This window comes from Sphingobium sp. TKS, assembly GCF_001563265.1.
Taxonomy (GTDB): Bacteria; Pseudomonadota; Alphaproteobacteria; order Sphingomonadales; family Sphingomonadaceae; genus Sphingobium.
In genome coordinates, this window is sequence record NZ_CP005083.1 from 2,369,178 (window position 1) to 2,426,470 (window position 57,293).

The 57,293-nt window shown below is 63.1% G+C and carries 48 protein-coding genes (2 of these 48 cut by a window edge); 25 read left to right on the top strand and 23 right to left on the bottom strand.

Features of this window, described 5'->3' with window-relative positions; translation table 11 throughout:
• Positions 1 to 435, top strand: partial view of a pyruvate dehydrogenase complex E1 component subunit beta gene (locus tag K426_RS11910; protein ID WP_066557283.1) — the final stretch only. It extends 921 nt beyond the left edge of the window; only the last 435 of its 1,356 coding nucleotides appear in the window; the start codon falls outside the window, past its left edge; the stop codon is at positions 433 to 435.
• A gap of 62 nt (positions 436 to 497) precedes the next feature.
• Here the strand turns inward: K426_RS11910 and K426_RS11915 are convergent, their stop codons facing one another.
• From K426_RS11915 to K426_RS11925, 3 genes are read right to left on the bottom strand one after another with little or no spacing between them, the layout of a single operon-like run.
• The gene (locus tag K426_RS11915) at positions 498 to 1,178 is read right to left on the bottom strand and encodes a TadE/TadG family type IV pilus assembly protein (protein ID WP_066557285.1); all 681 of its coding nucleotides are present in this window, start codon (positions 1,176 to 1,178) and stop codon (positions 498 to 500) included.
• A gap of 2 nt (positions 1,179 to 1,180) precedes the next feature.
• Positions 1,181 to 1,777 (bottom strand): TadE/TadG family type IV pilus assembly protein, encoded by a 597-nt coding sequence (locus K426_RS11920; RefSeq protein WP_066557287.1) that lies wholly within the window; start codon positions 1,775 to 1,777, stop codon positions 1,181 to 1,183.
• Positions 1,774 to 3,363 (bottom strand): TadE/TadG family type IV pilus assembly protein, encoded by a 1,590-nt coding sequence (locus K426_RS11925; RefSeq protein ID WP_066557289.1) that lies wholly within the window; start codon positions 3,361 to 3,363, stop codon positions 1,774 to 1,776. The genes K426_RS11920 and K426_RS11925 overlap by 4 nt, the downstream gene beginning before the upstream one ends.
• Positions 3,364 to 3,510: 147 nt before the next feature.
• On the opposite strand from K426_RS11925, the gene K426_RS11930 reads away from it, so the two are divergent.
• Positions 3,511 to 4,152 (top strand): hypothetical protein, encoded by a 642-nt coding sequence (locus K426_RS11930; protein WP_066557290.1) that lies wholly within the window; start codon positions 3,511 to 3,513, stop codon positions 4,150 to 4,152.
• Between the two features lie 11 nt (positions 4,153 to 4,163).
• Positions 4,164 to 4,628, top strand: a complete 465-nt coding sequence (locus tag K426_RS11935; protein WP_066557294.1) for an EF-hand domain-containing protein — start codon at positions 4,164 to 4,166, stop codon at positions 4,626 to 4,628.
• Positions 4,629 to 4,631: 3 nt separating this feature from the next.
• On the opposite strand, the gene trmFO is transcribed toward K426_RS11935, so the two are convergent.
• Together trmFO and K426_RS11945 are read right to left on the bottom strand one after the other, a co-directional pair.
• Positions 4,632 to 5,969 (bottom strand): methylenetetrahydrofolate--tRNA-(uracil(54)-C(5))-methyltransferase (FADH(2)-oxidizing) TrmFO, encoded by a 1,338-nt coding sequence (trmFO, locus tag K426_RS11940; RefSeq protein WP_066557296.1) that lies wholly within the window; start codon positions 5,967 to 5,969, stop codon positions 4,632 to 4,634.
• A 60-nt stretch (positions 5,970 to 6,029) separates the two neighbouring features.
• Positions 6,030 to 7,331: a dicarboxylate/amino acid:cation symporter gene (locus tag K426_RS11945; protein ID WP_066557298.1), complete on the bottom strand. Its 1,302-nt coding sequence runs from the start codon at positions 7,329 to 7,331 to the stop codon at positions 6,030 to 6,032.
• A gap of 192 nt (positions 7,332 to 7,523) precedes the next feature.
• Here K426_RS11945 and K426_RS11950 point away from each other — a divergent pair, with 192 nt between their 5' ends.
• On the top strand, positions 7,524 to 8,882 hold the full coding sequence (locus K426_RS11950; protein ID WP_066557300.1) for a M20/M25/M40 family metallo-hydrolase: 1,359 nt from the start codon (positions 7,524 to 7,526) through the stop codon (positions 8,880 to 8,882).
• A gap of 52 nt (positions 8,883 to 8,934) precedes the next feature.
• Here the strand turns inward: K426_RS11950 and leuA are convergent, their stop codons facing one another.
• The 7 genes from leuA to miaA form a co-directional block, all read right to left on the bottom strand.
• Positions 8,935 to 10,608 carry a 2-isopropylmalate synthase gene (leuA, locus tag K426_RS11955; protein WP_066557302.1) on the bottom strand — a complete coding sequence of 558 codons (1,674 nt, stop codon included), beginning with the start codon at positions 10,606 to 10,608 and terminating at the stop codon, positions 8,935 to 8,937.
• Positions 10,609 to 10,891: 283 nt separating this feature from the next.
• Complete coding sequence (locus K426_RS11960; RefSeq protein WP_066557305.1) at positions 10,892 to 11,515, bottom strand: YceI family protein; 624 nt, start codon at positions 11,513 to 11,515, stop codon at positions 10,892 to 10,894.
• A 112-nt stretch (positions 11,516 to 11,627) separates the two neighbouring features.
• Positions 11,628 to 12,647, bottom strand: coding sequence for a ketol-acid reductoisomerase (ilvC, locus tag K426_RS11965; RefSeq protein WP_066557308.1), 1,020 nt, complete (start codon positions 12,645 to 12,647; stop codon positions 11,628 to 11,630).
• 171 nt (positions 12,648 to 12,818) lie between these two features.
• Positions 12,819 to 13,334, bottom strand: a complete 516-nt coding sequence (gene ilvN / locus K426_RS11970) for an acetolactate synthase small subunit (protein ID WP_066557311.1) — start codon at positions 13,332 to 13,334, stop codon at positions 12,819 to 12,821.
• On the bottom strand, positions 13,334 to 13,678 hold the full coding sequence (locus tag K426_RS11975) for a hypothetical protein (RefSeq protein ID WP_066557314.1): 345 nt from the start codon (positions 13,676 to 13,678) through the stop codon (positions 13,334 to 13,336). Before K426_RS11975 ends, ilvN begins: the two co-directional genes overlap by 1 nt.
• Before the next feature lie 10 nt (positions 13,679 to 13,688).
• A complete protein-coding gene (locus K426_RS11980; RefSeq protein ID WP_066561711.1) occupies positions 13,689 to 15,437 on the bottom strand; it encodes an acetolactate synthase 3 large subunit in 1,749 nt (582 codons plus the stop codon).
• 106 nt (positions 15,438 to 15,543) lie between these two features.
• Positions 15,544 to 16,497, bottom strand: coding sequence for a tRNA (adenosine(37)-N6)-dimethylallyltransferase MiaA (gene miaA / locus K426_RS11985; RefSeq protein ID WP_066557318.1), 954 nt, complete (start codon positions 16,495 to 16,497; stop codon positions 15,544 to 15,546).
• On the opposite strand from miaA, the gene serB reads away from it, so the two are divergent.
• The 3 genes from serB (at position 16,496) to K426_RS12000 (ending at position 19,406) form a co-directional block, all read left to right on the top strand.
• Complete coding sequence (gene serB / locus K426_RS11990) at positions 16,496 to 17,374, top strand: phosphoserine phosphatase SerB (RefSeq protein ID WP_066557321.1); 879 nt, start codon at positions 16,496 to 16,498, stop codon at positions 17,372 to 17,374. The genes miaA and serB overlap by 2 nt on opposite strands.
• A 218-nt stretch (positions 17,375 to 17,592) precedes the next feature.
• Positions 17,593 to 17,853 carry a hypothetical protein gene (locus K426_RS11995; RefSeq protein ID WP_066557323.1) on the top strand — a complete coding sequence of 87 codons (261 nt, stop codon included), beginning with the start codon at positions 17,593 to 17,595 and terminating at the stop codon, positions 17,851 to 17,853.
• A 71-nt stretch (positions 17,854 to 17,924) separates the two neighbouring features.
• On the top strand, positions 17,925 to 19,406 hold the full coding sequence (locus K426_RS12000; protein ID WP_066557327.1) for a L,D-transpeptidase family protein: 1,482 nt from the start codon (positions 17,925 to 17,927) through the stop codon (positions 19,404 to 19,406).
• Between the two features lie 155 nt (positions 19,407 to 19,561).
• On the opposite strand, the gene ruvX is transcribed toward K426_RS12000, so the two are convergent.
• Together ruvX and K426_RS12010 are read right to left on the bottom strand one after the other, a co-directional pair.
• Positions 19,562 to 20,032, bottom strand: a complete 471-nt coding sequence (gene ruvX / locus K426_RS12005) for a Holliday junction resolvase RuvX (RefSeq protein WP_066557330.1) — start codon at positions 20,030 to 20,032, stop codon at positions 19,562 to 19,564.
• A gap of 2 nt (positions 20,033 to 20,034) precedes the next feature.
• Entirely contained in the window at positions 20,035 to 21,153 is a 1,119-nt protein-coding gene (locus tag K426_RS12010; protein WP_066561713.1) for a DUF3089 domain-containing protein, read from the bottom strand.
• Positions 21,154 to 21,260: 107 nt separating this feature from the next.
• Here K426_RS12010 and gatC point away from each other — a divergent pair, with 107 nt between their 5' ends.
• The 4 genes from gatC to K426_RS12030 all read left to right on the top strand — a co-directional run bounded on the left by gatC (position 21,261) and on the right by K426_RS12030 (position 25,630).
• Positions 21,261 to 21,548, top strand: a complete 288-nt coding sequence (gene gatC / locus K426_RS12015; RefSeq protein ID WP_046765720.1) for an Asp-tRNA(Asn)/Glu-tRNA(Gln) amidotransferase subunit GatC — start codon at positions 21,261 to 21,263, stop codon at positions 21,546 to 21,548.
• The gene (gene gatA, locus K426_RS12020) at positions 21,548 to 23,029 is read left to right on the top strand and encodes an Asp-tRNA(Asn)/Glu-tRNA(Gln) amidotransferase subunit GatA (protein WP_066557333.1); all 1,482 of its coding nucleotides are present in this window, start codon (positions 21,548 to 21,550) and stop codon (positions 23,027 to 23,029) included. Before gatC ends, gatA begins: the two co-directional genes overlap by 1 nt.
• 160 nt (positions 23,030 to 23,189) lie before the next feature.
• Complete coding sequence (gene gatB, locus K426_RS12025) at positions 23,190 to 24,692, top strand: Asp-tRNA(Asn)/Glu-tRNA(Gln) amidotransferase subunit GatB (RefSeq protein WP_066557335.1); 1,503 nt, start codon at positions 23,190 to 23,192, stop codon at positions 24,690 to 24,692.
• Between the two features lie 53 nt (positions 24,693 to 24,745).
• Positions 24,746 to 25,630, top strand: a complete 885-nt coding sequence (locus K426_RS12030) for a hypothetical protein (protein WP_066557338.1) — start codon at positions 24,746 to 24,748, stop codon at positions 25,628 to 25,630.
• Between the two features lie 193 nt (positions 25,631 to 25,823).
• On the opposite strand, the gene K426_RS12035 is transcribed toward K426_RS12030, so the two are convergent.
• The 4 genes from K426_RS12035 to K426_RS12050 all read right to left on the bottom strand — a co-directional run bounded on the left by K426_RS12035 (position 25,824) and on the right by K426_RS12050 (position 33,057).
• Complete coding sequence (locus K426_RS12035; protein WP_066557341.1) at positions 25,824 to 29,033, bottom strand: autotransporter outer membrane beta-barrel domain-containing protein; 3,210 nt, start codon at positions 29,031 to 29,033, stop codon at positions 25,824 to 25,826.
• 98 nt (positions 29,034 to 29,131) lie between these two features.
• Positions 29,132 to 31,576, bottom strand: a complete 2,445-nt coding sequence (locus K426_RS12040) for a TonB-dependent receptor domain-containing protein (RefSeq protein ID WP_066557344.1) — start codon at positions 31,574 to 31,576, stop codon at positions 29,132 to 29,134.
• Positions 31,560 to 32,489: a FecR family protein gene (locus K426_RS12045; protein ID WP_066557347.1), complete on the bottom strand. Its 930-nt coding sequence runs from the start codon at positions 32,487 to 32,489 to the stop codon at positions 31,560 to 31,562. Before K426_RS12045 ends, K426_RS12040 begins: the two co-directional genes overlap by 17 nt.
• Positions 32,490 to 32,544: 55 nt before the next feature.
• Positions 32,545 to 33,057 carry an RNA polymerase sigma factor gene (locus K426_RS12050; protein WP_066557350.1) on the bottom strand — a complete coding sequence of 171 codons (513 nt, stop codon included), beginning with the start codon at positions 33,055 to 33,057 and terminating at the stop codon, positions 32,545 to 32,547.
• Between the two features lie 140 nt (positions 33,058 to 33,197).
• On the opposite strand from K426_RS12050, the gene K426_RS12055 reads away from it, so the two are divergent.
• The 6 genes from K426_RS12055 (at position 33,198) to glgX (ending at position 43,826) form a co-directional block, all read left to right on the top strand.
• Positions 33,198 to 34,412, top strand: coding sequence for a serine hydrolase domain-containing protein (locus K426_RS12055; RefSeq protein WP_237229780.1), 1,215 nt, complete (start codon positions 33,198 to 33,200; stop codon positions 34,410 to 34,412).
• A 99-nt stretch (positions 34,413 to 34,511) separates the two neighbouring features.
• Positions 34,512 to 36,980 carry a glycogen/starch/alpha-glucan phosphorylase gene (locus K426_RS12060; protein WP_066557352.1) on the top strand — a complete coding sequence of 823 codons (2,469 nt, stop codon included), beginning with the start codon at positions 34,512 to 34,514 and terminating at the stop codon, positions 36,978 to 36,980.
• A gap of 18 nt (positions 36,981 to 36,998) precedes the next feature.
• Entirely contained in the window at positions 36,999 to 39,176 is a 2,178-nt protein-coding gene (glgB, locus tag K426_RS12065; protein ID WP_066557354.1) for a 1,4-alpha-glucan branching protein GlgB, read from the top strand.
• A 50-nt stretch (positions 39,177 to 39,226) separates the two neighbouring features.
• Complete coding sequence (gene glgC / locus K426_RS12070; RefSeq protein WP_066561715.1) at positions 39,227 to 40,486, top strand: glucose-1-phosphate adenylyltransferase; 1,260 nt, start codon at positions 39,227 to 39,229, stop codon at positions 40,484 to 40,486.
• Between the two features lie 20 nt (positions 40,487 to 40,506).
• Positions 40,507 to 41,949, top strand: a complete 1,443-nt coding sequence (gene glgA / locus K426_RS12075; protein WP_066561716.1) for a glycogen synthase GlgA — start codon at positions 40,507 to 40,509, stop codon at positions 41,947 to 41,949.
• Positions 41,946 to 43,826, top strand: coding sequence for a glycogen debranching protein GlgX (gene glgX / locus K426_RS12080; RefSeq protein WP_066557356.1), 1,881 nt, complete (start codon positions 41,946 to 41,948; stop codon positions 43,824 to 43,826). Before glgA ends, glgX begins: the two co-directional genes overlap by 4 nt.
• Here glgX and K426_RS12085 read toward each other — a convergent pair.
• Genes K426_RS12085 through K426_RS12095 form a run of 3 tightly spaced genes read right to left on the bottom strand, consistent with a single transcriptional unit; the run spans position 43,794 to position 46,189 of the window.
• Complete coding sequence (locus K426_RS12085; protein WP_066557359.1) at positions 43,794 to 44,981, bottom strand: thiolase C-terminal domain-containing protein; 1,188 nt, start codon at positions 44,979 to 44,981, stop codon at positions 43,794 to 43,796. The genes glgX and K426_RS12085 overlap by 33 nt on opposite strands.
• 2 nt (positions 44,982 to 44,983) lie before the next feature.
• A complete protein-coding gene (locus tag K426_RS12090; RefSeq protein ID WP_066557361.1) occupies positions 44,984 to 45,412 on the bottom strand; it encodes a Zn-ribbon domain-containing OB-fold protein in 429 nt (142 codons plus the stop codon).
• A 6-nt stretch (positions 45,413 to 45,418) separates the two neighbouring features.
• A complete protein-coding gene (locus K426_RS12095; protein ID WP_066557363.1) occupies positions 45,419 to 46,189 on the bottom strand; it encodes an enoyl-CoA hydratase/isomerase family protein in 771 nt (256 codons plus the stop codon).
• A gap of 174 nt (positions 46,190 to 46,363) precedes the next feature.
• On the opposite strand from K426_RS12095, the gene K426_RS12100 reads away from it, so the two are divergent.
• The 8 genes from K426_RS12100 to K426_RS12135 all read left to right on the top strand — a co-directional run bounded on the left by K426_RS12100 (position 46,364) and on the right by K426_RS12135 (position 56,067).
• The gene (locus K426_RS12100; protein WP_066557367.1) at positions 46,364 to 48,412 is read left to right on the top strand and encodes a PQQ-dependent dehydrogenase, methanol/ethanol family; all 2,049 of its coding nucleotides are present in this window, start codon (positions 46,364 to 46,366) and stop codon (positions 48,410 to 48,412) included.
• Positions 48,413 to 48,550: 138 nt separating this feature from the next.
• Entirely contained in the window at positions 48,551 to 49,285 is a 735-nt protein-coding gene (locus K426_RS12105) for a TetR/AcrR family transcriptional regulator (RefSeq protein WP_066561717.1), read from the top strand.
• A 99-nt stretch (positions 49,286 to 49,384) separates the two neighbouring features.
• Positions 49,385 to 50,194, top strand: a complete 810-nt coding sequence (locus K426_RS12110; protein ID WP_066557370.1) for an enoyl-CoA hydratase/isomerase family protein — start codon at positions 49,385 to 49,387, stop codon at positions 50,192 to 50,194.
• 14 nt (positions 50,195 to 50,208) lie between these two features.
• Positions 50,209 to 50,862: a flavin reductase family protein gene (locus K426_RS12115; protein WP_066557372.1), complete on the top strand. Its 654-nt coding sequence runs from the start codon at positions 50,209 to 50,211 to the stop codon at positions 50,860 to 50,862.
• 150 nt (positions 50,863 to 51,012) lie between these two features.
• The gene (locus K426_RS12120) at positions 51,013 to 53,409 is read left to right on the top strand and encodes a CaiB/BaiF CoA-transferase family protein (RefSeq protein WP_066557374.1); all 2,397 of its coding nucleotides are present in this window, start codon (positions 51,013 to 51,015) and stop codon (positions 53,407 to 53,409) included.
• Between the two features lie 25 nt (positions 53,410 to 53,434).
• Positions 53,435 to 54,442: an LLM class flavin-dependent oxidoreductase gene (locus K426_RS12125; protein ID WP_066557376.1), complete on the top strand. Its 1,008-nt coding sequence runs from the start codon at positions 53,435 to 53,437 to the stop codon at positions 54,440 to 54,442.
• A gap of 2 nt (positions 54,443 to 54,444) precedes the next feature.
• The gene (locus K426_RS12130; protein ID WP_066557378.1) at positions 54,445 to 55,086 is read left to right on the top strand and encodes a nuclear transport factor 2 family protein; all 642 of its coding nucleotides are present in this window, start codon (positions 54,445 to 54,447) and stop codon (positions 55,084 to 55,086) included.
• A 3-nt stretch (positions 55,087 to 55,089) separates the two neighbouring features.
• Positions 55,090 to 56,067, top strand: coding sequence for an NADPH:quinone oxidoreductase family protein (locus K426_RS12135; protein WP_066557386.1), 978 nt, complete (start codon positions 55,090 to 55,092; stop codon positions 56,065 to 56,067).
• A gap of 78 nt (positions 56,068 to 56,145) precedes the next feature.
• Here the strand turns inward: K426_RS12135 and K426_RS12140 are convergent, their stop codons facing one another.
• Positions 56,146 to 57,186 (bottom strand): SMP-30/gluconolactonase/LRE family protein, encoded by a 1,041-nt coding sequence (locus tag K426_RS12140; RefSeq protein ID WP_066557393.1) that lies wholly within the window; start codon positions 57,184 to 57,186, stop codon positions 56,146 to 56,148.
• A 10-nt stretch (positions 57,187 to 57,196) separates the two neighbouring features.
• A protein-coding gene (locus tag K426_RS12145) for a Zn-ribbon domain-containing OB-fold protein (RefSeq protein ID WP_066557395.1) crosses the window boundary here: on the bottom strand, positions 57,197 to 57,293 show its final stretch. 320 nt of this gene lie beyond the right edge of the window; only the last 97 of its 417 coding nucleotides appear in the window; its start codon lies beyond the right edge, outside the window; the stop codon is at positions 57,197 to 57,199.

The following is a 57,293-nucleotide window of genomic DNA, read 5'->3' on the forward strand; positions in this document are numbered from 1 at the left end:
GTGCCCAAGGTTGACGATTATGTCCTGCCGATCGGCAAGGCGCGCATCGTCCGCGAGGGCAAGGCCGTGACGCTGGTCAGCTATTCGATCGGCGTCGGCGTCGCGCTGGAGGCGGCCGAAAAGCTGGCGGCCGAAGGCATTGACGCGGAAGTCATCGACTTGCGCACGCTGCGTCCGCTCGACACGGCGACGGTTCTGGAGAGCCTCAAGAAGACCAATCGCCTGGTGGTAGTCGAAGAAGGCTGGCCGGTTTGCTCGATCGCATCGGAAATCGCTGCTGTGGTCATGGAGCAGGGCTTTGACGACCTCGACGCGCCGGTGCTGCGCGTGACCAATGAGGATGTGCCACTGCCCTATGCGGCCAACCTCGAAAAAGCAGCCCTGATCGACGCCGCGCGTGTGGTCGAGGCGGTGAAGAGGGTTTGTTATAGGTAAGAAGAAGGAGGCGGGCGGCGCAAAATGGGCCGCCCCCCTTTTGCAAAGGCTATCCATGAGGGTCAGGCCGAATAATAGTTGCAGGTCGACTTTGCCGTACCAGATAGGTTTTGAGCGTTTTGAAGGCTCTGAATTGTGCGATCGCGCACCGAAAAGGCCGATGAGTAGTGGATGGTGATCGGGCCGAAGAACATGTTCGACATGATCGGCTTATAGTCGTAGAAAATTTCCACGACTACCACCGGGTTGCCCGGCGTTGCTGAAATCTGACTACCTGCTGCGCCCATGCCGGTGGTCAACACCTGACCTTCCGTTCCGATGGTCTGAGCTGCGGCGACACTCTTTATTCCTTTGCAGCGTTGCCATGTGATCACCTGGTCGGTGAGGGGAGTCGAGGTTGACGCATTGTCTTCCACGGTAGATATGATGATCCGACCCCGGGATGTCAGATCAAGTGAATCCGCAGCATATTTTGCGCCAATGATGACGTCGTTGATGTCGTTTTCGTCAATTCGATCCCTGACGCGCGCCACGCCATCAGCCGCCATGCTGGTAATGGCGCTTATCCGTGCATGCGTAATGGCGATGTTCGCAAGCTCCGTTCCTCCGAAGGTGAGCAGGATGAGAAACGGCAACGCATAGGCAAACTCGATCAGGGCCAGCCCTTTTTGATTTGCGCGAAGCTGGCGTAGAGGCATCGGGAGTACGCGTTCGAATTTATCGATATGCCGCGTGGCAAACATGCTCAAACTCCGCATTTCACGGGGGGATCGACAATGCCGGCATAGGGTTCGTTGCGCATGAAAGTCGTCCGGGAAATCGTCACCAAATTGCCCATGCCCAAGAGTTGCGGAATAGGCGAAAGGCGGTTGTAGGTGACGGTGATCTGATAACGGACGACATCTTCGGCTGTGCCGATGCCCGATGCGCCCTGGCTGGCGATGTCATAACTATTGTTGCGATTATCGTCGATGAAGCAGTCGGGCCCGCTCTTGTCGTAAAGGCCGTTCGAATTGACGTCGGTCGTCAGCTTTTCGGGCTTGCCGATCTTGTTATAGGTCAGAAAATTCGAAGAGCCTATCTGCACATTGGAACCGCTCGCAATGCTAGCCAGCCGCCCTCGAACATAGGTTTCGACGGTGGCGGCCGCGGCGTTTTCCAGCGTCACCTTTCGAGCGGCTGCGTTCGCAGTACCCTGAACGACGGCGGTTGCATAAGCCTGATATGCAAGATCGAGCGCCCCTAAGATCATGAAGATTAGTGGCGCTGCAACGACGGCGAATTCCACAATGGTTACGCCGTCGCGATTTTTCGCGAGTTGCTTGAGGGAGGCGGAGATCATGCGCCCAGCCTCAAATTGCCCACCTTGTCCGATATCCGCTTGAATGCATTGGCAAGGTCGGTAGCGTTACTGACGGAAATGGCCTGGCTGCTGTTGGACGCGCAGGACGCAATATCCGAATTCATGGTTTGGCCGGATAAGACCCCGATGACCCATATATCGACATAATAGGGATCGGACTTCGCCTTTGCGCACATCAGCTTGAAGCGTTGCGTGTGAATGGCTTCCAGAGGTGTATCTAGCGTACCGGTCGACGCTGTTCGCCCTGCATATTTAGCTACGCCATAAGCGCTGTACGCATCTCGGAATGGCGACATCTCACCATCGGTCATGAAGACTATGGTGCGGCGGACCTTCACGTTGTTGAATTTATCCGGATTGCGATATCCGAAGATGCCGTTGTTAGCTATCATCCTAAGACCCCAGATGATGCCGAGGTCGTGATAGGTCGCGCCGTCGCCTGTTACGATCGTATCGACCTGCGCGTCGAACTCGCTTTGGCTGGCCCATGCCTTCATGTGGACAGCAGGCTTTGGGCAGGCGGCTTTGTAGAAGTTAGAACCCGTAACTGAACCCATGGATTCTTCGCTGATACGACTGGAGCCGCTCATTGCCTCATAGTCATAGGGTGCCCAGCGGGTGGCGTCACTGTCAGGGATTTTCGCGATGTCGAGATCCCACGCGTCAGCCGGTATGGTGGTGCTGGTTGCCGTAAGTGCAGTGGATGTGCCGCGTTCCTCGATGCATCCTTGCCAGCTATTGTCGAGCCAGGTCGATGAATAATTCGGCCAGTCGGTCGCCGTTTTCAATGTTCCGCTGCTGTTTCGATACTGATAGGATGAACGAACATAGGCTGTATTTTCGGCGCGGATCAGTTTGCCGACATTCACCGTGCTGGAAAATTGCAGGAACCCGATCCTCATACGAAGATTTTTTCCTTCGAGCGCTACTTGGGCGGGACGCAAATTGGAATATAGGGTCTTTAGCGCATCCCGCATTTCTCGCATTTTGGACTTATTTGTCCCGCTCACAGGTTTTTCTGTCTCCTGGGCGCAGCTAAGCGCATTGGACATATAACAGTTCATCGAGCCGGTCGTATCGAGAACAAGCATCAGATCAGTATTGACGTAATATTCTTCCGCCAGGCATTCGGCGTTTACGCGCATTTCAGTGATCCCGACGACCCGCAGCAGGGTGGTCGGGACAGTCGTGGTGGCTTCCATCCGAAGCTGGCCGTTGTCCAGCGCAGTCGTAACGCGATTGGCGGCATTGGCGTCCGTCGTGGACATGACCGCAGACCCCATCAACTGATTAGGGAAGTTAAAGTTGAAATAGTTGAGGGCTTGTTGCTTGTCGGCACTCGTCAATATGGTCCCGCTCATCGACCGCCGTCCAGCCAGCGCGCCAGCATCGCAAGCCTGCTGCATACGTGCCTTTACGAGATAGGCTCGGCTGAAATCCACAGCGGCGCCAGCCATGCCTGTTAACGGAATCATCGCCGCAGCCACGATCGCCAGCGTATTGCCCGCCTGATTGTGGTAAAGCCGCGTCTGAATGAACAGCGCGCGCTTGATCCGATCGCCCATAATCCGCTCTGCCTTTACTTGCCCCGCACCCCCATTTCAGGCAGGGCAGCCCCATGCCCATGAAGGGGCAATTGCCAGGATCACTATGTCCACTGAGGTTAAAAAGCTGATAATTTCGGCAAAAACTATTCCCATGGATATATGCTAATGGTTGTGGCGCAGGACGATCTCTCCCCACTCGCTTCGCTGTTGAGCGCCTATGCCGGGCCGGACGTTGCGCGCCATCGGCTCATCTGGGCGCTCGATGCGCGGTTCGCGCGGTTGGTGGCGACGACCAGCGAGCCGATGATCGGACAGATGCGTTTAGCGTGGTGGAATGACGCGCTAACCGACGACAACGGCGTGAAAGGGCAGGGCGAACCGCTGATCGACGCGATGCGGAAGCTGGGCGCGGGGTCGCCATGTGGGCTTTCTCAATGGCTTGATGGATGGGAAGCCCTGATCGGGGAGATCGATCTCCACGCTTATGCGGAGGGACGGGGCAGTGGCCTGTTTCGTGCCTTGGCGGGGCGGGACGATATTCCGACGTGGCTCGTCCAGGCGGGAGCGGCCTGGGCGCTGTGGGATTTGTCGGGTCATATCGACGATCGGGTCATCGCCGGCCGGGCGATCGAAATGGCGCGGGGGCATATGTTGCGGGAGAAGCCAGCCTGGCCCAAGGAATGGCGCACGTTGCGCATCGCTTATCATCTCGCGCGCCATGACATTAAAATGGGCCGTTGCGCACCGGCGGGATTGACCCCTGCGCTGTATCTGAGATTGGTGCGTGTCGCGCTGACGGGACGTTAGGGGGATTAAAAGTGGGGCGAGTTCTGGCGGGCGCGATGGCCGCGCTGTTGTTGACGGCCGGCGGGCTGTTCTGGTGGCAGGGGCGCGCAAGCAATGAGGCCGTGCCTCAGCCGCTGATCGGATCACCGCCGCCGCCTGCCGTCGAGGCGCTGCCCGAAGGCGACCCGGACGCCACGGGCGATGCGCCGCCAATGCCCGGCGAGGCCTCGCCGCAGAGCCGTGAAGAGAAGCGTTTCGGCCGCTATGACCGCAATCGCGATGGCGTCATCACCCGGATCGAGATGATGGGCAGCCGGGTGAAGGCGTTCAAGGCGCTCGACAAGAACAACGACAATCTCCTCTCCTTCGAGGAGTGGGCCGTGACCACGTCGGACCGTTTCGCCAAGGCCGACGGCAATGGCGACGGCAAGCTGACCCCTGCCGAATTCGCGACGACCGCGCCCAAACGCACGGCCGCGCCGAAGTGCAAATGCTAAGCGTCAGGCGGGCTGAAGCTCGCCCAGCCATTGGCCCAAAGCGGCGCGGGCGCGGGCGGTCATGGCTTCCTTGCGCTGCTTTTTCTTGACATCTGCCAGTGGCGGGAACAGGCCGAAATTGACGTTCATCGGCTGATAATCCGCCGTCTCGACATTGCCGATGACATGGCTCAGCAGCGCGCCCAGCGCCGTTTCGGGCGGCAGCGGCGCGAGCGGCCGGCCCAAAATCTCCGCCGCAGCGAAACGCCCAGCAAGCAGGCCGATGGCCGCGCTCTCGACATAGCCCTCGCAGCCCGTCACCTGCCCGGCGAAGCGGATGTGCGGCGCGCTTTTGAGGCGCAGCGTGGCGTCGAGCAGCTTGGGGCTCTGGATGAAGGTGTTGCGATGCAGCCCACCCAGCCGCGCGAACTCCGCCTTTTCTAAGCCTGGGATGGTCCGGAGCAGTTCGGCCTGCGCGCCATGCTTCAGCTTGGTCTGGAAGCCGACCATGTTCCACAGCGTGCCCGCCGCATTGTCCTGCCGAAGCTGCACCACGGCATAGGGCCAGCGGCCGGTGCGTGGATCGTCCAGGCCCATCGGCTTCATCGGCCCATGGCGCAGCGTTTCGGGGCCGCGTGACGCCATCACCTCGATCGGCATGCAGCCTTCGAAATAGGGCGTGTCCTTTTCCCACTCCTTGAACTCGGTCTTTTCGCCGTCGAGCAGTCCCTGGACGAAGGCCTGATACTGCTCCTTGTTCATGGGGCAGTTGATATAATCCTTGCCCTCGCCGCCGCCGGGGCCGATCTTGTCCCAGCGATTGGCCATCCAGCATTTGTCCATGTCTATGCTGTCGAAATGCACGACCGGCGCAATGGCGTCGAAAAAGGCGAGATGATCGATCCCCGCCGCCTGGCCGATGCTGGCGGCGAGCGCGGGTGCGGTCAGCGGTCCGGTGGCGACGATGGTCATACCCTCGGTGGGCAGCGCGTCGATGCGTTCACGCACGATCTCGACATTGGAATGTTCGGCCAATGTTCGGGTGACGCCATCGGAAAAGATATGGCGATCGACCGCCAGCGCCGATCCGGCGGGCACCTTGGCCGGTTCCGCCTGCGCCATGATGAGCGAGCCAAGCCGCCGCATTTCCTGATGCAGCAGCCCCACGGCATTCTTGTCCGGATCGTCGGAGCGGAAGCTGTTGGAACAGACCAGTTCAGCAAGACCCTCGGTCTGGTGCGCGGGCGTCATGTCGCCGCTGCCGCGCATTTCCGACAGGCGGACCTTCACGCCGGCCTGCGCCAACTGCCATGCCGCTTCCGTGCCCGCAAGCCCGCCGCCGATGATATGAACCTGATGCATGCGGCGACCCATGGTCCCCTCCGCGCCGCAGGTCAACCGTTGTTCAGAGGGGGGCGCTGCTCAGGCCGGGGCCAGTTCCGTCCCGCCATAATAGGCAGCTTCGTCCAAGATTTCTTCCCGCTTGGCGACGATGGTAGCGACCAGCACCTGGCCCGCGACATTGACGGCGGTGCGGCCCATGTCGAGGATCGGATCGATGGCGAGCAGCAGGCCCGCTCCCTCGAGCGGTAGGCCGAGCGTGGAAAGCGTCAGCGTCAACATGACTATGGCGCCCGTCAGGCCTGCCGTCGCCGCCGATCCGACGACCGACACGAAGACGATCAGCGCATAGTCCGCCGCATGGAGGGGGATGCCGTAAAAGCCGGCCACGAATATCGCTGCAAGCGCCGGATAGATGGAGGCGCAGCCGTCCATCTTGGTGGTGGAGGCCAGTGGAATGGCGAAGGCGGCATAGCCCTTTTCCACGCCCATACGCTCCGTTACGGTCTCGGTGACGGGCAGGGTGCCGACCGAGGATCGCGAGACGAAGCCAAGCTGGATGGCGGGCCACGCCTTGGCGAAGAAGGGCAGGGGTTTCAGGCCATTGGCGGCCAGCAGCAGCGGATAGACGACGAGCAGGACAATGGCGAGGCCGAGATATACCGCCCCTGCGAAGCTGCCGAGTTGGGCTAGCGCGCTCCAGCCATAGGTGGCGATGGCGCTGCCGATAAGAGCGGCCGAGCCGATGGGCGTCAGGCGGATGATCCAGCCCAGGATCGCGCGCACCACGGCGAGCAGCGAACGGACGAAAGCCAGGAACGGTTCGGCCTTCTCTCCCACCTTCAGCGTCGCGAGGCCGATGGCGATGGAAACGACCAGCAATTGCAGGATATTGAAGGACAAGCTGGTGGTCGCCCCCGTATCCGTGATCTTGGTGCTGGCGGACAGGGCGAAGCTGTTGCTGGGGACCAGGCCTTTCAGGAAATCGAGCCAGCCTCCAATGGAATCGGGCTTTCCCACGGCCAAGGCCTGTCCGTGCAAGCCGGAACCCGGCTGGACGATCAACCCGATGGCAAGGCCGATGACGACGGCGATCAGCGCCGTGATAGCGAACCAGAGGAGGGTTTGTCCGGCCAACCGCGCTGCATTGTCGAGGGCGCGCAGATTGGCGATGGAGGCGACGATCGCCGCGAACACCAGCGGCGGGACCACGGCCTTCAGCAGCGAAACGAAGATCGACCCCGTGGTCTTGAGCGCTGTCGCCAGCCAGTTGAGATCGCCGTCCGGCCCCGAACCGATGGATCGCGCCAGCAGGCCAAGCAACAGGCCGACGGCCATGCCGGCAAGAACCTGAAATCCGAAACTGCGATAGTTGATGGCCATGGGCTCACATTCCTTCGGGCGACCGGCGCGCGATATGGGGAGCGACCCTGCCAAATGCGCGCAAGCAATTCTTTATGGGGGTGAACGCGGATAAGGACGCCCTCTTTCCGCAGCTTAACAGCCAAACGGATTGGCCGCCGCGATCCGCTATGCCACATGGAATGGCGAAATCCAGCATGGAGATGCGATTTGATGAAGTGGTGGCCGGTTCTGATGGCCCTGTCCTTGCCGCAGGGGGCGTCGGCGGCGGGCGATCCGGCGCTGGCCAAGGCGGTGCTGATGAAGTCGATTGCCTTCCGGACGGTGGCGGGTGAGGGGCAGGTTCCCCGCCTCGCTGCTTATTATGCGTCGGTGTTGCGGCAGGCGGGCTTTGCGACGACCGATCTGGAGATCACGCCGATAGGCGAAACGGCGACATTGGCCGCGACCGTCCGGGGCAGCGATCCCCATCTCAAGCCCCTGCTGATGATCGGCCATATGGATGTGGTGGCGGCCAATCCGGCGGACTGGACACGCGATCCGTTCACGCCGGTGGAGGAGAATGGCTATATTTTCGGCCGGGGGGCGGAGGACAATAAATATGACGTCGCCATGATGGTGGCGACGATGGCTGGGCTGAAGAAGGAATGCTGGCGACTGCGGCGGACCGTCACCTTGCTGCTGTCAGGCGACGAGGAAACCCATATGCGCACGACGCGGGCGTTGGCGGAGAAATATAGGGACGCCGAACTGCTGCTGAACGGCGATGGCGGCGGCGGCCTGTTGGATGAGGCTGGCCAGCCCGTTCTGTATCAGTTGCAGGCGGGCGAAAAGACTTATGCCGATTTCGAGATCGCCTTTACCGATGCCGGCGGCCATAGCGGCGCGCCGACGCCCGGCAATCCCATCTATCGGCTGGCGCGCGCGATCGATCGGATCGCGGCCTATCGCTTCGCGCCGATGCGCAACGAACTGACCAAGGCTTCGCTGTCATTGTCGGCCGATCGCATCGGCGGCGCGGTGGGCGCGGCGATGCGGCGCTATGCGGAGACGGGGGACAGGAAGGCGGCCGATTTGCTATCCGAATATCCCGAATTTGTCGGGCAGGTGCGGACGACCTGCGTGGCGACCATGGCGCAGGCTGGGCATGCGCTCAACGCTTTGCCGCAAAGCGCGAAGGTCGATGTCAACTGCCGCATCTTTCCGGGCATAGCCATTGATGTGGTGAAGGCGGAACTCACCCAGGCGATCGACGATCCCGGCGCGGCGATCACCACGCTCGACGATCTCAAGGCGAGCGACGCGTCGCCCTTGCGCGAGGATGTGATGAAGGCGGTGACGGCGGCGGTCGCGGCGCGCTATCCGAATATTCCCGTCATCCCATCTATGTCGGCGGGGGCGACGGACAGCCTCTATTTTCGGGCGCTGGGAGTGCCGAGCTATGGCGTGTCCAGCCTATTCCAGCGGGGCGAGGACGGCTTTGCCCATGGACTGGACGAACGCGTTCCGGTGGCGGGAATAGCCGACGCGCTCGATCAGTGGGAGCGGGTGATAAAAGCGCTGGCGGAATAATTGCCAGCGCTCCGTGCTCCTGCCCAGGCAGGAGCACGGCTTTTTGGGAGGATCAGCGTAACGCCGCTACGCTGTTCGCCGCCGACAACACCGCTTGAACCGAAGCGGTGGCGACGTCCGTGTCCGTACCGATGCCGAAGATGGTCCGGCCATCGGGCGTGCGGCATTCGACGTAAGCGGCCGCCGCGACGTCAGTGCCTGCGCCGATGGCATGTTCGCTATAGTCCGCGACCTCCAGATCGACGTCCAGTTCGTCCCGCAGCGCGGCCAGCACCGAGGAGATCAGGCCGTTGCCACGCCCGGAAATCGAGCGCTCGCCGCCCTTGTGCGTGATCTTGCCGGTGAAGATGCGGTCGCCCGCCGCACCGCTCTCATGATAGTCGATCAGGCTGTAGGGCTGTTCGCCCGCCAGACGGTAATGGGTTTCGAAGGCTCCCCAGATGTCGGCGGCGTTCAGTTCGCGGCTGCTCTCGTCGGCCAGCGCCTGCACGATCTTGGAGAAGTCGGCCTGCATGCGCTTGGGCAGCTTCAGCCCCTTGTCCTGCTGCAACACCCAGGCGACGCCGCCCTTGCCCGATTGCGAGTTCACGCGGATCACGGCTTCATAATCGCGGCCCAGATCCTTGGGATCGATCGGCAGATAGGGCACGTCCCAAATCCGGTCGTTGCGCGCTTCCTGCGCGGCGAAGCCCTTTTTGATCGCGTCCTGATGCGAACCGGAGAAGGCGGTGAACACCAGCTCGCCCGCATAGGGATGGCGCGGATGGACCGGCAACTGGTTGCAATATTCGACGGTCTGGATGACCTCATCGATGTCGCTGAAATCCAGGCCGGGATTGATGCCCTGGGTGTACATGTTCAGCGCCACCGTCACCAAGTCGCAATTGCCGGTGCGTTCGCCATTGCCGAACAGGCAGCCTTCGACACGGTCCGCGCCCGCCATCAGGCCCAGTTCGGCGGCGGCAACGCCGGTGCCCCGGTCATTATGGGTGTGCAGCGAGATCACCACGCTGTCGCGCTTGCTGATATTGCGGCAGATCCATTCGATCTGGTCGGCATAGATATTGGGCGTCGCCGCCTCGACCGTGGCGGGCAGGTTCAGGATCAGCGGGCGCTCGGGCGTCGGCTGGAGAATTTCCATCACCGCCTCGCAGCATTCCAGGCTGAAATCCAGCTCGGCGGTGGAAAAGGTTTCGGGTGAATATTCGAAATGCCAGTCGGTGTCGGGCTGCTTCGCCGCATTGTCGCGCAGCAGCTTGGCGGCGGTGATCGCGATTTCCTTGATCTGCGGCCGGTCCATCTGGAACACGATATTGCGCCACGCGGGCGACACGGCGTTGTAGACATGGACGATGGCCTTCTTCGCGCCGCGCAGGCTTTCGAAGGTGGTGGCGATCAGATCCTCGCGCGCCTGGGTCAGCACCTGTGGGAACACATCGTCGGGGATCGCGCCGTCACGGACCAGCCCGGAGATAAAGTCGAACTCGGTCGCGCCCGCGCTGGGGAAGCCGACCTCAATTTCCTTGACGCCCACCTTCACCAGCAGGTCGAAGAAGCGGCGCTTCTTTTCCGCGTTCATCGGGTCGATCAGCGACTGGTTGCCGTCGCGCATGTCGGTCGACAGCCAGCGTGGCGGCGTAGTGATGACGTTCGACGGCCACTGGCGATTGGGCAGGTCCACCTGGGGGAAGGGGCGGTATTTCAGCGAGGGATCGTTCAGCATCATGACGAAAATGACTTCTCTGCAATCGAGCGGCTGCAGCCTGCCCGGTGGTACGACTATCTGCTTGATTGTGCCCTTAGGCGTATTGCCGCGTCATTCAAGCGAAGAGCAGCACAAAAACCACGCCTAAGGGCGTGTAAGTCGTAGCAGAGGAAGAAGCGCACGCTGCATGATGGGATGGCCATAGCCTGAATCGGCAGGGAAGCGCAAGCGTTGCTGACAAAAGGGATAGGCTGGAGGGAGTCTGTCAACTCCCCTCCCGCTTGCGGGAGGGGAGCGTGGAGCCTTATTTCTGGAAGGCCGCGACGATCTTCAATTCAACATTGTCGCCAACCATGGGCACGCCATAACCCATGTTGAAATCGCTGCGCTTGATCGTGGTCGTAGCGACGAAGCCCACATTCTCCTTGCCGCCCATCATGGCCGGAGCCTTGCCCGCGCCGTAGAATTCGGTGTCGAGCGTTACCGGCTTGGTAATGCCCTTGATCGTGAGATTTCCACTGATTTCCGCTTCGGTGCCCTGAACCTTCACGCCGGTCGACACGAAGGTCGCCTTGGGGAATTTGGCGGAATCGAAAAATTCCGGCTTCATCAGATGCTCGTCGAGCTTGGCGATGCCGGTCTTCAGGTTCGTCACCGGAACCTCCACCGAAACCTTGGCGGCGGACGGGTTCTTCGGATCGAGCGTTAGCGTGCCGGTCGATTCGGAAATGACGCCCATATTGTTGGAAAAGCCCATATGGTCATAGGCGAAGAGGATCTGGGTGTGGCCGGGGTCGATCGCATAGGTTCCGGCGGTGACGCGGGCCGGATCCTTCGCGCCGGGCGCAGGGGGCATTTGCTGGGCGACGACGACGCTGCCGCCGGCAACAGCGACCAGGGCCGCGACGGGGATCAGAAATTTGCGCATGCGAAACGCTCTCCAAAAAAACGAGGGACGCCGCGAGAATAAGCGACGTCCCTCAATTGTTCCAGAGGCGTAACCGGAAACGGATCGTTCCCTTTCCGGCTCGCAAAAGGCTTTAGTTTTTGTCCTTGTCGACCAGCTTGTTCGCGCCGATCCAGGGCATCATGGCGCGCAGCTTGGCGCCGGTTTCCTCGATCGGGTGGCGCTGGGCGGCGATACGGCTGGCCTTCAGTTCCGGCTGGCCGGCGCGGTTGTCGAGCACGAAGTCCTTGACGAAACGGCCCGACTGGATGTCGGCCAGAACGCGCTTCATTTCCTTCTTCGTTTCTTCGGTGATGATGCGCGGACCGGTCTTGATATCGCCATATTCGGCGGTGTTCGAGATCGAATAGCGCATGTTGGCGATGCCGCCTTCGTACATCAGGTCGACGATCAGCTTCAGCTCGTGCAGGCATTCGAAATAGGCCATTTCGGGGGCATAGCCGGCCTCGACCAGCGTTTCGAAACCGGCCTGGACCAGCGCGGTCGCGCCGCCGCACAGAACCGCCTGCTCGCCGAACAGGTCGGTTTCGCATTCCTCGCGGAAGTTGGTTTCGATGATGCCCGAACGGCCGCCGCCGACGCCTGAGGCGTAGGAGAGGGCGATGTCATGCGCGTTGCCGGTCGCATCCTGATGAACGGCGATCAGGCAGGGCACGCCGCCGCCGCGCTGATATTCGCTGCGGACGGTATGACCCGGACCCTTGGGCGCGATCATGATCACGTCGACGTCGGCACGCGGCTCGATCAGGCCGAAATGAACGTTGAGGCCGTGCGCGAAGGCGAGCGCGGCGCCGGGGCGCAGATTGGCGTGGATGTCGGTGGCGTAGATGGCGGCCTGATGCTCGTCGGGTGCCAGGATCATGAGCACGTCGGCCCATGCTGCGGCATCGGCGTTCGACAGCACCTTGAAACCGGCGCCTTCGGCCTTCTTGGCGCTGGGCGAACCGGGGCGCAGGGCGATGGCGACTTCGGCAACGCCGCTGTCGCGCAGGTTCTGGGCGTGGGCGTGACCCTGCGAGCCGTAGCCCAGGATGGCGACCTTCTTGCCCTTGATCAGGCCGATGTCCGCGTCGCGGTCGTAATACACCTTCATTTGACGTTCCTTCTTTCAGTCCGGCCTTCTTTCGGTCCGGTCGGCGCCTTGCGGAGCCTGGATTTGCGGTGAGGGGAACCACCTGCGCGCGGGGGAGGGGTTTTCGCCCTCACCCTCCCACCGCTGCGCGGTAGGCCCCTCCCTCTCCCGATGGGAGAGGGGTTATTGCTGTCAGTTCGGCTCCTTGCCTCGGATCAGGCCGACGACGCCGGTGCGGCCGACTTCGACCAGACCGATTTGCCGCATCAGGCCGATGAAATTATCGATTTTCTCGGTCGTGCCGGTGATCTCGAAGATGAAGCTCTCGATCGTCGTGTCGACCACTTTGGCGCGGAAAACGTCGGCCAGCCGCAACGCCTCGATCCGGTCTTCGCCCGTGCCCGCGACCTTGACCAGCGCCAGTTCGCGCTCGACGAACGGGCCGTTTTCGGTGAGGTCGGTGACCTTGTGCACCGGCACCAGCCGGTCGAGCTGGGCCATGATCTGGTCGATCACCTTGGGCGGACCGCTGGTGACGATGGTGATGCGGCTGATCGCATGGTCGGGGGTGATGTCCGCCACGGTCAGGCTGTCGATATTATAGCCGCGCGCGGTGAACAGGCCGGCGATGCGCGCCAATATGCCCGCTTCGTTGGAAACCATCAGCGACAGGACGTGCCGCTCGCTCAGTTCTTCCTGAATATGCATCAGTTCGTTCCGTTATCCGCTTCTTCGCGCTCATGGCGCTGCGAAATCATGCCCGTAAAGGCGTAGTGCCAACTGCCGTCATCCCTGTGCGCGAGACGTACCGGGAAACCCGCAATCGCATCGAACATCCGATTGAGATGCTCGCCTACATAACGTGGGCTGACCAGCAAGCGGCCGATATGGCGGTCGTGAAAGTCGAAGCCCGCATCCAGATGGACTTCCCAATCCTCATTCTCCGGATCGGCATGATCCACCGTCCAGCCCGTCAGTTCCGACGTGCCGGCAATCCGTTCGAAATCGAAGGGTTCGCTCACATGGATGCGGAGCTTCAGGTGCCCAGTCACTGTATCGTTCTCACACCAAAGCCTTCGCCTCATCCGACATGATGCCTTCGACCTGGCTGGGGTCGAGTAGCATGTCGGTATGCGCCGCGCCCGACGGGATCATCGGGAAGCAGTTGGAAAGCTTCGCCACGCGGCAGTCCACGATCACCGGGCCGGGTGTGTCGATCATCTGACGGATGCCCGCTTCCAGTTCCTGCGGTCCTTCGATGCGGATGCCGGTCCACCCGTAAGCTTCCGCAAGCTTCACGAAGTCGGGCAGGCTGTCCGAATAGCTGTTGGAATAGCGGCTTTCATAGGTCAGTTCCTGCCACTGGCGGACCATGCCCATATATTCATTGTTCAGGATGAAGATCTTGACCGGCAAGCGATATTGGCTGGCGGTGCCCATTTCCTGGATGTTCATCTGGATCGAGGCATCGCCCGCGACGCAGACGACCAGGCTGTCGGGATTGCCCAACTGCGCACCGATGGCGGCCGGAAAGCCATAGCCCATGGTGCCCAAGCCCCCGGAGGTCAGCCATTTATTGGGCGCATCGAAGCTGAAATGCTGCGCCGCCCACATCTGGTGCTGACCGACTTCGGTGGTGATGATGACGTCCTTGGCCGATCGCGAAGCCTTGTAGAGCTGCGCGATCGCCTCCTGCGGCATGATTTCTTCGCGGCTTTCCGGATAGGCCAGGCTGTTGCGCGCGCGCCAGCCGTCGATCCGTGCCCACCATTCGGTGAGATCGGCTGCTTTGTGGCGGCGATCCTTCCAAAGCGCGATCATGTCGGAAAGGGCGCTGGCGACGTCCGCGACGATCGGCAGATCAACCTCCACCGTCTTGTTGATCGAGCTGCGGTCGATGTCGATATGGATCTTCTTCGAATGGGGCGCAAAGGCATCCAGCCGCCCGGTCACGCGGTCGTCGAAGCGGGCGCCGACGCAGATGATCAGGTCCGCCTTGTTCATTGCCCAATTGGCCTCGTAGGTGCCATGCATGCCCAGCATGCCCAGCCATTGGTCCGACGAGGCCGGGAAGGCGCCCAGGCCCATCAGCGTCGAAGTGACGGGCGCGCCGGTCAGCGCCGCGATTTCACGGAGCAATTCGGTCGCTTCAGGGCCGGAGTTGATGACGCCGCCGCCGGTATAGAAGATCGGCCGTTCGGCGGCTGCCAGCATCTCGACCGCGTTGGCGATGGCGACCGGGTCCGCCTTGGTCTGCGGGCGGTAGCTGGCATGTTCGAACTTTTCCGGACGCTTATAGGGGGCGGTCGCGATCTGGACATTCTTCGGAATGTCGATGACGACCGGACCGGGGCGGCCGGTGGTGGCGATATGGAACGCCTCATGGACGACGCTGGCCAGCTTGGCGGGCGACTTCACCAGATAATTATGCTTGGTGCAGTGGCGCGTGATGCCGACCGTGTCGGCTTCCTGGAAAGCGTCGGTGCCGATGAGCTGCGTCGGCACCTGGCCGGTGATGACGACCATCGGAATGGAATCCATCAGCGCGTCGGTGATGCCCGTGACGGCGTTGGTCGCGCCGGGGCCGGAGGTGACAAGCACGACGCCCGGCTTGCCGGTCGAGCGGGCATAGCCCTCCGCCATATGGGTCGCGCCCTGTTCGTGGCGGACGAGTATGTGGCGGATCTTCGGATGATTGAAGAGTGCGTCATAGATGGGCAGCACCGCGCCGCCCGGATAGCCGAACACGACCTCGACCCCCAGGTCGATCAGGCACTCAACCAATATGTCCGCGCCGCTCTTTTCGGCCACGATAGATCCTTCCGTTGGATATTTGCTGCGCCCTCTGCTCCAGAAGCGGAGCGAAGGCAAGGCGGCTGCCATTATTAGACATAAAATGGCAAGTCAACCACTAATGTTATAATTTAATTACCAATTCATCTGCTATTTTATCATCAATCTGCCGTATTTCCCGCGCCCAGTGCGCCGGAGGCTGGCGGGAAAACCAGGTATATTGCCGTTTGGCATATTGGCGGGTCGCGATCCGGCCGCGCTCAAGCATCGCCTCGCGGCCGATTTCTTCCGCCAGCCAGGCGGCGATCTCCGGCACGCCGATGGCCCGCATGACGGGGAGGTCGGGGGAAAGATTCCGGGCGAGCAGGGCTTCGACTTCCGCTACGGCTCCTTCATCTATCATTTGCTCGAAACGCAGGTCGCAGCGGGCTATCAGCCAATCGCGCGGGGGCAGCAGGATCATGGGCGAGAGCGTGATCCGGTCGCCTATGCCGCCGGTCTTGTGCTGTTGCCATTGCGCGAGGGGCCGGCCGGTCGAGCGGACCACCTCCAGCGCGCGGGCGACCCGGGTGGTGTCGGCCGGGGCGAGGCGGGCTGCCGCTTCGGGGTCTTCCTTCGCCAGCGCGCCATGGGCCTGCGCCACGGGCATGGCGCGGATCGCTGCGCGGATGGTGGGGTCTATGTCCGGGACCGGGGCGATGCCGTCGAGCAGCGTGCGCAGGTAGAGGCCGGTGCCGCCGACCAATATGGGCAGATGGCCTGCCTCATGCGCCTTGTTCACTTCGGCGCGGGCTTCGGCGGCCCAGCGAGCGGCGGTGCAGGCTTCGCTGCCGTCGATATGGCCGAACAGGCGGTGCGGGGCGCCGGTCATCTCCTCTTCGCTCGGGCGGGCGGAAAGAATCTGGAGGTCGGCATAGACCTGGCTGGCGTCGGCGTTGATGACGATGCCGTTCGCCGCGCGGGCAAGGCGAAGCGCAAGCGCGCTCTTGCCGCTAGCGGTAGGCCCGGCAATAAGCGCGACGCGCGGGCGGGATTCGCCCCCCATTTTTTCAGGGTCTGTTGTTGTGGGAGTATCCATGTTCGTTGCGACCTTAGTGGCAAGTGGCGCCTTGAGTCAGGAAGATATTGCCGAAGCTGTCGGGCGGCTGGCCACGGCGGGTTGCGCGCCGGTGGATAGCAAGTGGCTGGACGAGGGCAAGGCGGCGGACATTTTCTTCGGGAGCGATCCGATCGCGGGGCGGGCCGCGCTGACCGGCATTGGCGACAAGGTGGATGTGATCGTTCAATCGGCAGAGGGCCGCGAGAAGAAGCTGCTGATCGCGGACATGGATTCCACCATGATCACCGTCGAGTGCATCGACGAATTGGCCGACTATGCCGGGATCAAGGCACAGATTGCCGAAATCACCGAGCGGGCGATGCGGGGCGAACTCGACTTTGCGGGCGCGTTGCATGAGCGGGTGGCCTTGCTCAAGGGGCTGGCGGATGCAGCCATCGACCAATGCCGGACCGAGCGGGTGAAGATCATGCCGGGCGCCAGGACTCTGGTGCGCACGATGAAGGAGAGGGGGGCAAAGACCCTGCTCGTATCGGGGGGCTTTACGCGCTTCACCGGACCTGTGGCGGAGGAAATCGGCTTCGATGCCGCCGTCGCCAATGTGCTGGAGATCGCAGACGGCGCTTTGCTGGGGACGGTCACGGTGCCGATCGTGGACGCGGCACGCAAAAGGGCTGAACTGGAAGCGGCGATCGAAGGCGGGATCGACCGGGTCTTGACCCTGGCCGTGGGCGACGGCGCCAACGACATTCCGATGATCCAGGGGGCCGGGCTGGGCGTTGCCTATCATGCCAAGCCCAAGACCCGGGAAGCGGCTGCGGCGGAGATCGTGCATGGCGACCTGTCCGTGCTGCTTTACGCGCAGGGCATATCTTCGGCGGAGTGGGTCGAGGGCTGAAGCTTCCCTTACGCGGTTCGTGCTCCTGCTCTCACGGGAGCGCATTGCTATTGAAGGCAGCGCCGACAAAACGGTTAATCGCTGCTTAGGCACGACTCGTCGTCATTGCGGGCGAGTAATGGAATCGAATCCGATGCCCGGTCGTTACACTTGCGCTGCAATCCGCAGCGTCCAAATTCTAGCCGGCGCACGGTCCTCGTAGCGCCAAGGGAGAGGGTATGAAGATCAGGTTATTGGCGCTTCTCGGCGGCACGGCGCTCGCATTGAGCGCATGCGCGTCGACGAAGGATGAACCTGTCGCTCCTGCGCCGCCGGTCGGCCCCGGCGCGATCAGCGGCACCGTTGCGGCGGATCGCAACGGCGATGGCATCGTCGACGGCTATTATTCGCCGGACGGCATGTATCATGAGGTTCAGGGTCCGCCCTGCCCGCCGCCTCCGCCACCTCCGCCGCCCTCGCGTCGTGGAGAACGCGGCTGACAAAGGCATATTTTCGGGCGCGGCAGCGATGCCGCGCCCCCTTCCTTCGGACGATTCTGGTTCCAGCGCTGATGCTTGCCGCATGGCCTGGACAAGTCATCGCACAACCCAGTGCCGCTTCGGACACCGCGCGCACCAGCGTGGCGGCGGAAATCCGTTCGTCTGTCGGTGGGAAGCTCAGGGATTTCTACGGCCCTCGCGGCTATTGGCCGCTCTGGATCGAGAAGGACAGGGTTGGTCCGCAAGGCGATGCGCTGATCGATCTGATCGAGAGCGCGGATGCGGATGGGTTGAAGCCTCGGGATTATGATCCCCGCGCCCTGAAAGATTTGATGAAGGAGGCTGGCGCGAGCGGCGATCCCAAGCTGCTGGCACGGGCGGACCTCGCCTTTTCCAAGGCTTTCGCCGCTCTGGTGGGCGACATGCGCAAACCCTCGCGCAAAGTGAAGGTACGCTATCTCGACCCGGAGGTTGAACCGAAGGATGAGGAGCCGAAGGAGATTTTGCGCGCCGCTGCGGTAGCGCCGTCCTTTGTCGACTATCTTCGGTCTGTCGGCTGGATGAGCCCCTTTTACGTGAAGCTGCGCGATGCGCGAGGGGGCTTTGCCAAGCGCTGGACTGGCCTGCCGCAGGTTGCCGTGCCGACCGACGCGAGGCTGCGTCCCGGCATGAAGTCCGGTGCCGCGCCTCTTCGGCAGCGGCTGGGGCTGGCAAGTGGCGCTGCCTATGACAAGGCGCTGGTCGCGAAGGTAAAGGCCTTCCAGGGCGATCATGGCTTGAAGCCCGATGGCGTTGCGGGCGCGGCGACGATTCAGGCGCTTAATCGGGGCGACGACTATTATGACCGGCTGATTGCGCTCAACCTGGAGCGGACGCGGCTGCTGCCCGGCCCCTATGTGCGGCATGTGGTGGTGGACGCGGCTTCGGCGCGGCTCTGGTATTTCAGCAAGGGCGCGCAGGACGGCGCGATGAAGGTCGTCGTCGGCGCGAAGGAAAGCCAGACGCCGATGATGGCGGGCATGGTGCGTTATGCGACGCTCAATCCCTATTGGAATGTGCCGTCCGACCTGGTCGAGCGGAAGCTGGCGCCCAAGATGCTGGCAGGGGACAGCTTCACGAAGAAACATTATGAGGCGCTGTCGGATTGGAGCGCCAATGCGCAGAGGGTCGATCCGGCCAATATCGACTGGCGGGCAGTGGCCGATGGGCGCACCGAATTGCGCGTGCGGCAGCTTCCCGGCGGCGACAATGCCATGGGGAAGGTCAAGTTCATGTTCCCCAACGACCTGGGCATCTATCTGCACGACACGCCCTCCCGCGATCTTCTGGCGAAACCGGCGCGGCAGTTCAGCAATGGCTGCGTGCGGCTGGAGGATGCGCAGCGGCTGGGACGCTGGTTCTTCGGGAAGCCGTTGACGGCCGACAGCGACAAGCCCGAGCAGCATGAACCGCTGCCCCAGCCGGTGCCGGTCTATCTGACTTATCTGACGGCAGTGCCTTCCGGGGACGGAGTGCAGTTCCTGCCCGATGTCTATGGGCGGGATGCCATGTAGCCAATGCTTCGTTCGAAACGAACGGAACTGGTTAGAGCGTTTTCTAAGCAGATAGAAACGGCAGTTCGGCGAAGCCAATCATCTGCTGACTCGGAAAACGCGGCAAAACAAAGGTCTAGAGCAGCCGATCCGATGCAATCGGGTAGGATTCTGCTCTAGAAGCCCGCCATCAACCCGTCGATCGCGCCTTGCAGGATATAACTCGCTGCAAGCTTGTCGACCAACTCATCCCGACGGGCTCGGCTTGCGTCGGCTTCAAGCAGGGTGCGCGTCACCGCCTGAGTCGACCAGCGCTCGTCCCAAAGCAGGATGGGCAGGCCCAGATCCGCTATGTTCCGGGCAAATGCGCGGCTGGCCTGGCTGCGCGGGGACTCGCTGCCGTCCAGGTTGAGCGGCAGGCCGATCACCACGCCCGTCACCTGCTGCTGCTCCATGAAGGCCGTGAGCGCGATCTTGTCCTTGGTGAACTTGCCCCGGCTGATGGTATGGGCGGGGCTGGCGATGGACCAGCCCGCGTCGCAGAGCGCCAGACCGATGGTCTTGGTGCCGACATCCAGCCCGATCAGGCGGCCGCCATGAGGCAAGGCTTCGCGAAAGGCCGCGCGGTCGGCAGTCAGGATGGACATGGTTACTTCTTCAGAAAGACGGCGAGCCGTTGCTTTGCGTCCTCGCGGACGTCGGCCCAGAACAGGGCATAGTCATACACATGATAGTTGTTGCCCGGCAAGGTGAACGGACCCATGTCGACCGGCTCCCCGATCATCAGCACCCCGCTGGTGTCGCAGCGGGCCGGAACTATGCCGGGAACCAGCCGGGTCGGCTTGTCGGCATCGCGGGCGTCCAGCGTGCCGCGATTGGCGCCGGCCGGGGCGGCTCCGTTGAAGGCGCCGGTGATCGGATTGGTGCAGAGCATGTGCGTGCCCTTGTGGGGCGTGCCGGTGAAGCTGGGCTTGCGCTCGAAGCTTTCGATCACGGCGGAGGGATCGGCCGGTTCGGCATAGCTTTGCCAGCTTACGATGCAGTGCGACTGGTCGCGCCGCGCGCAGGCGGGAAGGCCGAGGGCAGGGAGGTCCGCCTCGACCGAGATCGGCCAGCCCACGGCGTAAACGGCCGCGATGCGATCAGCGACAGGCTTGCCGGCGACCTGCTCGCGCAGAAGCTTGAGCAGATGGAGAGACCCCTGACTATGTGCCGCAAGGATCAGCGGGCCATCGGGATTGGCCTTGAGGAAGTCGGCAAAGGCTTGGGCGACGTCGCGATAGGCAGCGGCGAGGGATTGATCGCCTGCGGGCTTGTCGGTCAGGAAGGCGCCGTAATTCGCCTGACGATAGCGTGGCGCCCAGATCGCGCCGACGGCATTGAAGGCGCTCGCCTGATTCTTCACGAAACGGCTGGCGGTGGCGAGCGATTCCTGATCGTCCAGGCGCATGTTCCAATGCGCGTCGCCCAGCGTGGTGATGTAGGAGGTCGGGTGGATGAAGAAGACCGCCGCCTTTTCCGTCGGGGGGGCGTCCTTCACCCCTTCCGGAATCCAGAGCGCAGGATTGTCCTTCACGACGTCGGGGCGGGCGATCCACATTTTCGGATCGTCATAGGCGTTGGCGGGCAGGGGCTGAATTTGCGTGAAGGCTTCCCGTGGGACCATCACCGCACGGATCAACTGCATCCCCCAGATGCGATAGGCCAGCAATGCCGCGATCACCAGCACGATCAGGCCGGCGACGACATAGAGGAATTTGCGGGCCAACCGACGCTCTCCATATTGGGTGCTGTGCTGATGCGTCTTTGTCTGGCGCAAGCGCGACATGTGCGCAAGGACTTGAAGCCTGGGGACGCCAATGGTAGCGGCGGCGCATGTCGATAGACCTTCAAACCGTGAAAAAGATCGCCAGCCTTTCGCGCATTTCGGTGACGGACGCCGAAGCGGAGGCGATGGTGCCCGAACTCAACAACATCCTCGGCTGGGTGGAGCAACTGGGCGAGGTGGACGTGACCGGCGTCGAGCCGATGACCGCCGTCATCCCCAACCATCTGCGCCTGCGCGAGGATGCCGTCACCGACGGCAATGTCCGCGACAAGGTGTTGGCGAATGCGCCGCAAGCCGAACATGGCTTTTTCGCGGTGCCGAAAGTGATCGAATAATGGGCAATCTCACTGATCTTACCGTAGCAGAAATCCGTGACGGTTTCCGTGGCGGCAACTTTTCGGCGCGCGAAGTGGCGGAGGCGTTCAACGCCAACGTCGCCGCCGCCAAGGGGCTGAACGCCTTCATCGTCGAGACGCCGGAAAAGGCGCTGGAAGCCGCCGATGCCGCCGACAAGGCGAAGGCCGCAGGGGAGGCGTTGAAGCCGCTTTCGGGCGTGCCGATCGGCATGAAGGACCTGTTCTGCACCGAAGGCGTGCAGACCACAGCCGCTTCGCACATGCTGGAGGGTTTCAAGCCAACCTACGAGTCCACCGTTTCGAAGAAGCTGTGGGATGCGGGCGCGGGCATGTTGGGCAAGCTCAATCTCGACCAGTTCGCCATGGGCTCATCCAATGAGACGAGCTATTTCGGCAATGTGATCTCGCCTTGGCGGCGCGGTGGCGACAATGCTGCGCTGGCGCCGGGTGGCTCTTCGGGTGGGTCTTCGGCGGCGATCTCCGCGCGGTTGTGTCCGGCGGCGACCGGCACCGACACTGGCGGCTCGATCCGCCAGCCTGCCGCCTTTACCGGCATTTCGGGCATCAAGCCGACCTATGGCCGTTGCTCGCGCTGGGGCATTGTGGCTTTCGCTTCGTCGCTCGATCAGGCCGGGCCGATGGCGCGGACAGTGCGCGACAATGCGATCCTGCTGGAAACCATGTCGGGCTTCGATCCCAAGGATTCGACTTCGCTCGATCTGGCCGTCCCGCAGTGGGAAGCCAATTTGTCGAGTGATCTCAAGGGCAAGAAGGTCGGTATTCCCAAGGAATATCGTCCGGATGGCCTGAACGCGGAAATCTCCGCCATGTGGGATCGCGGCATCGAATGGCTGAAGGATGCGGGCGCCGAAGTGGTGGAAGTGTCGTTGCCGCACACGAAGTACGCGCTGCCGACCTATTATATCATCGCTCCGGCCGAGGCTTCCTCGAACCTCGCCCGCTATGACGGCGTGCGCTACGGCCAGCGCGACCTGCCCGATGGGGCGGGCTTGCAGGACATGTATGCCGCCACCCGCGCCGCCGGTTTCGGGCCGGAGGTCAAGCGCCGCATCATGATCGGCACCTATGTGCTGTCGGCGGGTTTCTATGACGCCTATTATACGCAGGCGCAGAAGGTCCGGGCGCTGATCGCCCGCGATTTCGAGCAGGCGTTCGAAAAGTGCGACCTGCTGCTGACGCCGACTGCGCCGAGCGCCTCCTTCGCGCTGGGCGAGAAGCAGGCCGATCCGCTCGCCATGTATCTGAACGACGTTTTCACCGTTCCGGCGTCGCTGGCGGGGCTGCCTGCCATGGCTGTGCCGGGCGGGCTGGACGCGCAAGGGCTGCCGCTGGGTCTCCAGATCATAGGCAAGGCGCTGGACGAGCAGACCGTGTTGAACGCGGGCCTCGCCATCGAGGAACGCGCAGGCTTCACGGCTCGTCCGGAGAAGTGGTGGTGAACTGGCTTGGCGAGATGTTCGTTCAACTTCTTGGAGAAGGTCTCGTCGAAAGTTTCAAGCGGCTGAAATTCGGGCGTTCCGCGTCAAAAGTTCGGACACGCAACAGGCAGAAAATTCTGGAACAGCGCGCTCTCGAGCGCGCGAACAGACGGAAGCATAGATGACTGAATCAACCTATCGCATTCAGGGCGCAACCGGCGAGTGGGAGGTCGTGATCGGCCTGGAAGTCCATGCGCAGGTGACGAGCCAGGCGAAGCTCTTTTCCGGCGCCGCCACGGCTTTCGGCGCGGAGCCGAACACGCAGGTGTCGCTGGTCGACGCGGCCATGCCCGGCATGCTGCCCGTGCTGAACCGCGAGTGCATCCGGCAGGCGGTGCGCACCGGCATGGCGATCAATGCGCAGATCAACAAATGGTCGCGTTTCGACCGGAAGAACTACTTCTACGCGGACTTGCCACAGGGCTATCAGATCAGCCAGCTCTACCATCCGCTGGTGGGAGAGGGCGAGATCGAGATCAATCTCGATGAGAAGAACCCCGACGCCGAAACCAAGCGGATCGGCATCGAGCGGATCCATGTCGAGCAGGATGCGGGCAAGCTGATGCACGACCAGCATCCGACGCGCTCCTATGTCGACCTCAATCGCTCGGGCGTGGCGCTGATGGAAATCGTGTCGAAGCCCGACATGCGCTCGCCTGCGGAGGCCGGCGCTTATTTGTCGAAGTTGCGGACGATCCTGCGCTATGTCGGTTCGTGCGACGGCAATATGGATCAGGGCTCAATGCGCGCCGACGTCAACGTCTCGGTCCGCAAGCCGGGGCACGAGTTCGGCACCCGCACCGAGACGAAGAACGTCAACTCCGTCCGCTTCGTCATGGCGGTGGTCGAATATGAGGCCAGCCGTCAGGTCGACGTGCTGGAGGCGGGCGGCAAGATCGTGCAGGAAACCCGCCTCTACGATCCGGACAAGAATGAAACGCGCTCCATGCGGTCGAAGGAAGACGCGCATGACTATCGCTATTTCCCCGATCCGGACCTGCTGCCGTTGGAATTGGACGACGCATTTCTGGAGGAATGCCGCCAGTCGCTGCCCGAACTGCCCGACGTCAAGCGTCAGCGTTATGAGCAGGCGCTGGGCCTTAGCGCCTATAATGCTGCGACCCTGACCGCCGACGCCGACACCGCCCGCTGGTTCGAGGCTCTGTTGGCCGAAGGCGCGCGTATCCAGAAGAAAAGTGAGGGCGAAGTTGCCAAGGCATCGGCCAACTGGCTGTTGTCGGAGCTTTACGGCGCGCTCAATCGTCTGGGCAAGACGCTGGAAAACAGCCCTGTCGGTCCGGAGGAGGGCGCGGAGCTGCTGGCCCTCGTCGCGGACGGCACCATTTCCGGCACCATCGCCAAGCAGGTGTTCGAGATCATGCTCGAAACCGGCGGTTGCGCACCCAAGATCGTCGAGGAAAAGGGCCTGAAGCAGACCAGCGACACTGGCGCGATCGAGGCGGCGGTGGCCAAGATCCTTGCCGACAATGCCGACAAGGTCGAGCAGTATAAGGCGGGCAAGGAAGCGCTGTTCGGCTTCTTCGTCGGCCAGACGATGAAGGCCATGCAGGGCAAGGCCAATCCGCAGGTCGTCAACGAACTGATCAAAAAGGCCTTGGGTTAAGCGACATGAAAGCCCGGCATGGGGATGCCGGGCTTTTTCTTTTGGGGGGTGGTATGAACAGGGGAATTTTGGCTGTGGGGCTTTGCCTTGCGGCGTGCGCGCTGTCCGCGACAGCGCGAGCCGAAACGCTCAATAACGAAAGCGTCGTGGCTTTGGTGACGGCGGGGCTGGGCGACGAAGCCGTCATCGCGAAGATCAAGGCGTCGCCTGCCCAATATAAGCTGTCCACCGACGATCTGATCGCGCTCAAGAAAAGCGGTGTTTCCGGCCCCGTCATCGCCGCGATGATCGAGGCGGGGTCGCAGGGCATCACCTCTTCCAAGGCGGCGATGTCGGCGGACTCCCCCGATCCGATGGTGCCGCATCCATCGGGCATCTACATGCTGATGGAGGGCGCTTCGACCGCCCGCATGGCGCGGATCGACCCCACCATCTCCAACCAGAGCAAGACCGGCGGCATTTTGGGCTATGCCTTTACCGGCGGCATCGCCTCTCTCAGCATCAAGGCGGTCATTCCCAATGTCAGCGCCCGGATCGCTTCGGGCAAGGCGCGGCCGACCTTCTATTTCTATTTCGACGAGGCCAATCGCAGCCTGTCGCAAGCGGGGACGCCTTCGCTCTGGCTGGCAGGCCCGGCGACCGCGATCACTTCGCCCAATGAATTCAGCCTGATCCAGTTCGATGTGAAGAAGGATCGCCGCGAAACCCGCGTGGGCAGCATGAATCTGGGCGGCGCCAAATCCGGCGTGATGGACAAGGACCGCATCGCCTTCGATTATGAGCAGGTCGCGCCCGGCGTGTTCAAGGTCATGCCCAAGGCGGATCTGGGGGCGGGTGAATATGGCTTTCTTTATTCGGTCAGCGCTGGTTCCGGTCCCGGCATGTGGGGCGGGGGCACAGGCGGCGCGAGAATCTTCGATTTCGCGATCCGGCCCTGAAGGGCAAATAAAAGGGGCGCTGCCGGGGGAGGCAGCGCCCCTTCCGTTTAAGGCCATGACCCCGTGGGAGCGGGTTTATGTCATGGCTGACTGGCGGGCCTGGGAGGGTCTGTGGGGGGCGGCCCGCCAATTCGAGAGTCGTCATTCCCGAGCCGGTGGATGTTCCATCGGGTTAGAAATCACGCCTTAGACGTCACAGGATGAAGTTAACCGTCGCCCGCAAGGAGATGGCGACGTGATTTTGTTGTTGTTCCGCACCGAATTCGCCGCCGACGCGGAAACTCTCGGTGCCGCCGATAAGGCGGGCGCGGCCGGTCCAGCCGCTGGTGCGTTTGTCGGCCACCAGGGTGAAGTCCTCGCCGCCGGTGAAATGCGCGGTGGTGTCACCCAGTGATCCGCCGATGATCTGGCGACGGCCGCCTTCCAGCTCGAACCGCATCCAGCCGTCCTCACGGTTGAGGCTGCCGAAATCATAGCCGACCGTCACATTGCCGCTGGCGGTCAGTTCGTCGCTGGTACGCCCGTCGACGATCAGGTTGAACGCGTCGCCACCGCCGGTTTCGCTATAGCCGTCTTCCTTGAGGCGGTAATAATCGATGCCGGCCGCCGGGCGCAGGGAGAAGCGATTGAAGCGCATCTCATAGGAGCCGCCCGCCGTCGCGGACAACAGCTTGCCGGTCCAATTGCCGTCGGCAGTGCGAACGACATTGCCGCTTTCGAAATGGCGGCTGCCGTCGAATTTGATGTGGGCCGCCGACAGCCGGGCATAGGTCTGGAGCGGGCCAAAGTCCCCACGCCAGTGCGCCGCCAGTTCGAACTGGTCCGAATCAACCGCATTGTTGGTGCTGCCCGAAGAATCGCTGCCGTGAATATAGGCGAACGATCCGCCAAAGGCGCCGATTCCCGTTAGATACTCCGCGCCGAAGCTCGCGCCCCAGCCGTTGATGTCATAGGAAGCGGTGTCGCCCACGCTCTTGGAACTGCCGAACGCCACCTGTTGCAGCCAGAAGCCCAGATGGCCGTCGCCCGTGCGATAGATGCCGCCGGGATCGGACAGGATGCGGGCGGTGGCGCGCGAACCGGCCGTCACCGCCTCGAACGCGCCGCCCGCATGTTCGGGCAGCATCTGTTGCAGATCGGCCTTCAGCGTGTCGCCATCCGTGATGGCGAGATAGGTGCTGGCGAAGGTGCTGTCCTTGTCGAGCGCGTTGAAGATCGCGTCATAGGCCCGTGCCTGCGATCCGGTGAGGCCCAGTTCGGACACCGTCTTGGCGGCGATCGACAACGTCACCTCTCCGGTCGACGCGTTGCTGGCTATGGCGCCCTTGAACATATAGGGGATCAGCGTCGTGCTGGAGAGGGCGGGCGTACCGCTCAGTGATCCGGCGCGGACGATGACATAATCGCCCTCCGAGCCGACGACGCTGGTTAGGGTCGCCTTGACCTGCGAACCGCTGGCGAAGGACGCGGCCCCGGCGACATTGTAGAGCGTGTTGGTGCCGTTGGCCGCGTCGATCGTGACGCCGATGACGGAGGAGCCGCCGACCGCCAGCGATGCCAGCGCGACCATGCCCTTGTTGCTGGCGTTGAGCGTGCCGCCATTCAGGATGACCGCGGTGTTGGCGGCATTGCTGATCGCGCCGTTGAGCGCGGCGGTATCGGACAGGGTCAGGGTCGACGCGCTGCCGCCGAAATCCACTCCGCCATTGATCCGCGCGCTTCCCGCCAGGCCGAGGCTGGAACCGTTCCCGCCCAGCGTCACATTTCCTGCCAGGGTGGAGGCGCCGGACAGCGCCAGGCTGTTGCTGCCCGCCCCCAGATCGACATTGCCTGTGATCGTGCCTGCGGAGACGGTCACGACATCGTTGCCCGACCCAAGCCGCACGTCGCCGGTGATCTTCGGCGCGGCCGCCGTCGCAGAGGCGAGCGATTGGGTCAGGGTGACGCCGCTGTTGTTGGCGGTCAGGTCTATGGCGACGTTCGATCCGGTCTTGCCGCCCGATGCCGTGATGGCGCCGCCATTGCTTAGGGTCGACACGGTGCCCGAAGAATCGAGAATGGCAATGGCCGTCCCCTTTTCAGCGCTGAGCGCCGTAGCGGTGATGGTGCCGCTGTTGACGATGGCGCGGCCCACGGCGCCCGCGTCGATCACCAGCGCACGCGCCGACGTCCCTGCCAGGTTGGAGCCGGTTGCGCCGATGGTGCCGCTGATCTGGATAGTATCGGCGCGCGCGCCGCTGCCCAGCCGGATGGCGGTCGCATTGCTGTCATAGGAAACCGCGCCGACCGATCCCGCGATCAACATGCCCTTGGCCAGCGTCACATTGCCGCCAAGCCCGCCGATGGCCAGGCCGTTTGCGGAGACGCCGTCATAAATGCCGTAACCCGCGATCGAGCCCTTGACGATTAGGCTATAGCCGGAGCTTTCCGCTGCCACCGCGCCGATGATCGTGTCGCTCGCGGCTGATCCGATTCGCACGGCGGCGGCGGAGCCATAGGTGATGACGGTGGCGGAACCCTCGCTGGCGTCGGTCAGCCCGTCATTGTCGACATCGGGCTTGGTGCTGTCCAGCGTCGGGGGAATGTCGAAGATCACGCCGCCCGTGACATTGCCCGCGATCGTCACCGCCGATCCGCCCTGCAGAAGATCGTCCGCGTCCAGTTTTGTAACGTCGGTGGGACGGGACGTCGAACGATAGCCGGTACTGGTGATGGAGCCTTGTATCTTGACTGCCCCGGTGACATCGCCCTGCAGCGCTACGCCAACGCTGTTGGCACCCACCACGGCGGTCGTTCCACGGATCGTCACATTGCCGGTGACCGCATTCGCGCGCACGCCATAGCCATTGTCACCGATCACGCTGGTGGAGCCGCTGGTCGAGAGATTGCCCACCAGCGGGCCGTCGACGCGGATGCCGGCGGACTGATTGCCTTCGATCGTGATCGTGCCGCTGCTGTCGATATTGCCTGTATGGGCCGCGCCCGACTGGATCCAGATGCCGTTGCGGTTCGACCCCTTGGCGAAGGCGCCGTCCACATCGCCGTCGCTGTCGCTATCGGTGGCGGTATAATCCTCGTCCAGCGTGATCGTGCCGCTGTGCGTGATGTTGCCGCTGGTCCCCGCCATCGCGAGAATCCCGGTCGCGCCGTCCGCGTTCGAAATCTTCAGCGTGCCGGCATTGCTCACCTTGTTGTTGCTGTCCTGGGTGATGGTAGTGCCGCCCGTCAGCGTGATCGAGCCTGCGGAGCTGACCGTCACATCATCGGCCGAGCCATTCGCTGCGGTGGAGGTCTTGACGGCGGTGGTGGTAGCGGAACCGATAGTGGTTTCCGCCGCCGCGTCGGCCACTGCAAGGGCGGCCAGAACGGAAGCGATGGCCGTGCAGGCCAGTAGATTGCGCATGATGTCTCCTCTGCGTGCGCCCTTTTTGATCAGCGCCTATGCGCGGGAGACGGCGCTGAAACGCCTGTTCCGTCAGATAAAAATAATGCGATGCAAGATCAGAAGGCGAAATCCAGCCCCAGTCGGACGGTGCGCGGGCGCAGCGGCGTCACATAATCCCCGCGCAGGTCGAAGGGTGTGCCGAGTGAGAAGCGGTTGCCGCTGCTATCGAGCAGGTTGGAGACCGACAGCGACCATTGTACAGTCCCATGCGTCAGCGCGGCGCTGAGCGCGGTGTCGACATAATCGCCCTGTTCCCGCCCCAATATCGGCCCTACGCCCAGCCGGGACTTGCCGACATAGCGCGCCGATCCGCTGAGGTGGAATTGCATGTCCTTGCCCACCGGCGCGAGATAGTCGAAGCCGATGCGCCCGCCCAGATTGGCGACATTGGGCAGAGTCAGCGACTGCCCCTCATAGGAGAGCAGCCGCACGAATTGCGCGGGGCGGCTGAGGCGGCTGTCATTATAGATGATGCTGCCGTCCAGCGTCAGGCGCGGCATGAGGCGGACGGCGATGCGGCCCTCTACCGTATAGATGCGCCCATCCCCGATATTGGCGGTGGTGGGGATGCCGATCCGGTCCGTGACGTCGGCCTGGATGTCCTTCCACCGCGTATAGGCGGCATTGCCGGTCAGCGCGACCGCATCGACGCCCGGCACGCCCTTGCGGAAGCCGAATTCCAGGGTTGAGGCGCGGTCGTTGCGGAAACGCTGGATATGCTGGTCGTCGACCGCAAGCCCGCCGGGACGGAAGCCCTGCTGGAACCGGGCATAGACCGTCATGCCGGGCAAGGCGTCGGTCAGCAGGGAGAAGGAGGGGAGGAAGATCGTTTCGTTCCGGTTCGCCTGCGCCTCCGCCCGCGCAATCGCCGCCATGGAGAGGATGGCGATGGGGTCGAGCGCCTCGCCCGTCAGGCGGCTGTTGGTCAGGCGCCCGCCGACCGTGGCGATCAGGCCCGTGACGGGTTCGAAGGAGGCTTCGCCAAACAGGGTCGCCTCCCGGATGCGGTTGCGCACGCCGGTGGAGGTCGCGGGCATGCCGCGCCCATACATCGGCACGCCCGGAATGACCTCCGACTGGATGGGGGCCGTGCCGTAGGAGGTCAGCGTTCGCTGGATGTCCGACGTGCTTTCCAGATAGGAGGCGCCCAATATCCAGCCCAGGCCATTGTCCAGATCGCGCACGATGCGGTTTTCAGTGGAGAAGATGTCGACCTTGTTCCTTTGCCGGAACAGCGCGGCGGGGCCATCCGGCCCAGCCGGATCATACTGCGTCGCGTCATAGCTTTCCGACAGGATGTTGCGCACGAATCCGGTCGAGGACACGAAGCGCAGATCGTCCCATTGCCGCTCGACCCTGAGATTGGCGAGCGCATAATCCGACGAATAGGGCTGAGCGACGGCGGAGGCGCGTTCGAGGTTGCCGATCAGCTTGGCGGCATATTGGGCGTCGTCGGCCTTGATCCGCTGGTAGACGCCGGTGAGATCGATGGTCCAGTTCTCGTCCGGCGCGAACCGCAGCGCCGCACGGCCGCCATAGGTGCGGGTGCGGTTGACGTCATCCTTGAGGCGCAGGACATCGTCGATATAGCCGCCATCCTGCACGCCATAGCCGACGACGCGCAGCGCGATCTTCTCCGTGACGATGGGCAGGTTGATCGTCGCGGCCAGATCGCCACCCGGATCGCCATGCTGCGTTGCGCTGAACCCGGCGGAAATCTGCCCGCCTGCCTGACCCAGATTGGGGGCATTGGGGATCATGCGTATGATGCCGCCCAGCGAACCGGCGCCATAGAGCGTGCCCTGCGGCCCCTCCAGCACCTCCACGCCCTGCATGTCGTAAAGCTTCAGGTCCGGGTCGGGCGCGGCATAATTGAGCCGCATGTCGCCCAGATATTGCCCCGTCGTCGCCTGGGTCGGCCCGGCTACGCCGGAGTCCGCGATGGCGCGGACGAACAGCTTGTTGCGACCCGCACCGGCATGGGTAGAACTGAGGCTCGCCACGCGGAAGATCAGGCTGGCGGTGCCGCCCGCCGCCTCTCCGGCCGTAAAGGCATTGTCGCTCACCACATCGACCATCCCGGCATAGCGGGGGAGGGGCGTGTCCCGCTTGGAAGCGGTGACGATGATATCGACGGGTTCCTGCTCGACTTCCGATGCAGGGACGGTAGTGGCGACGCGAGGCTGCTCGCGCGCCATGCGTTCCCGCACGATCCTGTAGGTGCTGCCATCGATCCGCCGGATGCTGGCGCCGCTGCCCTTGAGCAGGCGCTTGAGCGCGCCTTCCACAGACATGCGGCCATGGACGGCGGGAGTAGCGATCCCGGCGAGCGACTGATCCGACATGCCGATGCTCGCGCCTGTCTGACGGCCGAGCGCTATCGCCGCCTCGCCCAGCCGACCGGAGGCGATGCTGATTTGTTGTCTTTCCGCCGCTTGCACAGGCGAAGCGGCCGTTATGGCGAGGGCGGTGACGAAAAGGACGTCAGCGTGGCGGGCCATCCCCCTCCTTCAACAGCCATCCGTCGCCCTGCTTGACGGCGCTAAGGCCCATCAGCGGAGCGGCCTGGCCAAAGAAACGCACGGTATCGCGATCAAGGCGGATCGTGCCGGTAAAGCGCACCGCACCGGCTCCGGGCGTGGCGCTGAGCCGGACCCCCAGCGAACGGGCGATGTCGGCGCTGATCTGCGTCACTGGGGCATTGGCATAGGTCAGGCGGCCCTGGCGCCAGCTCGCGACGGCATCCGTGGCGATGTCCATGACGCGCAGGCCGCTCTCGTCCTCGCTCAGTCCCCGGCCGGCGGGCAGGGCGATCGCCTCGGCCTTCGGATTGTAGATCACCTTGCCTTCCGACACGCCGATGCGGGTGGCGCTGCCGGTGTGGACGATGTTGAAGACGGTGCCCGCATCCTCGAACAGCGCATCGCCCACGGTCACGCGGAAAGGATTGGCGGCGTCATGCCGCACGGTGAAGGCCGCCTCGCCGCTGTCGAGCGCCGCGAAGCGCGCATCATGCCGGTCGAAGCGCATGGTCGTGCCGCCGTTCAGTTCGACACGGGTGCCATCGTCCAGCGCAATGCTGCGGGTTTCGCCGGGCCGGGTGGTGACGGTGTAGATGTCAGGGCGATTGAGAAGGCCGACGGAAACCACCCCGACCAAAGCCGCCGCGATCGCGCCACCAGTCAGCCAGCGCACCGGCCTCCATCCGCGGCTTCCCGCATCATTGGCGGGCGTGGCGATGGTGACGGGCTCTGCCGGAACGATCCCGGCCAGATCGGCATCGGCCGCCATCAGCGCGTCGTAAACGGGCGCACGCGCCGAATCAGCCTCCAGCCATGCGGTGAAGGCTTCCCAATCGGCAAATTCAGGATCGCGCGTGCGGATGACCCATCCGAGCGCCTCCTCATTCATCATGGTTCCAGCCCCGTTCATTTCAGCCCCTCATCTGAGCCAGACGCCGCCGCGGTCCTCATTCCGTATCCATTTTCTGCTTGAGGGCGATCATGGCACGATAGGCCTTTTGCAGATCCTTCTCCACGGTGGTCAGGCTGACGCCCAGTTCCTCTGCTATCAGCCTTTGCCCGACGCCCTCGATGCGGAAGCGGCGGAACACGAGTTCGACGCGGGGGCCAAGCGATCGCAGCACGGCGCGGGCTTCCTCCAGCCTTTCGGTGAGGATCAGCCGTTCGTCGATCGCGATGTCTTCCGAGGGATCGGCCATGACGCCGCCCGCGCCCTCCGCCCAATCCTGTTCGCGCCGCCCGCGCCGGGTGGCGGAACGATAGCGGTCCAGCATCAGATTGTTCGCCATGCGGTAGAGATAGGGCAGCGGGTCGGCAATCGGACCCAGATCCTTCTCCTCCAATTTCATCCACATGTCCTGCAACAGGTCTTCGGATTCGTCCCCGGCGCCACGGGCGCGCAAAAAGCGCATCAGCGCGGGGCGATTACGCAGGAAGATGGCGGAAAGGCCGGTAGCCATGAAGAACTTGCGTCCAGTGGGATCAGGCGGTTGCCATAAAGGGCCGATGGGGGCGTTGCAACGGGCAAGCAGCGGAGGGCGCTTGGCATTTACCTGCGCCTGCGCCTGTTCTAGGGCCGATGGGTAGACCGGCAGGAGGGATGATGCAGGCACCAGGGCAGGTGAGCGGACAGGTGGACGTAGCGGCAGCGCGGACCGCAGGCATGGATGCCGGGAAATTGCAGGCGCTGGCCGACTTCGTTCATGAAACCTATGTCGCGCCGGGCAAGCTGCCCCATATGCAATTGCTGGTATCGCGTGACGATCAGCCGATCGTCTCGGTCCGCAGCGGCATGGCGCGGGCGACGGGCGAGCCTTTGCGGGAGGATGCATTGTATCGCATCGCTTCCATGACCAAGCCCGTGACCTCGGTGGCGTTCATGATGCTGGTCGAGCAGGGAGCGGTAGCGCTGGATGATCCGGTGGCGAAGGTCTTGCCTGAATTTGCCGGTCTGCCTGTTGGCGCCGACGGCAAGGGTCGGATGAAGCGGCCGATGCTGATGGTCGACTTGCTGCGGCACAGCTCCGGCCTCACCTATGGCTTGCAGCGGCAGACGGCGATCGATGCGCGTTACCGCGACCTTGGCCTCGACGAATTTCAGCAGAGGCGCAGTTCGGATGAGTTCATCGCCGCGCTCGCCTCGCTGCCGCTGGAATTTTCGCCGGGTGAGCGGTGGAACTATTCGGTGTCGACCGATGTGCTGGGCGTGGTTGTGGAGCGTTTGAGCGGCCTCGATCTGGAGCGCTATTTCCGCGAGCGCATCTTCGATCCGCTGGGCATGGCCGACACTTTCTTCGAGTTGCCGGAGGATCGCGTCGAGCGGATGACCGATGCCTGGCAATTGGGGACGGATCGCACGCTGTCGCTCTATGATCGGGGTTCGCGCAGCGGCTGGCGCAGGCCACTGAAGCTGCGTTCCGGCGGCGGAGGGCTGCTGTCCTGCACGACGGATTATCACCGCTTTGCCCGAATGCTGCTGCGGGGCGGGGAATTGGATGGGGTACGCCTGCTCAAGCCCGAGACGGTGGCGGCGATGCACGCCAATCATCTGCCGGGGGGCAAGGATTTGGCCAGTCTGTCCTCCTCCATGTTCAGTGAAGCGGACTATGCGGGGGTTGGTTTCGGGCTGGGTTTCGCGATCGACCTTGGGACGCAGGAATATTATTGGGGCGGGGTGTTTTCGACCTTCTTCTTCATCGATCCGGTGGAACGGCTGATCGGCATCTTCATGACCCAGCATTTCCCTTCCAGCTCCTATCCGGTGCGGGCCGAATTGCGGCGCGGCATTCGCGACGCGATCATCGATCATCGTTGAAATCATCCCTAAGATTGCTGCGCTGCAAAATTTGCTGTTGGCGAGGGACAGGGGCCGTGCAATCATCCGCCCGGACTCACGGCAAAAGGGGCACACGCCATGAACCTCAAAGGCCAACCGACCCTTCCCAAGCCCGCTCCCCGGCAGGTCGATCCGGAGGTTCTTGCCCATGAGATCGTTGAGCGGCTGACCTATCGCATCGGCAAGAATGCAACGGCGGCGAAGCCGCATGACTGGCTGCATGCCGTCATTCTGGCCATTCGCGACCGGGTGATCGATGCGTGGATCGACTCCACCGAAAAAACCTATGAGGCGCAGGGGCGGCGGGTCTATTATCTGAGCCTGGAGTTCCTGATCGGCCGCCTGATGCGCGATGCCGCGTCCAACATGGAAATGCTGGACGACATGCAGGTGGCGCTGAGTTCGCTGGGCGTCGACATCGACATCATCGCCGCGCTGGAGCCGGACGCAGCGCTGGGCAATGGCGGCCTGGGGCGGCTGGCGGCCTGTTTCATGGAAAGCATGGCGACGGTCGACGTGCCCGCCTATGGCTATGGCATCCGTTATGTGAACGGCATGTTCCGGCAGGAGATTTCCGACGGCTGGCAGGTGGAACTGCCCGAAACCTGGCTGACCCACGGCAATCCCTGGGAGTTCGAACGGCGCGAGGCGAGTTACGAAATCGGCTTTGGCGGCCGGGTCGATCCATCGGAAAATGAGGATGCCAGCCCGCACCAGATGCGCTGGCGGCCCGCCGAACGGGTGATCGCGACGCCCTATGACACGCCGATCGCGGGTTGGCGGGGCAAGCGCGTCAACACGTTGCGCCTCTGGGAAGCGCAGCCGATCGACCCGATCCTGCTCGACCGTTTCAACGCGGGCGACCATCTGGGCGCGCTGACGGAAAGCAACCGGGCAGAGTCGCTGACGCGGGTGCTGTATCCGGCCGACAGTTCGCCGGCAGGGCAGGAATTGCGGCTGCGGCAGGAATATTTCTTCTCCTCCGCCTCCTTGCAGGACATCATACGGCGGCATATCCAATATTTCGGTGACGTACGGACCCTGTCGGACAAGGCAGCGATCCAGCTTAACGACACGCATCCGGCGGTCGCCGTGGCGGAGCTGATGCGGCTGCTACTCGACAATCACGGCCTCGATTTCGACGAGGCGTGGGACATCACGCGCCAGACGTTCAGCTACACCAATCACACGCTGCTGCCGGAGGCGCTGGAAAGCTGGCCGGTGCCGCTGTTCGAGCGGCTTCTGCCCCGGCACATGCAGATCATCTATGCGGTGAACAGCCGTCTGCTGGGTGAGGCGCGGCGGTCCGGCAAGTTCGACGATCGGTCGATCGGTGCCATTTCCCTCATCGATGAAGGCGGCGAGCGTCGGGTGCGCATGGGCAATCTGGCCTTTGCCGGATCGCACAGCGTCAACGGCGTGTCGGCACTGCATACAGAGTTGATGAAGGAGACGGTCTTTGCCGACTTCCATCAACTCTATCCGACGCGGATCAACAACAAGACCAATGGCGTGACGTTCCGCCGCTGGCTGATGCAGTGCAATCATGGCCTGTTCGAGTTGATCCGCGAGGCGATAGGCGACCGCTTCATGGATGATCCTGAAGCGCTGCGCGACCTCGATCCGTTCGCGGAAGACAGTGGTTTCCAGGAGAAATTCCTGGCCGTGAAGCGCGCCAACAAGGTGGCGCTGTCCGATCTGCTGCGGCAGCGGGTGAATGCCCGGATCGATCCGGCGGCTTTGTTCGACATCCAGATCAAGCGCATCCATGAATATAAGCGGCAGTTGCTCAATATCATCGAGGCGGTTTCGCTCTACGACCAGATCCGGTCGCATCCGGAAAAGAACTGGGTGCCCAGGGTCAAGCTGTTCGGCGGCAAGGCGGCACCCAGCTATCATAATGCCAAGCTGATCATAAAGCTGGCGGGCGACGTGGCGCGGGCGGTCAATCACGATCCCGCCGTGCAGGGGCTGCTGAAGCTACAGTTCGTGCCCAATTACAATGTCAGTCTTGCCGAAGTGATGATCCCGGCGGCGGACCTGTCGGAGCAGATTTCGACGGCGGGCATGGAGGCGTCGGGCACCGGCAATATGAAGTTCGCGGTCAATGGCGCGCTTACCATCGGCACGCTGGACGGCGCCAATGTCGAGATGCGCGATCATGTGGGTGACGAGAATATCGTGATCTTCGGCCTGACCGCCGCTCAGGTGAACGAGCGGCGCGCCCAGGGCTATCATCCCCGCGACGTCATCGGCCAGAGCCGGGAACTCGGGCAGGCGCTGGACGCGATTGCGGGCGGCGTCTTTTCGCCGGACGATCCGGATCGCTACAAGGATCTGGTGCAGGGCATTTACGATCATGACTGGTTCATGGTGGCGGCCGATTTCGACAGCTATTCCTCCGCCCAGCGGCGCGTGGATGCGATGTGGCAGGATCAGGCGCTCTGGGCGAAAAAGGCGATCCACAATGTTGCGCGGATGGGATGGTTTTCATCCGATCGCACGATAAGAGAATATGCGACCGACATCTGGAAAGTGCCGGTTTGAGGGGAGGCCGTTAACAGGGTGGGATTGACGCCGGAACAGATCGCCCGGCTGCTGGAGGGGCGCGAGGACGATCCATTTGCGACGCTTGGCGTCCATCCGGCGGGTGCTTCTGAGGGAAAAGGGGGCTTCACCGCCTGCGTCCTGTTGCCCGAAGCGGTCAGTGTCACGGCGCACAGGCTGGACGGCAAGGCTATCGGAACCCTGACCCCGCTCGGGGTGGGCGGGTTGTTCTTCGGCAAGGTGTCGATCCGCAAGCGCCAGCCGCTGCGCTATTGCGCCACTTATGCGGATGGCGGCGAATATCGGCTGATCGATCCCTACAGCTTTGGCCCGGTGCTGGGGCCGATGGACGACTATTTTTTTGCCCAAGGGTCTCACGCGCGGCTATTCGACAAGATGGGCGCGCATCTGATCGCCCATGAAGGGGTGGAGGGCACGCATTTCGCGGTCTGGGCGCCCAATGCGCAACGGGTTGCGGTGGTGGGCGACTTCAACCGCTGGGACGGCCGCCGGGGGCTGATGCGGCGGCGGCAGGATGCGGGGGTCTGGGAAATCTTCCTGCCGGAAGTGGTGCAGGGCAGCCCCTATAAGTTCGAGATTATCGGGCCGGATGGCGAGATGCTGCCATTGAAGGCCGATCCCTTCGCCTTCCAGTCGGAATTGCGGCCCTCGACCGCTTCCATCGTCGCGGGCGCGCCGGATCATGTCTGGGGCGATGAGCGCCATCGCGCCCATTGGGAGAAGGCCGATCCGCGCCGCGAACCCGTTTCCATCTATGAAGTCCACGCCGGATCATGGCAACGCGACGAGCATGACGATTTCCTGAGTTGGGATGCGCTGGCCAACCGGCTGATCCCTTATGTGGTCGGCATGGGTTTTACCCATATCGAGTTCCTGCCGATCAGCGAATTTCCCTATGATCCAAGCTGGGGCTATCAGACCACCGGCCTTTATGCGCCGACAGCGCGTTTCGGTGATCCGGAGGGATTTGCGCGCTTCGTCGACGGCGCGCATCGGGCGGGTGTCGGGGTGATCCTCGACTGGGTGCCAGCGCATTTTCCGACCGATGCCCATGGCCTCTCACGCTTTGATGGCACGGCGCTTTACGAGCATGAAGACCCGCGCAAGGGTTTCCATCCGGACTGGAACACTGCCATCTACAATTTCGGGCGGCGCGAAGTGGCGCAGTTCCTGGTCAACAATGCGTTGTTCTGGGCGGAGCGCTATCATGTCGACGGGTTGCGGGTCGATGCCGTCGCCTCAATGCTCTACCTCGACTATAGCCGCAAGGAAGGGGAATGGATTCCCAACAAGCATGGCGGGCGGGAGAATGTGGAGGCGGTTGAATTCCTCCAGCAGATGAACACGGCGCTCTACGGCGCTCATGGCGGCATCATGACCATAGCCGAGGAATCGACGAGCTGGCCAAAAGTGTCCCACCCCGTCCATGAAGGAGGGCTGGGCTTCGGCTTCAAATGGAATATGGGCTTCATGCACGACACGCTGCGCTATCTGGCGCGTGATCCGGTGCATCGCGCCCATCATCATGACGATATTACCTTCGGCCTGCTCTACGCCTTTACCGAGAATTTCGTGCTGGCGCTGAGCCATGACGAGGTGGTGCACGGCAAATCATCCCTGCTCCACAAGATGGCCGGGGATGATTGGCAGAAATTCGCGACCCTGCGCGCTTATTACGCGATGATGTGGGGCTATCCCGGCAAGAAGCTGTTGTTCATGGGCCAGGAATTCGCCCAGCGCGACGAATGGAGCGAGGATCGGGCGCTCGACTGGCATTTGCTGGACCATGCGCCGCATCGGGGCGTGCAGTTGCTGGTGAGCGACCTCAACCGCCTCTATCGTTCCCGCCCAGCCCTCCATGCCCGCGATTGCGAGGCGGAGGGGTTCGAATGGGTGCTGGTCGACGCGGCGGCGGACTCGGTCTTTGCCTGGGTCCGGCGCGCGCCGGGCGCCGCGCCGATCGTCGTCATCAGCCATTTCACCCCGCAATTGCGCCATGGCTACCGGATGCGCCTGCCTTCGGGGGGACGCTGGCGGGAGATCATGAACAGCGACGCGGCGGAATATGGCGGCAGCGGTGTTGGGAATATGGGGATCGTCACCGCTGATGAGGAAGGATGGGGCAATGTCACCATCCCGCCCTTTGGCACGTTGATGCTGGAACTGGACTATTGAGACCGACGGGTGGAAGCCAAACGCTCGCGGGCATGATGGAGAAGAGGCCGATGCAGCCAAGACACCAGCCGATCGCCCGTGACGCCATGGCCTATGTGCTGGCCGGGGGGCGCGGCAGTCGTCTGGCCGAACTCACCGACCGCCGCGCCAAGCCGGCAGTTCATTTCGGCGGAAAGGCGCGGATCATCGATTTCGCCCTCTCCAACGCGCTCAACAGCGGCGTCCGCCGCATCGGCGTCGCGACGCAGTACAAGGCGCATTCGCTGATCCGCCACCTCCAGCGCGGCTGGAACTTCCTGCGGCCGGAGCGCAACGAAAGCTTCGATATCCTGCCCGCCAGCCAGCGCGTGTCGGAAAGCCAATGGTATGAGGGCACGGCCGACGCCGTCTTCCAGAATATCGACATCATCGAGGATTATGCGCCCGAATATATGGTCATCCTGGCGGGCGACCATGTCTACAAGATGGACTATGAGCTGATGCTCCAGCAGCATGTCGACAGCGGCGCTGACGTCACCGTAGGCTGCATGGAAGTGCCGGTGAAGGAAGCCAGCGGTTTCGGCGTCATGCATGTGGATGAGCAGGACGTCATCACCGCCTTCGTCGAAAAGCCGAAGAAGCCGCCGCATATCCCCGGCAATCCCGGCGTGGCGCTGGCGTCCATGGGCATCTATGTCTTCCGCACCGCTTTCCTGATCGAAGAATTGCGCCGGGATGCGGGGGATCCCGCCAGCAAGCGCGATTTCGGCGGCGACATCATCCCCCATATCGTCAGCCATGGCAAAGCCGTCGCCCACCGCTTTTCCAACAGTTGCGTGCGCGCCGAAAGCGAGCCGGTGCCCTATTGGCGCGATGTCGGCACGATCGACGCCTATTGGCAGGCCAATATCGATCTGACCGATGTGGTGCCGTCACTCGACCTGTACGACCGGAGCTGGCCGCTCTGGACCTATTCCGAAGTCACCCCGCCCGCCAAATTCGTGCATAATGAGGAAGGACGGCGCGGGTCCGCGACATCCTCGCTGGTCGCGGGCGGGTGCATCGTGTCGGGATCGTCGCTCCACCGCAGCCTGCTCTTTTCCGGCGTTCGGACGCACAGCTTCTCGTCCGTCACGGAAAGCGTCGTCATGCCCGATTGCGTCATCGGGCGCGGGGCGCGGTTGCACAAATGCGTGCTGGATTCGGGTGTCATCATCCCGCCTGGCCTGATCGTGGGCGAGCATCCCGATCATGACGCACAGCGTTTCCGCCGCACCGACAGCGGCGTGACGCTGATTACCCAATATATGATCGAACGGCTGGTGGACTGATCTTGGGCAAGACGGCTTCGATGCAGGTGCTTTCGGTCGCGTCCGAAATCTATCCGCTGATCAAGACCGGGGGGCTGGCCGATGTGGCGGGAGCCTTGCCCGGCGCGCTGGCCGGACATGGCATTGCAGTGCGGACGCTGGTGCCCGGCTATCCCTCCGTCCTCTCGCGGCTGGGCAAGGCAAAGGCGTTGCGGCGCTATGAAACGCTGTTCGGCGCGCCCGCCACGGTGCTAGCCGCCAGAGTGGGCGACCTTGATTTGCTGGTGCTGGACGCGCCGGATTTCTTTGCGCGGGAAGGCGGTCCCTATGGCGATCCCGGCGGCGGCGAATGGAGCGACAATTGGAAGCGCTTCGCCGCCCTGTCCCGCGCAGGCGCGGACATCGCGGCCGAAGGCGCGAAGGGCTGGCGGCCCGATCTGGTCCATGCGCATGACTGGCAGGCGGCGATGACCGCCACCTATATGCGCTTCGGGCCTGCCCATGCCGTGCCCAAGGTGGTGACCATCCACAACCTCGCCTTTCAGGGCCGTTTCGGCGCGGACATCTTCCCCCAGCTCGGCCTGCCGCCCGAAGCCTGGGGCGTCGACGGCGTCGAATATTATGGCGGCACGGGCTATTTGAAGGCGGGTCTGGTCTCCGCCGACGCCATCACCACCGTCAGCCCCACCTATGCCGATGAAATCCGCTCGCCGGTGCATGGCATGGGGCTGGATGGGCTGATCAACGGGCGGGCGGACCGGCTGCACGGCATATTGAACGGCGTCGATACCGCTATCTGGAACCCCGCCGCCGATCCGCTTATCGCCAAGCCGTTCAGCGCGCGGGCGCTGGGCGGGCGGAACGCAAATCGCCGGGCGCTGGAAACGGGCTTCGGCCTCGACCGCGACGATGCCCCGATCTTCATCATCGTCAGCCGCCTCACCTGGCAAAAGGGCATGGACATGGTGATGGGCGCGATCGACCATCTTGTGGAGCTGGGCGGCAAGCTGGCCGTGCTGGGGTCGGGCGATCATCCGTTGGAGGGCGCTTTTCTGGCCGCCGCGGACCGGCATCGCGGCCGGGTGGGGGCGCAGATCGGCTATGACGAGCCGCTGTCCCATCTGATGCAGGCTGGCGCCGACGCCATATTGATCCCCTCCCGCTTCGAACCCTGCGGACTGACGCAGCTTTACGGGCTGCGTTATGGCTGCGTGCCGGTGGTGGCGCGGGTCGGCGGGCTGGCCGATACGGTGATCGACGCCAATGAGGCCGCCGTCAGCGCGGGTGTCGCGACAGGCATCGTCTTTCCGCCGTCCGATCCGCTGGCGCTGCACGGCGCGATTGCGCGGACCATCCGGCTTCATGCGCACAAGCCGGACTGGCAGGCGATGCAGCGTGCGGGGATGCGCGCCGACTTTTCCTGGACCCACAGCGCGGCGCGCTATGCCGAGCTGTTCCGCGCATTGCTCCGGAACGCGCCATGAGTCCAAGGGCGCTCGGCCCGGACATTCATGGGTTGGGAACCCGTTTTCGCGTCCATTCGCCCAATGCCGAACAGCTCCGGCTGTGCCTGTTCGATGCCGATGATCGCGAGACGCGCCTGCCGATGGCACGGGATGGGGAGGGCGTCTGGTCCATTGATGCGCCGGGCGTGGGTGAGGGCGCGCGCTACGGCTTCCGAGCGGACGGGACTTATGATCCAGCCGCAGGACTATGGTTCGATCCCTACAAGCTGTTGCTTGATCCCTATGCAACGGAAATCGACCGGGCGTTCGTCTACGATCCGGTTCTCGCCGCGCAGCGGGGGAGTTGCATCGATACCGCGCCGCTCATGCCCAAGGGGGTGGCGAGGACGCCGCTTCCGCCGGTCGCCCTTGCGCAGCCCTTATTTCGTCGCGGCGGCCTGATCTACGAAGTTCAGGTCCGTGGCTTTACCATGCTGCACCCCGACATTCCGCAAGAGCAGCGAGGGACGATTGCCGCACTCGGTCATCCCGCCGTGATCGATCATCTGCGTCGCCTGCATGTATCCGCGATCGAACTGATGCCGATCAACGCCTGGATCGATGAACGGCATCTGGGGCCGCTTGGGCTGCACAACGCATGGGGCTATAATCCGGTCAGCTATTTCGCGCTCGATCCCCGGCTGGCGCCCGGCGGCATGGCGGAACTGTGCGCCGCTGTGGAGGCGTTGCACGCGGCGGGGATCGGGGTGATCCTCGACATGGTCTATAATCATGACGGGGAAAGCGATGCACTGGGGCCGACATTGTCTCTGCGCGGCCTCGATGCTCGCAGCTATTTCCGGCATGAACCCGATGGTCGCCTGATCAACGATACCGGCACGGGGAACAGCATCGACTGCAATCATCCCGTCACGCAACGGCTCATCCTGGATTCGTTGCGCCATTTCGTCAGTGCAGCGGGCGTGGACGGCTTTCGCTTCGATCTCGCGCCAGCGCTGGGACGTTTGCCGGCCGGTTTCGATCCAAAGGCGTCGTTGCTAGCAGCGATAGGAGTCGATCCGCTATTGGCCGATCGCATCCTGATCGCGGAGCCGTGGGACATCGGTCCCGGCGGCTATCAGCTTGGTCATTTCGGGGAACGCTGGCTGGAATGGAATGACCGTTACCGCGACGATATACGGCGCTTCTGGCGAGGGGATCGCGGCACGCTTGGCGCTCTGGCGACGCGGCTCTCCGGATCGTCGGATATCTTCCGTGGCGGTCCAGCCACGCGCACCGTCAATTTCCTGGCGGCCCATGACGGCTTCACCCTGGCGGACCTCACAGCCTATGAACACAGGCATAATGAAGCCAATGGCGAGCAGAATCGCGACGGCCATGGCGAGAATTTCAGTTGGAACAACGGCGTCGAAGGGGTGAGCGACGACACGGCAGTTCAGGCCGCGCGGCGCTGGGATATCAAGGCGTTGCTCGGCACGCTGTTCTGCTCGCGCGGCACGATCATGCTGACGGCAGGCGATGAGTTCGGGCGTACGCAGCAGGGCAACAACAATGCCTATGCGCAGGATAATGCGACAGGCTGGGTCGACTGGTCGGGGCGTGATCGGGAGATCGAGGCGCATGCCTTTGCCCTTGCCAGACTGCGATCATCACAGCCGGACTTCAACGCCACGAATTGGCTGTCCGAAACGGATGTCGAGTGGCTTGATGAGCAGGGCCAGCCCCTGACCGTCGCGCAATGGGAAGATCCCGACCGGCGCTGCCTGGCGATGCGGTTCCGGCGGTCGGGGTTCGCCATATTCATCAACGGCGACGATCAGGCCCATCAATTCGGCACCGTTCAGGTTCCAGCCCGAACGATCTTACCCATCCCGGCTAAACAGGAAGGCGGTTGATTTCGCCAGTCCGTTGGAGATCGTCGCCAATGACCGCGCCGCGCCCGGCACCCGCCGCTCGCCCGCACGGTCCGTCACTTGCGCCACCGCTTCGGCAAGCTGCGTCATGCCATGCAGCCGCCCTTCGCCCAGCGCTCCGCCGCCGGTATTGATCGGCAGCCTGCCCCCCAGATCGCCATGGCCTTCGCGCAGGAATGCCAGTCCCTCGCCGTCCCGGCAAAAGCCCATGCCCTCTAGCCAGGTCAGCACGAGCACGCTGAAGCCGTCATATAGCTGCGCATTGTCCACATCCATCGGGGACAGGCCGGTTGTGTCCCACAGCCGTTGCGCAACATCTTTCGCGCCGTCCCGCATATCCTCAAGATTCATCGGCGTGCCTCCTGCGCCCTGATGGGCGGAGGCCGCAAAGCCGGTGAGCAAAGCAGGCGGCTGGCGCAGATGGCGCGCCCGTTCCGTAGACGTCAGGATCAGCGCGCAACAACCATCGACGGGAATGTCGCAATCGAGGATGGACATGGGATCGGCAATCATCCGGGCGCCGAGATAATCCTCAGCCGTGATGATCTTGCCCCGCCAATAGGCATGGGGGTTAAGCTGCGCATTGGCGCGGTTGTTGGCGATATAATGGGCGAAATCCGCCCGGCTATAACCATAAAGCTCGAAATAGCGGCGCAGCACCACCGCTGCCCAAGCGGGTGGCATGCTGAATCCATAGGGCGCCAGATATTGGTCGCTCCCCACCGCCTGCACTGGCTCGAAATTGACGTAGCGGCCATCGGGTACATGCAGCGCGCGATAGACCAGCACATGGTCGCAAAGTCCGCCGATGATCGCCAGCGCCCCATCGATCAGGCTCTGCGTCACCATGCCGTTGGTCGAGCCGATCCACTGGACGCCCGAAGTCACGCCGAGCAGCCCGGCCAGATACCAGGGCGTCACCACGTCGATCCCTTCATCAACGCCCTTCTTGCCGCCATAGCGCGGCATGGAGGGTGAGGTCGCGATGCCGTCAAGATCGCTCCGTTGCAGCCCGGCATCAGCCAGCGCTGCGTCACAGGCCTCCAGCGTCAGCGCCGCCAGGGTTCGGTCCGACCGCCGCTCCAGCGTGCTGTAGCCAAGCCCGGCGACGGCCACCTTGTCCCGATAGTCCCACATGGTCAGCGCTCAGCCAGGCCGAACTGCACCAGCGTGCAGTCGTCCGTCACATCCTCGAACCGCGCTTCAAGGGGCAGGCCGATGCGCAGATCGTCGGGCGCGACGCCGATGAGGTTGCTGCTCATCAGCAGGCGCGCCTGCTCATCCAGTTCCACCACCGCCAGGATCACCGGCAGCCGGTCGCGAAAACCGGGAGAGGGCGGATCGTGCAGCACCGTCCAGCTATGCAATGTTGCGTGCCCGGAAACCGGCGTGAAATGCAACTCGCCCCCGCCACAGGCCCGACAGGCGATTTCGGGCGGATAGGCCAGCCGACCGCAGGCGCCGCATCTCTGCATATGCAGTTCATGGCGCCGCGCAGCCGCCCAAAAGGGTTCCGACAGCAGATCGGGCAGGGGCAACGGCCGTTGCGGGGAAGTTGTTTGCGGCATCGCAGTTCACAATCCCTGGAAATGGGGCGGGCGCTTTTCCCGCGCGGCGGATATGCCTTCCAGATGGTCCTGGGTCGTGGCCAGCAGCGGCTGCATGGCGAATTCCAGTTCCAGATACTGGTCCAGCGGAAGAGCCTGCGCGGCCTCGAACTGCCGTTTGGCCATGCCGATCGCCAATGTCGGCCCCTGCGCCAGCGATCCCGCCAATTCCAGCGCCCGTGTCATCAGCGCGTCACTCTCGACCAGTTCCAGCACCAGCCCCAGACGCAAGGCTTCCTGCGCGTCGATCATGCGGGCGGAATAGACGATTTCCTTCGCCCGCATCGGCCCGACCAGCCGGCTGAGCTGCCACACCGCCCCCGCATCGGGGACGTAGCCGATCCGCCCGAAGCTCTGGCAGAAGCGGGCTCGGGGCGTGGCGATGGCGATGTCGCAGGCCAGTGCCAGGCTCCAGCCCGCGCCGACGCAGGCGCCGTCGATCGCCGCGATCACGGGCTTGCGGATGCCGCCGACCGCCTTCACCATCCGGTGCAGCCAGCGCATCCGGCGCAGGAATGCCGCCGTGTTCTGATGGCCCATGTCGCCGGTATCAGCGCCCGAGCAGAATTGCCCGTTCGCACCTGTCAGAATGACCGCGCCTACCGCGTCATCCTCCGCCAATTCTTCGAAAATGCGCCAGATTTCCTCGCGCATTGCCATGGTGAAGGCATTGGCTCGCCCCGGCTGATCGAGCGTGACGATGCCGACGCGTCCCTGGCTTTCGACCCGGACGGTCATTGTGTGGCCCTGCGCTTCACGGCCCTGCTCCCAAAATTTATCTTCGGTGCAATATTAAATCCGCAAAGCGTTGCGCTGTCAATTGAGGAGACGCGTTGACAAGTGCATAATATTGCACGATGGTGCAATAAAAGGCTGCGTCGCGACGCGCCCCGAAGAAAGAGGATGCGATCCATGAAGGCAAGATTTTCGGCGCTCGCGGCGGGGGCCGCGGTTCTGGCGCTCTCCACCGCCGTCATCTCCCGTTCGGCGGAAAGCGCGGGCCCGGCTGCGACGAACTGGTCCAGCTTTGGCGGCGACGACAAGGAACAGCATTACAGCCCGCTCGCGCAAGTCACCGAAGCGAATGTCGGAAAGCTCGGGCTTGCCTGGTCCTATGATGTCGATAGCTATGACAGCTATACTCAGCCATTGGCGGTCAATGGCGTCATTTATTTCGCTGTGGGGCTGAGCGTCGTCCATGCGGTCGATGCGCGCACCGGCAAGCTGCTCTGGCAATATGATCCCGATGTGGCGAGCCAGCCCGAAGCCAAATGGCGGATGCGCGCCGGTTGGGGCACGCGGGGCATCGCCTATAAGGATGGCACCATCTTCACCGCCACGCGTGAAGGCCGTCTGATCGCCGTCGACGCCAAGACCGGCAAGCCGCGCTGGTCGGTCAAGACACTCGATGAGGCCGAGGGCGCCTATATCACCGGCCCGCCATGGGTCGCGGGCGACAAGGTGGTGATCGGCTTCGGCGGTGCGGACTACAACCCGGTGCGCGGCTATGTCACCGCCTATGACATCAAGACGGGCAAGAAGGCCTGGCGCTGGTATGTCGTGCCCGGCGATCCGGCCAAGGGCTTCGAGAACAAGGCGATGGAGGCTGCCGCCAAGACCTGGAACGGCGAATGGTGGAAATGGGGGGGCGGCGGATCGGTATGGCACGCCATGGCCTATGACGCCAAATATGACCGAATCTATATCGGCACCGGCAACGGCTTTCCGTGGAACATCAAGATCCGCAGCCCCGGCGGGGGCGACAATCTCTATCTCTCCTCCATCGTCGCGCTGGACGTGAAGACCGGCGAATATGTCTGGCACTATCAGGTGAACCCTGAAAACAGCCATGACTGGAACGATGCGATGGATATCGAGCTGGCCGACATCATGATCGGCGGCAAGATGCGGTCGGTGCTGATGCATGCGCCGAAGAACGGCTTTTTCTACGCGATCGACCGGGAGACCGGCAAATTCATCCAGGCGGGCGAGTTCGGCAAGCAGAATTGGGCGAAGCGGATCGATCCGGTGACGGGACGGCCGGACATCAATCCGGACGCGCAATATCCCGACGGCAAGCCGTTCATGATGTATCCCTTCCCCAATGGTGCGCACGGCATTCAGGCCATGTCGTTCAGCCCGAAGACCGGCTACAGCTACATCCCGGTGATGGAGGGAGGACGCGTCTTCGTCGATCCGGCAAATATCAAGGACTGGAAATATAAGCCCGGCATGATGGTGAATACGGGCCTGGGCGCGCCGCCGGCCAATATGGTTCCCCCGGTCGCGACCAGCAAGCTCGTCGCCTACGACGTCGCCAACAACAAGATCGCCTGGTCCGTGCCCCAGCCCGGCGTGTTCAATGGCGGCACTTTGGCGACGGCGGGCAATCTGGTGTTCCAGGGCACCAATGACGGCACGTTCAACGCCTTTTCCGCGAAGACGGGGCGCAAGCTCTGGTCCTATCCGGCGCAGAACGGCATTCTTTCCGCGCCGATCAGCTATTCGGTCGGCGGCAAGCAATATGTCTCGGTCATCACCGGGTTCCGCAGCAGTTTCCCCAATAAGCCGAACTGGGATTATCGCCAGCAGCAGCGTCGGCTGCTGACCTTCACCATCGGCGGCGTGAAGAAGTTGCCGAAGGTCGATTCGGTGGACGAACCGATTCAGGATGATCCGGCCTTTGTGGTGGATGCCGACAAGGCGAAGATCGGCGCGGGCATCTATAATAGTAGCTGCGTCATCTGCCATGGCTCGGGCATGATGGCGGGCGGCGCTGCACCGGATCTGCGCAAATCGGGCGTGCCGCTGGACGCCGAAACCTTCAAGTCGGTGGTGCATGACGGCGCCTTGATGGCGCGGGGCATGGGTTCCTTCGGCCAGTTGACCGACGGGGAGCTGGAAGGGCTGCGTCACTATATCCGCCAGCGTGCGCGCGAAACCGCGCCCAAGGGCAAGTGATGGAAGATCCGCGGCCCGCTATCCTCCCGGCGGGTGGAACGGGGCTTTCTACGTCAAGGGAAGGATAAATTGGCACGTTCATGCAATCCCGCTATGATCCCGACATATGGGATGAGAGTGAAATGAAGGCGATTGACTTTGGCGAGTAAAGCGAACGAAGAATTGAAGGAGAGCGGCGAGCGGCCCCAGACTTATTCCAGTCCGGCCATTATCGAGCGCCGCCGCCGAATATTGGAGGAAACCCGCAAGGTTATCGCTGAACAGGGTATCGCCGCGCTCAGCATGAACGAGATCGGGCAGCGCGCAGGCGTGGCCAAGCGCACGCTCTATAATGCGTTCCAGACGCGGGAGCGGATGATTGCCTCTGCCATTCAGGAATATTTCGACGAATATGTCAGCCGCATCGCCTATTCCAGCGAGCCCGGCACGATGCAGCATAATCTGGAGCGCATGATCTCCGTCGTGCAGCGCAACCGCAAGATTCGCAACTATATCAAGGCGATCATGGCGCTCTATTTCAGCTCCGACGTCGATCATGACATCTGGGCAGCGATGCACTCGCCTGCGGTTCACCATAACCGCCAGTGGATCGAGGTGCTGGTGGCCAAGAAGCAGCTCCAGCCCTGGGTCGAGGTCGACAAGCTGGTCGAGGATCTGGTGCGCTTCGAATATGCGACGATCAACGACTGGGCGCAGGGGCGCATTCCGGACGACGAAGTCATCGTGCGGCTGGTGAGCAGCTACCTGACCAGCCTGCTCGGCGCGTTGAAGGGCGCGGCGCGCAAGGAAGTGGAGGGGCTGATCAAGGACATTGCCGAACGCGGCATGGACGCCTTGCCCGCTACCCAACGTCCCAAGGCAGTCGAGGCATGAATTTGCACATGGATGCAAATTTACTTGAAGAGGGACGCCCGGTCGGCTAGTTCAGTTCCCGCACTTGAAGAGAATGTGCGGGAATGGAGAGCGAGAGAGATGAACGCGGTAAGCGAAGCCCCCGAATTGCTGTTCGATCTGAACGACCGGGGGATCGCGCATATCATCCTCAACCGGCCCCGCGCCAAGAACACCGTGTCCTTCGCGATGTGGGAGCAATTTTCCGCCGCGCTCGATGTGTTGGAAAATGCGACGCCTGCCCGGTTGCTGATCATCAGCGGAGCGGAGGGCTATTTCTCCAATGGCGGCGATGTGAAGCTGCCTCCTGCAAGGGGTGAGGGGGCGCTCGCGCTGGCGGCGCGCCTCGAAATGGGGCAGCGGATCATCAGCCGGGTTCGCGCCTTGCCGATTCCCACGGTTGCGGCAGTGGAGGGGGGCGCCTTTGGCGTGTCGTGGAGCCTCGCCATGGCGTGCGACATGATTTTCACGGCGGACAATGCGCGGTTCGGGGCGCCTTTCCTGGAGTTCGGTCTGGTGCCCGATGGCGGCGCGGCCTGGTTCCTGACGAAGCAACTGGGCCGGGCGCGGGCAGCCGAAATCATTTTTTCTGGCCGGATGCTTGATGCCGCGGAGGCGCTGTCGCTCGGCCTTGTCAGCCGGGTGGTGACGCCGGGCACGGCGGTGGATGAGGCCATGGCGTTGGGAGAGGCGATCGGTGACGGCAATCGCCACGCGGTCGAACTCACGAAGCGCCTGCTCCAGCAAGCGGAAAGCGGCGATCTGGCGACGACCCATGCGCTGGAGCTGGTCTATTGCCACACTTGTCAGGCGGGCGAGGAAGTGCCCCGCGCACGCGAACGCTTCAAGGCCCGCGCCGCTGCGAAAGCGGCCGCCAAGGCAGCGCAATAAGAGGAGGTCCGTCCATGCAGTTCGACATGCGCGAGCTTCCGATGGTCACGCGCTACAAGATCGTCAATTCGACGATCACGCCGCGCCCCATCGCCTGGATCACCAGCCAGTCAGCCGACGGCATCCTCAACGCCGCGCCCTACAGCTTCTTCAACTGCGTGGGCACGGAACCGCCGCTGGTGGTGCTGGGCCTGCTCAAGGAACCGGCCTCGCGTGGCCTGAAGAACACCGCCTCCAACATCATCGCGACCGGCGAGTTCGTCGTGAACCTCGTTTGCGAAGCGGATGCCGAAAAGATGAACCTGTGCAGTGTCGATGCGCCCGCCGATGTCAGCGAGATAGACTATGCGGGCGTCGAAACCGCGCCCTCGGTGGTGGTCGCGCCGCCGCGCATCGCCTCCAGCCCGGTCAGCTTCGAATGCCGGAAGGTCGCCGCGATGGACATCGGCGCGCTCCAGACCGTGGTGATCGGTGAAATTTTGATGGCCCATATCCGCGACGAATTCATCAGCGATAGGGAACGGGTCTATTTCGACACGCCCGCCATGAAGCTGATCGGCCGCACGCACGGCAGCGGCTGGTATGTCCGCAACAGCGACAGTTTCCAGATGGAGCGGCCCCGCTACGATCCCTCGCGCCTGATGGGCAAGGATAAGGCGGCCGAATGAATTTGAACCCATGGTGCAAAATTACTTGCACTTGGGGTCAAACTGGTGTTCTTTACACCGAAGAGCATTTTTCGGCCCGCCGAAAGAAGCGGCGCCATAACGATAATTCCCGAAAAGGAAGCGGGCCTCGCCCGTCATAGGAGTGATGAGATGCCCGGTCCCCTGGATCATCTGACCGTCATTGAACTGGCGGATCAAATGCCTGTCGCCATTGCCGCCATGCTGCTGGCTGATCATGGCGCCGACGTGCTGAAGGTAGAGCCGAAGGGCGGCGCCTTCTTCGCCCATGATCTCAGTCGCAAGAGCTGGGACCGCTCGAAGCGTAGCGTCGAACTGGATGTGCGGGATGCGGAGGGGTTGCAATCGCTGCGCGGGCTGCTGGAAGGGGCAGACATATTCATCCACGCGCTTGAGGAAAAGGACGCCGCAGCGCTTGGCCTGGATGGCAAGAGCCTTGCCCGGGATTTCCCCGAACTGGTCGTCTGCGCGCTGACTGCCTATGGCGCGGACACGCCTTTTGCCGGTCGGCCGCATGGGGAATCGCTGGCCGCCGCGCTGCTGGGGACGATGATCGATCGGTCCAGTAGCTTCCGTCCCGGACCGGTCTATCTCGGCCATCCGGCGCTGCATTATGGGCAGGCGTTCCTCGGCGTGATTGGTGCTCTTTCGGCCGTGCGTGCCCGCCGCCATATCGGCCAGGGGCAGCGGGTCGAGGCATCGCTGCTGGACGCGATGATCGCCCAATCCCCGATGAACAATTGGTGGCAGGAAGAGGGCATCAGCTACATCAAGGCTGGCGATTCCGGCGCTGTCGATCGCTTCGGGAAAACCCGTCTTGCCACTGGCATGTTCGAATGCGGCGATGGCCTTTTCCTTCAGATGCACACCGGCGGGCAGGGCGGCTTTAAGGCGGCGATGGATGTGCTGGGCTTTGGCGACCGCATCCAGACCGTAACCGCGCCGGAAATGTCGGTGCCGCTTACCGACGATGAATATCAAATCGCCCGCGTCGAGATTTTCGACGCCTTCAAGACCAAGCCGCGCGCCGAATGGATTTCGCTGTTCCAGGCGGCGGATGTGGCGGCGCTGCCGGTGCTGGAACCGGCGGAAGTGCTGCTCGACGATCAGGTGGAGTTTGTCGGTCAGCGCATCGCCATGCCGGACAAGGATTTCGGCACCATCTATCAGGCCGCGCCGGCAGTCCGCATGAGCAACGCTCCTTGCGCTGCGCCCCGCCCCGCCCCAGAGGTGGGCGCTGACAATGGCGCGTTGGCCGACCTGATCGCCCGCCGCCGTGAAGCGCTTGCCGCGGATGGCAAGCCTCTCGACCGGCCGCTCGAAGGTATCAAGGTGGTGGATTTCTCCTCCTTCTTCGCCGTGGGCTATGGCGGTCGTCTGCTGTCCGACCTTGGCGCCGACGTCATCAAGGTGGAAACCCCCGGCGGCGACCAGATGCGTCCGCTGCCCGACTGTTTCGACGCGGCCCAGCGCGGCAAGCGCGATATCGTCCTCAATCTTAAAGACCCCGAAGCGCTGGAAGCGGCGCTGAAACTGGTGGCGACGGCGGATGTCGTCACGCACAACTTGCGCCCCGGCAAGGCTGACAAGCTCGGCATCGGCTATGAGGCGCTGTCGAAGCTCAATCCGCGGCTCATCTATGTCTATCTGCCCGGCTATGGCTCCAAGGGACCGAAGTCGCTGCTCAAGAGCTTCGCGCCCTTGGTGTCGGGCTGGACCGGCCTGCTCTACGAAGGCGGCGGCGCAGGCAATCCGCCGACCCGCGCGGTCTTCGGCAATGAGGATTATAATAACGGCTTCCTCGGCGCGGTTGGCATATTGATGGGCCTGGAACATCGCTCCGTCACCGGCAAGGGCGACTATATGGAGATTCCGCAGCTTCATTCGAGCCTGTGGACGACCTCCGAACATTTCCTCGATGCCGACAAAAAGGTCGTTTACGGCTTCCGGCTGGACAAGGAACAGGCGGGCTTCAATGCGCTCGACCGGATTTACCGGACCAGCGATGGCTGGCTCTGCATTAGCTGCCGGTCGGACGAGCGTTTCGCAGCGCTCGCCAAGGCGGTCGGGCAGGAGCAATGGTTGAGCGATCCCCGCTTCGCTACGGCGCGCGACCGTTCAGCCAACGACGTGGTGCTGCTGGAGGCGCTCAAGCCCTGGTTCGCGGACAAGAGCAGCGCAGATTCCCATGCGCTTCTCGAAGCCGCCGGAGCGCCCAGTGAAATCGCTCGCGAAACGAGCTGGGTGCGCGAGGCGCTGTGGCAGGATTGGGCGACGACAAGCAACCGGGTGATCGAGAATTTCGACTCCATGTACGGCCATGTCCGCCAGTTCGGCAGCTTCATCCATTTCAGCCGCACACCCAGCTTCGCCAAGGGTTCCGCGCCGCGTCTGGGTGAACATACAAGGCAGATATTGAGCGAGATCGGCTATTCCCAAAGCGAGATTGATGCGCTGATCGAAAGCCGCAAGGCGATGCAGGCGGCGGACGTCACAGGCCGTATCCAGTCCCGCGTCTCAGCCGCCTGACAAGACAAGAGAGAGGAACGCAAAGGTGCAACTCAACCTTCGCTATGACATGAACCGCCCTGACTTCGGTGCGCCGCATCCCGTGCTGTACCGCACCGCGATCGAGCAGGCGCAATGGGCTGACAGACTGGGTTTCACCCAGGTTTTCCTGGCCGAACATCATGGTGCGGAAGGCGGCTATTGCCCGTCCTCCATGATCCAGGCGGCCTCTATTCTGGGCGCGACGGACCGGATCGTCGCGCACCTGTCGGCGCTGGTGGTGACGATGCACGATCCGTTGCGTCTGGCTGAAGACCTGGCTGTCCTCGACAATATCGCGCCGGGCCGCATCTGGCTGACGGCGGGCATGGGCTATCGCCCGCATGAGTTCGAAATGTTCGACCGCGACATCACCAAGCGGCTCGCCATCATGAACGAGGCGATGGCGACGCTCAAAAACGCATGGACCGGCGAGCCTTTCGAATATCGTGGCCGCACCGTCCGCGTGACGCCAGCGCCCGCGACGCCGGGCGGTCCGAAAATCTACATGGGCGGCTCGACCGACAAATCCGCCATCCGCGCGGCCAAGGGTGGCTATCAATATTTCCCCGGCCATCCCGACCTGTTCACGCTCTACAAGGAAGAGCGCGCAAAGGCCGGTTTCGGGCCACCGGAGGAACTGCGCAAGCCTGCGGCGAGCTTCCTCTATGTCTCGGACGACCCCGACCGCGACTGGCCGCTGGTCGCGCCGCATGTCGCTTATGCGACCAACGCCTATGCCGAATGGGCCAAGGAGCGGGGCACCGGCCAGACCCGCTATCAGCCCGCCGAGACGATCGAAGGCCTCAAGGCCATGCCCAATATCAAGGTGCTGACGCCGGACGAATGTTTCGCTTATCTGAAGGGTTTGGGGCGCGGCACGGCGGTCACGTTCCACGCGCTGCTAGGCGGGCTTGATCCTGAAGTCTCCTGGCGCAGCCTGCGCCTGTTCGAAAAGGAAGTCCTGCCACGCCTCAAGGCTGAGCCGGGCCTACTGGAAATGCCGGGAGAATGAGCATGGAAGAGCAAAATCGTCGCGGAACGCTGGCTACGATGCTGGCCGTGCCCTTTGGCTTGGCGGCCGTGGGGCAGGCCTCAGCCGCGACCGCGAAAGGGAAGGGCAAGCCGATGAGCATGGCCGATCGTCTGGACGTGATCGAATCCAAGCAGGCGATCGCCGAACTGCTCTATGCCTATGCCCGCGCCAATGACCGGGCGGATGAAGCGTTGCTGCGCTCGCTATTCTGGCCGGAATCGACGCACAAACATGGGAAGTTCGAGGGCAAATCTTCGGATTTCGTCGGTTTCGCCTTCAAGATCGTCTCCGCCCTCAAATATGCGTGCCATCATATCTCCAACGTCTCGGTCGAGGTGCAGGGCGATAAGGCCTTTTCCGAATGCTATTATTTCGCGCAGCATCGCCGCGACCGGAAAGATGGTAGTGGGGAGGAAGATGTCTTTTTTCAGGGGCGCTATCTTGACGATCTCGAACGACGCAATGGCGAATGGAAGATCATTCGCCGCCGAGGGCTTTCCGACTATACCTCTCCGGCTTTCCTGTCGGAAACTACCTATGCGCAATGGCCCGCCGGCCAGCATAGCGAGAAATATCCAAGCGACGATTATTACAAGATGCGCCAGCAATTCCGAGGGAGCTGATCCATGCGCGCGCTGATGTGCGAGCATCATGGACCGCCCGAGGAACTGGTGTTCCGGGATATGCCCTCGCCCGAACCGGGACCGGGCGAGGTGCGACTGCGGGTGAAGGCTGCGAGCGTCAACTTCCCTGACGGCCTCATCATCCAGAATCTCTACCAGACCAAGCCGCCCTTGCCCTTCAGCCCCGGCAGCGAGGCGGCAGGCGTAGTGGATGCGGTGGGCGAGAGCGTGACCAGCCTGCGCGTGGGTGATCGGGTTGCGGCGATGACGATCTGGGGCGCCTTTACGGAGGAGGTGGTGGTTCCGGCGGCACGCTGTTTCGCCATACCCGATGCCATGCCGTTCGATGTCGCTTCGGGCTTTACGATGGTTTACGGGACGTCACTCCATGCGCTCAAACAGCGGGGGCGCTTGCAGCCGGGCGAGACATTGCTGGTGCTGGGCGCAGCGGGTGGCGTTGGCCTTGCCGCAGTGGAGATCGGCAAGCAGATGGGCGCGCGGGTGATCGCCGCCGCTTCCTCCGAGGAAAAGCTGGCCCTGGCGCGGGCGCATGGGGCGGACGAGACGGTCAACTATGCAACCGCCGATCTGAAGGCGGCGGTCAAGGAACTGACCGGTGGCAAGGGCGCGGACGTCATCTATGATCCGGTCGGCGGAGCGCTGGCTGACCCGGCTTTTCGCACCATTGCCTGGGACGGGCGCTATCTGGTGATCGGCTTTGCGACGGGGGATATTCCGGCCATTCCGCTCAATCTGCCGCTAGTGAAGGGCGCTGCGATCGTCGGCGTGTTCTGGGGCGCGTTTCTTGCGCGTGACCGGGAGGCCAATGCCTCCAATATCGAGCAGCTCTACCAATGGTATGAAGCGGGTGCCCTGCGGCCGGAGATCAGCCGCCATTTCGCCTTCGAGCAGGGCGCAGAGGCGATCCGCTGGATCATGGATCGCAAAGCGCTGGGCAAGGTCGTGATCGAGATGGCTTAGAATGACGTACTCCTGCGAAGGCAGGAGTCCAGTTCAGAGGGCGGGACTGGGTTCCTGCCTTCGCAGGAACACGTCGCTTTAGGTCCGAGGCCAGTTCGCCAACGGCAAACCCGCAACATCTGTGCGCGCTTTCACCACCATACCGCTCGCCCGCGACACGACATAGAGGTCGCGCAGGCCCGCGCCGCTCCAGCAGAGATTGGTAGGGCTGGAGAGCATCTTCCCTTCAGGATCGTGGATGATGTCGACCTTCCGCCCGTCGGGCGTGATCGCGACGATCCGGTTGGCGAAGGGCAGCGTCACCCAGAGATTGCCCGTCCGATCGAAAGCGATGCCGTCGCAATAGCCCAGCGTCGCACGATCCGCAGCAGCCATGGCGCGAATATCCTTCGCCTGATGGTTGGGGATCACGACTCCCAAGAGCGGGCCATAATCCTGCGGATCGGTGAGCGACCCATCGGCCTGCCGCCGCCAGCGCCTGATGCGCCCTTCGGCGGTCAGCGAGGCATAAACGAAGCGCTCCTCCCGGTCGAGGCAGAGGCCGTTCACCCCACGAAGATCGCGCGCGACGATCGAGGCTTTGCCATCCGGCGCGACCCTGTAGATGAAACCCGAAGGCGTGGTCGTGCCGATATTGCCAAGCGGTCCCCAAGTGCTGTGCGTGCAATAGATGTCGCCATTGCGCGCCGTCGCCGGGCCGTTGGAGGCGACCAGTTGCCGTCCCTCCAGTTCCGACACCAGCGTTTCTACCGTGCCCGTCGCGACGTCGATCCGCTGCAACGGTCCCGGCATTTGCTTGAGCAGGCCCATATTGGCGACGATGACGCGGCCGTCGCGGTCCACCGCCACGCCATTGGGCGCCAGTGCCTTGCCGATCTGGCGCAGTGTTCCGTCGGGCTCCAGCACGCTGATGGCGCCGCCGCCATTGGAGATGAACAGGCGGCCATCGGGACTGCTCGCTATGCCTTCCGGGCTTTCCAGATTGCCCCGAACCAGCGTGAAGTCGGCAAGGCCCAGCGGCTTTGGCGGGTGGGGCTGGCCGATCCCTCCCGATCCCGCGCAACCGGCAAGAGCCATGGCCGCCCCGCCCAACAAGAGTTCGCGGCGGCCGACTTCCATAAGGCGTTCCTCAAGCAAGGGGCGCGAAGCTCGCAATCTTATGATCCCCCGCCTGCACAGCCCGGAAGCGCAGCCGCATCCCGCAGCGAGGTTCGATCCCATCGGCA

What these genes read in the sequence shown, in the direction of transcription:
- K426_RS11915 (WP_066557285.1), bottom strand. Translation starts at nt 1,178, where the DNA reads ATGTTTGCCACGCGGCATATCGATAAATTCGAACGCGTACTCCCGATG.
- K426_RS11920 (WP_066557287.1), bottom strand. Translation starts at nt 1,777, where the DNA reads ATGATCTCCGCCTCCCTCAAGCAACTCGCGAAAAATCGCGACGGCGTA.
- K426_RS11925 (WP_066557289.1), bottom strand. Translation starts at nt 3,363, where the DNA reads ATGGGCGATCGGATCAAGCGCGCGCTGTTCATTCAGACGCGGCTTTAC.
- K426_RS11930 (WP_066557290.1), top strand. Translation starts at nt 3,511, where the DNA reads ATGGTTGTGGCGCAGGACGATCTCTCCCCACTCGCTTCGCTGTTGAGC.
- trmFO (WP_066557296.1), bottom strand. Translation starts at nt 5,969, where the DNA reads ATGCATCAGGTTCATATCATCGGCGGCGGGCTTGCGGGCACGGAAGCG.
- K426_RS11945 (WP_066557298.1), bottom strand. Translation starts at nt 7,331, where the DNA reads ATGGCCATCAACTATCGCAGTTTCGGATTTCAGGTTCTTGCCGGCATG.
- K426_RS11950 (WP_066557300.1), top strand. Translation starts at nt 7,524, where the DNA reads ATGAAGTGGTGGCCGGTTCTGATGGCCCTGTCCTTGCCGCAGGGGGCG.
- leuA (WP_066557302.1), bottom strand. Translation starts at nt 10,608, where the DNA reads ATGATGCTGAACGATCCCTCGCTGAAATACCGCCCCTTCCCCCAGGTG.
- K426_RS11960 (WP_066557305.1), bottom strand. Translation starts at nt 11,515, where the DNA reads ATGCGCAAATTTCTGATCCCCGTCGCGGCCCTGGTCGCTGTTGCCGGC.
- ilvC (WP_066557308.1), bottom strand. Translation starts at nt 12,647, where the DNA reads ATGAAGGTGTATTACGACCGCGACGCGGACATCGGCCTGATCAAGGGC.
- ilvN (WP_066557311.1), bottom strand. Translation starts at nt 13,334, where the DNA reads ATGCATATTCAGGAAGAACTGAGCGAGCGGCACGTCCTGTCGCTGATG.
- serB (WP_066557321.1), top strand. Translation starts at nt 16,496, where the DNA reads ATGTTCGTTGCGACCTTAGTGGCAAGTGGCGCCTTGAGTCAGGAAGAT.
- miaA (WP_066557318.1), bottom strand. Translation starts at nt 16,497, where the DNA reads ATGGATACTCCCACAACAACAGACCCTGAAAAAATGGGGGGCGAATCC.
- K426_RS11995 (WP_066557323.1), top strand. Translation starts at nt 17,593, where the DNA reads ATGAAGATCAGGTTATTGGCGCTTCTCGGCGGCACGGCGCTCGCATTG.
- K426_RS12000 (WP_066557327.1), top strand. Translation starts at nt 17,925, where the DNA reads ATGCTTGCCGCATGGCCTGGACAAGTCATCGCACAACCCAGTGCCGCT.
- ruvX (WP_066557330.1), bottom strand. Translation starts at nt 20,032, where the DNA reads ATGTCCATCCTGACTGCCGACCGCGCGGCCTTTCGCGAAGCCTTGCCT.
- gatC (WP_046765720.1), top strand. Translation starts at nt 21,261, where the DNA reads ATGTCGATAGACCTTCAAACCGTGAAAAAGATCGCCAGCCTTTCGCGC.
- gatA (WP_066557333.1), top strand. Translation starts at nt 21,548, where the DNA reads ATGGGCAATCTCACTGATCTTACCGTAGCAGAAATCCGTGACGGTTTC.
- gatB (WP_066557335.1), top strand. Translation starts at nt 23,190, where the DNA reads ATGACTGAATCAACCTATCGCATTCAGGGCGCAACCGGCGAGTGGGAG.
- K426_RS12030 (WP_066557338.1), top strand. Translation starts at nt 24,746, where the DNA reads ATGAACAGGGGAATTTTGGCTGTGGGGCTTTGCCTTGCGGCGTGCGCG.
- K426_RS12035 (WP_066557341.1), bottom strand. Translation starts at nt 29,033, where the DNA reads ATGCGCAATCTACTGGCCTGCACGGCCATCGCTTCCGTTCTGGCCGCC.
- K426_RS12040 (WP_066557344.1), bottom strand. Translation starts at nt 31,576, where the DNA reads ATGGCCCGCCACGCTGACGTCCTTTTCGTCACCGCCCTCGCCATAACG.
- K426_RS12045 (WP_066557347.1), bottom strand. Translation starts at nt 32,489, where the DNA reads ATGATGAATGAGGAGGCGCTCGGATGGGTCATCCGCACGCGCGATCCT.
- K426_RS12050 (WP_066557350.1), bottom strand. Translation starts at nt 33,057, where the DNA reads ATGGCTACCGGCCTTTCCGCCATCTTCCTGCGTAATCGCCCCGCGCTG.
- K426_RS12055 (WP_237229780.1), top strand. Translation starts at nt 33,198, where the DNA reads ATGATGCAGGCACCAGGGCAGGTGAGCGGACAGGTGGACGTAGCGGCA.
- K426_RS12060 (WP_066557352.1), top strand. Translation starts at nt 34,512, where the DNA reads ATGAACCTCAAAGGCCAACCGACCCTTCCCAAGCCCGCTCCCCGGCAG.
- glgC (WP_066561715.1), top strand. Translation starts at nt 39,227, where the DNA reads ATGCAGCCAAGACACCAGCCGATCGCCCGTGACGCCATGGCCTATGTG.
- glgA (WP_066561716.1), top strand. Translation starts at nt 40,507, where the DNA reads ATGCAGGTGCTTTCGGTCGCGTCCGAAATCTATCCGCTGATCAAGACC.
- glgX (WP_066557356.1), top strand. Translation starts at nt 41,946, where the DNA reads ATGAGTCCAAGGGCGCTCGGCCCGGACATTCATGGGTTGGGAACCCGT.
- K426_RS12085 (WP_066557359.1), bottom strand. Translation starts at nt 44,981, where the DNA reads ATGTGGGACTATCGGGACAAGGTGGCCGTCGCCGGGCTTGGCTACAGC.
- K426_RS12090 (WP_066557361.1), bottom strand. Translation starts at nt 45,412, where the DNA reads ATGCCGCAAACAACTTCCCCGCAACGGCCGTTGCCCCTGCCCGATCTG.
- K426_RS12095 (WP_066557363.1), bottom strand. Translation starts at nt 46,189, where the DNA reads ATGACCGTCCGGGTCGAAAGCCAGGGACGCGTCGGCATCGTCACGCTC.
- K426_RS12100 (WP_066557367.1), top strand. Translation starts at nt 46,364, where the DNA reads ATGAAGGCAAGATTTTCGGCGCTCGCGGCGGGGGCCGCGGTTCTGGCG.
- K426_RS12110 (WP_066557370.1), top strand. Translation starts at nt 49,385, where the DNA reads ATGAACGCGGTAAGCGAAGCCCCCGAATTGCTGTTCGATCTGAACGAC.
- K426_RS12115 (WP_066557372.1), top strand. Translation starts at nt 50,209, where the DNA reads ATGCAGTTCGACATGCGCGAGCTTCCGATGGTCACGCGCTACAAGATC.
- K426_RS12120 (WP_066557374.1), top strand. Translation starts at nt 51,013, where the DNA reads ATGCCCGGTCCCCTGGATCATCTGACCGTCATTGAACTGGCGGATCAA.
- K426_RS12130 (WP_066557378.1), top strand. Translation starts at nt 54,445, where the DNA reads ATGGAAGAGCAAAATCGTCGCGGAACGCTGGCTACGATGCTGGCCGTG.
- K426_RS12135 (WP_066557386.1), top strand. Translation starts at nt 55,090, where the DNA reads ATGCGCGCGCTGATGTGCGAGCATCATGGACCGCCCGAGGAACTGGTG.
- K426_RS12140 (WP_066557393.1), bottom strand. Translation starts at nt 57,186, where the DNA reads ATGGAAGTCGGCCGCCGCGAACTCTTGTTGGGCGGGGCGGCCATGGCT.